Source organism: Paraburkholderia sp. USG1, from assembly GCF_031570135.1.
Taxonomy (GTDB): Bacteria; Pseudomonadota; Gammaproteobacteria; order Burkholderiales; family Burkholderiaceae; genus Paraburkholderia; species Paraburkholderia dioscoreae.
Genome location: NZ_JAMWXW010000005.1, coordinates 229,475 through 287,145, shown reverse-complemented (window position 1 = coordinate 287,145; position 57,671 = coordinate 229,475). Strand labels below are relative to the sequence as shown.

The window sequence follows — 57,671 nt, the reverse complement described above, 5'->3', positions numbered from 1 at the left end:
GCGCGCGCACGCGCCGAAGCGCGCGTGGGCATGGTGTTCCAGCATTTCAACCTGTTCAGTCATTTGAGTGCGCTGGACAATATCGTCGAGGCACAGCGGCAGGTGTATGACGTGCCGCGCGCCGAAGCAGAGGCGCTCGGCCGCGAGCTGTTGAAGAGCGTGGGCCTCGCCGCGCATGCGGATTTTCTGCCGCATCGGTTATCGGGCGGGCAGCAGCAACGGGTAGCGATTGCGCGGGCGCTCGCAATCAAACCCAAGTTGATGCTCTTCGACGAACCGACCTCGGCGCTCGATCCGGAACTTGTCGGCGAAGTGCTTGGCGTGATGCGCGGGCTCGCCGATGCCGGCATGACGATGATCGTGGTCACGCACGAAATCCGCTTTGCCCGCGATGTCGCCGACCGCGTCGTTTTCATGGATGGCGGCGAGGTCATCGAGCAAGGGACGCCGCAGCAGGTCATCGACAACCCGACTCACGAGCGCACCCGAAAATTCCTTAACGTCGTCGCCAATTAAATATGAGGCTCACATGACGGACTTCGAAACTTTCAACCTTGGCCGCGTCGTGCTGCAGTCCGGCGCGACGATGCCAGACATGCTGCTCAGCTACAAGACGTATGGCCGGCTGAATGCAGCGCGCGACAACGCGATTGTCTATCCGACGTTTTATAGCGGCAGCCATGCCGACAACGAGTGGCTGATTGGGGAGCACATGGGGCTCGATCCGCGTGAGTACTTCATCATCGTGCCGAACATGTTTGGCAACGGCGTATCGAGTTCGCCGAGCAACAACCCGCCGCCTTACGATCGTGGCCGCTTTCCGCACGTCACGCTTTACGACAACGTCGCAATGCAACATCGGCTGGTGACGGAGAAGTTCGGCATCGAATCGCTCAGGCTCGTCACCGGCTGGTCAATGGGCGCAATGCAGGCGTTCCATTGGGCCGCGATGTATCCGCAGATGGTCGAGCGCATTCTGCCCTTCTGCGGAGCCGCGCGCTGCTCGCGGCACAATTTTGTGTTTATTGAAGGCCTCAAGGCGCCATTGCTGCTGGACCCGGAATTCAAGGACGGTTTCTACGACGCACCGCCCACGCGCGGAATGCGCGCGGCGGCACGTGTGTTTGCCGGCTGGGGGTTTTCGCAGGCGTTCCTGCGTCAACGGCTCGACATGGAAGCGATGGGATATGGCTCGCTTGAAGACTTTATCACCCAGTTCTGGGAGGGCGACTTCCTGAAGAAGGACGCGAACAATATTCTGTCGATGATGTGGAGCTGGCAATACGGCGATATCTCAGCCAATCCTCTGTATCAGGGAGATTTCGATCGGGCATTGGGCAGTATCACTGCAAAGGCCATTGTGATGCCCGGACGCACGGATCTGTATTTTCCGCCGGAAGATAGCGAGTACGAGGTTTCGAAAATGCCCAACGCAGAGTTGCGGCCTATCGAGTCAGTCTGGGGGCATTTTGCGGGCGGCCCCGCGGCCAATGCTGTCGACGTCAAATTCATCGACAGTGCAGTGAGGGAAATTCTGGCTGCGTAGTGTCCGGTTTGCTTGCGCTCCGTCCCGCTCGCGCCAGATTGCTTCGCGTGGTCTGGTGCGCGTTTGCGAAGCGCGGCTTGTGAATGACCTTTGCCGCGCAGCAAACGGCGCTAGCGGACCAGCAATTCGAACGGCGCCGATTCTTCCCAGATGAAATTGCCGTCCGGCTGGCGGATCAATTCCGGGAAATGGCCAGGCACGATCCGATCGGCCCGGTCGAGAATGCGCTGAATGGTGCGCGTGCCGACGTCCACTTCGTCGAACGCCATGTCGCAGCGTTTCAGGATCGCTTCTTTCGCATACTTGATCGCGTCGCCCGCGATGATGACGCGGCCACGGTCTTCGGTTTCCAGTTCGAGTCCATAGCAGCCCGGCGTATGACCGGGAGCCGGGAAGAAATGAATGCCATGATCAAGCTGCCCCTCGCCGCTCAGAAATTCGACCTTCGATTTCGACAGTTGCTCGCGGATACCCCACGGCATCAGCAGATCGTCCGGATGCGGATGCGCCGAATATTCCCACTCGCGCTCGCTCACCACGAAGCGCGCATGCGCGAACAGATCGACGTTATGCGCATGGTCGAAGTGCAGATGCGACAGGAAGACGGTTTTGATATCGGCGGGCGCAATGCCGCGATCGCGCAGCGCCTTCAGCAAACCGAGCCGCGAGATATAGCCGCCAGTGTCGAACAGCATCAAGCCGTCCCGTCCGCGAATCAGCGTGACGTTGGCGATGCCGAGAAAATCGTGCTTGAGCCGCAGGTTGTTGCCTTGAACCAGGATCTCGTAGGTTGGCTTCATGAGGTCTCGCGTTCCTGTAGCGCCGCCGCACCGTACGTAGTGCTGACGCGGTGCGCACGCCGGAACGCGTCCAGCGGCGGCAAGATATGGTCGACGGCGAGCGCGACGAATCCCGCGCGGTCGCCGCTCCTCAACTGCTCGATCATGGTGGAGTGATGCTCGCGCGAATGAGCCAGCAGATGCGGATCGCCCACGCCATACCAGCGGATGCCGGTTGTCTCGACCCAAAGTTTTTCGATCGTCTCGGCCAGATACTGATTCGGACAGGTTGCCCAGATACGCCGGTGAAAGGCGTCGTTCAGCACGTTGACCTGCAGCAGATTGCCCGCGTCGAGTTCACGGCAATACTCCTCGTGAATCGCCTCGATCTGCGCCAGCGCCTCGGGCCTCGCCGGCATCGGCACCCGGCTCGCGGCCTCGCGCTGCAGAATCATCCTGACTTCGTAAATCTGCTCGACCTGCTGCAGCGAGAAGTCGCGCACGATCACGCCACGATTTGGCCGCCGGGTGACGAGTCCCATCCGGTCGAGATGCACCAGTGCCGCTCGCGACACATGCCGGGACACCCCGAACTGGGCGCTGATCTCCTCTTCGACGAGTCGCTGATGCGGCCGCAGGCGGCCAATGATGATGTCCGACTTGATGCTTTCGATCAGTTGCGCCGCCTGTGCGTCGGTTTTCGTGACCAAACCTGCTCCCTGAAAAAGTTGCGCCGGGCGCGCCGGTCCAGTTGCCGGACACGCCGGGAAATTGGGCGGACGCCCGCTTATATGGGGCCATTCTACCGGGCCAGAATGGCTAAAGTATTGGCGTTTACCTTTACGCCAATTTAATTGACAAAATTGTCGCCAAATTCGACACTCCGTTTCCATTGGTTCTGAATCGCGAGAAAAGCGGCTTGCAGAACAGCACAAGAAGGATGCGGAGACATGAATCGAAGGGCCGACCTCAACGGCATTCAGACCCACTACCGGTTGACCGGCAAGGCCGGCGCGCCGACGGTCATCCTCAGCCACGGGCTCGCCGCCGATCTGTCGATGTGGGCGCCACAGCTCGATATGCTGTCGCGCTCTTTCTCCGTGCTCTGCTATGACATCCGCGGCCACGGCGGCACCAGCGCCACGCCCGGCGATTACTCGCTCGCGCTGCTGGCAGACGACGTCATCGCGCTCATGGACAGCCTCGGCATTGCCAGGGCGCATTACGTCGGCCTGTCTCTGGGCGGCATGATCGGGCAGCAGCTCGGCGCCTGGCACGGCGAGCGGCTTGCGAGCCTCACGCTATGCGCGACCACCAGCAATGCGCCGAAAGCGTCGTGGGACGCCCGCGTACACGAAGCCCGCGCGCACGGCATCGCGCCGCTCGTCGAAGCGACGGTCGACCGCTGGGTCACGCCCGCGTTCAAGCGCGAGCAGCCGGAACTGATGGAGCAGATGCGCCGCATGGTGCTCGGCACGTCGCTCGACGGCTACGCGGGCAGCGCCGCCGCGATCCGCGACATGGAACTTGCGCCGGTGCTCGGCCGCATCAAAGTCCCCACGCTGGTCATCGCGGGCGAGGCCGATACCTCGACGCCGCTTCCCATCCTCGAACACATCGCCGATTCGATCCCTGGCGCCACGCTGCTGACGGTGCCCGAAGCGGCGCACATGCCCACTATGGAGCGGCCGGAACTGTGCAATCCGGCGCTCGAACGCTTTCTGCTCGCGCACTCTAGCGACCAGTAACCTCTTTCTTCAGGAGTTCCTCATGGCAGGTCGTCTCTCCGGAAAACGCATCATCATCACGGGCGCAATCGGCAACATCGGCAAGGAAGCGGCGCGCGGCTTCATCGCGGAAGGCGCGCGGGTGGTCATCGGCGACATTGCCGAAGAGGCCGGCCGCGCCGTTGCCTCGGAACTCGGCGAGGCCGCCCACTTCGTCCAGGTCGACGTGACCAGCGAGGCTAGCGTCGCCAATCTGATCGCGCGCGGCGTCGAATGGCTCGGCGGCCTCGACGCGCTGGCACAGAACGCCGGTCTGCAGCGCTCGGGCGCGATCGCCGGATTCGAACAGGCCAACTGGGATGCGCTCTTCGCGGTCAACGCGCGCGCCCATTTCTTCGGCGCCAAGCACGCCATCCCGCATCTGCAGCGCTCGGGCAAGGGCTCGATCATCAACATGTCGTCGCTGGCCGGCAAGCGCGGCGGGCCGGGTCTGGTCGCTTACTCGGCGTCGAAAGGCGCGGTGATCGCGTTCACCACCGCGCTCGCGCTCGAACTCGCGCCCGACAACATCCGCGTGAACGCGATCTGCCCAGGCTGGGTCGATACCGCGTTCAACCAGCCGGCAATCGACTTCATGGGCGGCGCCGACGCCCAGCAAAAGAAGATCGCGTCGCTCGTGCCGCTGGGCCGGCAGGCGAGCGCCACGGAAATCGCGCCGCTCTTCGTCTACCTCGCATCCGACGAATCGGCGTACGTGACGGCGCAGTCGTTCGGCATCGACGGCGGTGTCTACAATGGCTGACGCACTCGCCACGTCTACGGCGGCGTCGGGTGCGGGCGCACCGAAGATTCTCGACATCCAGGGCATCGCCAAGTCATATGGCGCAACGGTCGCGGTGCGCCGTGTCTCGTTCGACATCGAGCCCGGAGAAATTCACGCACTGCTCGGCGAGAACGGCGCCGGCAAATCGACCATCGTCAAGGTGCTCTCCGGCATCGTCATACCGGACACCGGCACGCTCACGCTGGATGGCCGCGACTATGCGCCGGCCGACCCGATGGCCGCGCGCGCCGCCGGCGTCTCGACCGCGTTCCAGGAACTGAGCCTGCTGCCCAATCTGAGCGTCGCGGAAAACCTGATGCTGCCGCGCCAGGCAAAGGGCAAGGCCGGTCTCGTATCGGTCGCGCAGAGTGAGGCACGCGCCGCCAGCATGCTGTCGGAGTACGGCCTCGGCCACATTCATCCGGGCGTCTATGTACGCTCGCTGTCCCTCGCCGAAAAGCAGCGCATCGAAATCATGCGCGCCGTCGCCCGGCAGCCGCGCCTGCTCGTACTCGACGAACCGACCGCGGCGCTGTCCGACCCGACCTGGCTGTTCGACATACTCGAGCGCATCACGGCAGCAGGTACTGGCGTGCTGTATATCTCGCACCGCCTTTCCGAAGTGCGCCGGCTATGCCGCCGCGGCACGGTGCTGCGCAACGGCGAAAGCATCGAGACGGTGTCGCTCGCCGGCATCGCGGATGCGGGCATCTTCAAGATGATGGTCGGCTCCGCCGCACGCGACACCCAGGCAACCCGCAGTACAGCGAAACAAACGCGCCCGGAAGCGTTCGGCGTGACCAACCTGTCCGGCGGCACGGTGGCCGATATCACGCTTAGTGTCGGCAAGGGTGAGATCGTCGGGGTTGCGGGTCTCGAAGGTCAGGGGCAGCGGGATCTGTTCCGTATGCTCGCGGGCCTCACACCCGTTCGCGGCGGGCAGATCCGCATCGACGGCAAGACCGTGAATCTATCGAGTCCGGCCGAAGCGGCGCGAGCCGGCATCGGCTTCGTCCCCGAGGAGCGCAAGACCGAAGGCGTGTTCCTCGGCCTGCGCACCGACAGCAACATGACGCTGCCGATACTCGGCCGGCTCGGCCGCTTCGGTGTCGTCAACGGAGCGCGCGAGAAAGCCGCTGTCGACCAGCAGGCCGGGCGTGTCGACCTCGCCAGCCGCTACCTGAAGCTGAAGATCGGCGCGCTCTCCGGCGGCAACCAGCAAAAGGCGCTGATTGGCCGCGTGCTGATGTCGGGCGCACGCCACCTCGTGCTATTCGATCCCACGCGCGGCGTCGACGTCGGCACCAAGGCCGTGATCTACGACGTGATCCGCGACTTCGTCGCGCAGGGCGGCTCGGCCCTGGTGTATTCCACCGAACTCGCCGAACTGATCCACCTGGTGGACCGATGCGTGGTCATCTACCACGGAACCGTCGCAGGCGAGGCATCCGGCCCGGACCTCTCCGAACCGCGCCTCGTCGCCCTCGCGGCAGGACATGGAGTCTCAGATTCATGAACACTTTCGCTTCAGCTTCCAACTCGAACGCTCCGTTGCGGCCCGACGCGTGGTATCGGCGCGTGCTCGGCGACGGCACCACGATCATCGTCGCCATTCTCGCGGTGCTCACGGTGATCTTCGCCGCGACGCAATCCGATGCACTGAGCGCGAGCGTTCTCACCGACATTCTCAACAACAGCCTGCCGCTCGCGCTTGCGGCGGCCGGCGGCACGCTCGTCGTGCTGACGCGCGGCTTCGACCTCTCGGTTGCCGGCGTGGTGTCGCTGACCAACGTGCTGGTCGCAGTGCACGGTGGCGACGGTCCGCTGGGCGCCCTGGAGGGCGCGGCGATCGCCGTCGCTGCCGGGGCGCTGGTCGGCGCCATCAACGGCTATCTGGTTGCGTACTGGAACCTGCAGTCGATCGCACTCACGCTCGCGACGATGATCGTCTGCTCGGGCGTCACGCTGCTCATTCTCGACGCGCCCGGCGGCAACGTCTCCGACTTCATGACCTACACGATGACCGATCGCCTCGGCAAGATCGTTCCAGTCGCGCTCGTGGTCGCCGTCTGCGTCTACCTGCTCTGGCGTGCATTGAGGCGCACGGACTGGGGCGTCGGCCTCTATGCGACCGGCGCCGATGAAACCGCCGCCGTACTCGCCGGCGTGCCCGTCAAGCGCGTCAAGCTGATCGCCTATATCCTGGCGGGCGTTTGCTACGGCCTTGCCGGCTTCATGCTGACCGCGCTGACCTCGACCGGCACGCCGAACGCGGGCGAACCGTATCTGTTGCTGGTGTTTGCGGCGATCGCGCTCGGCGGCACCTCGTTCGCGGGCGGCCGTGGCGGCGTCGCAGGATCGATGCTCGGCGCGCTGACGCTCACGCTGTTGCAGAAGGTGCTGTTTTCGACCGGCGTGTCGTCGTTCTACACCGGGATTTTCCAGGGCGTCGTGATGATCGCGGCGGTTGTCGTCGCGGTGTTCTTCGCTCGCGTCAGCACTCGTGGGGAGGTCCACGCATGACCCAAGCTCCCTTGACCGGCGGCCGCCCCGCCGATACGCGCAGCGGCGACACCGCATCGGGCCTGTTTGCCCGGCTCGACCGCGACGTACGCACCGCAATCGCGCTGTTCGCCATTTCAGTCGCGCTGATCGCCGCCTCACGCGTACTCGGCCCCAACTTCGGCAGCCTCGCGCAGATGAAGGCGATCCTCGTGATCTCCAGCTTCCTGATGGTGGTCGCATTCGGCCAGCAGATGGTAATTCTGCTCGGCGGCCTCGACCTGAGCGTCGCCTCGATGATGACGCTCGGCGGTGTACTCGCGTTCAAGTGGATCGGCGGCCCCGATTCGAACGTCGTGTGGGGTGTGCCGGCGATCCTCGCGATCACCGCCGCGCTCGGCGCGTGCAGCGGCATCGGCGTGAGCCTCGTGAAAATTCCGCCGTTCATCATGACGCTGGCAATGGGCGTGATCCTGTACGGCGTCACGCTCGGCTTCACCCAGGGTACACCGACCGGCCAGCCTTCCGCCGCGCTGTCCGCGCTATTCGGGAGCACCGCGGCCGGCGTGCCGGTCCTGTATCTGATGGTGGCCGCGATCGCAGCCGGCTGCTTCCTGCAGATGCGCACGAGTTTCGGCCGCAAGCTCTACGCGCTCGGCACCAATCCGACCGCCGCCTATGTCGCCGGCCTGCCGGTGCATCGGCTCACCATCGCGACCTACGCGATCAGCGGCGCGAGCGCGGGGCTCGCCGGCATCCTGATGCTCGGCTATGTGCGCGGCGTCACGCTCACGCTCGGCCAAAGCTATCTATTGCCTTCGGTGGCGGCGGTCGTGATCGGCGGCACCTCGATTGTCGGCGGTCGCGGTATCTATCTCGGCGCCGCGGCCGGCGCGATTCTACTGACCACGCTGTCGACCATCGTGTCTTCGCTCGGCATCGCGGAAGGCTGGCGCACGATCATCTATGGCGCCGTGATTTTTGTGGCTCTGGTGCTGTTGCGCGACGACCTCGCGCTGCTCATCAGACGCAGTCGTTCCAGCAGCAGAAAACAACCTTAGAGACCGGACCACCCGGACGACATACGGAGGAAACATGAAGTTCCGAACATCCCTCAAGACCTGCGCGTTTGCACTCGCCACCGTTGCCATGCTGGCCGGCTCCGCGGTGCAAAGCCAGGCCCAGACGCCGCCCAAGAAGTACAAGATCTATCTGAGCATGAGTTACAGCGGCAACGGCTATCAAACCGAAACGTCGAACCTGATCAAGGCGCTCGCGGCAACGCCACCGTACGACAAGCTCGTCGATCTGAAGACTGTCATTTCCGGCACCGACGTGCAGGCGCAGGCCGCCGCGTATCAGAGCATGGTGTCGGCGGGCGCGGATGCCATCATCACGTTTCCGATCTCGTCGACCGGCCTGAACCGCGCTATCCACGAAGCCTGCGAAAAGCATGTGCTGGTCTACACGTATAGCGCGACGGTAACCGAGCCGTGTGCGCGCACGGTCAGCTACATCACGGCGGGCTTCGCGCCGAACACCGCGCAATGGCTCGTGAACAAGCTGAACGGCAAAGGCAATGTGTTCATCGATCGCGGCGTGGCAGGCAATTCCGTCGACAAGATGAACTACGACGGCGCGATGAGCGTGTTCAGAAAGTACCCGGCGATCAAGATCGTCGCCGAATACTACGGCATGTGGAACAGCCAGACCACGCAGCAGGAGACGGCCAAGGCGCTCGCCGCGCACCCTGACGTCGACGCGATTTTCGGCGAGAACGGCGAGGACGGTATCGTCGCCGCGATGCTCGCGAGCGGTCAGAAGAAACTCGTTCCGGTAACCGGCGAAAATACCAACGGATTTCGCCTCGCGCTCGCCAATGCCGATCTGAGAAAACGCGGTCTCGACGGCATTTCGTCGGGCGATCCGATCAACGTGTCGGGCTACGCGTTCAAGCTGATGATGGAAGAGCTGACCGGCAAGCGCAAAGTGGCGGTGCATAACATCGAATACCCGTTGCCGTGGGTGCCGGCCGACAAGGTCAAGGTGTGCACCGGCGACACGTTCGTCAACGGCTGCAACGCGTTCCCGTCGACGAAGGTGCCCGACTCGTTCAATACCGAAGTGTTCGATCCCGTGCTGACGCCGGAGCTTTCGCTGAATTCCGCGCTGCACGGCACTCCGACGCCGGGCGCAACGATCCAGCCGCTGCCCGCGAACGTCGTCAAGGCGGCACCGGATGTGCCGGGTGTGAACTGTCAGCATTGCCAGGCTCCGGCCGACCTGTTCAAACTGACGAAGGTCTCCGCGACGGTCCATCCGTAAGTCGCCGGACCTGTCAGGTTCCGTAGGCGCCGCGCAAACGCATCGGCTCTCTGGTTCGGCGCGGCCGAGCCGGAGACCGGTTGCCGAGCCAGCGTCAGGAGGCGCCGGTCGATGCCGGCTTTTTTATCCGGCCGAATGGAGGCTTTAATCTTGACCATCCCCGTGTGCGCACCGGCACGTCCCCTCTCGCGCGCGCCGAAGCGCAAGTTGCCGCCCGGCACAGTCGACTGCCATTTTCATGTATTCGGACCGGCCGAAGCATGGCCGTACGCACCAGGCCGCAGCTACACGCCGCCCGATGCGACGCTGGCTGACTACGAGCGGCTTGCCGAGACATTCGGCATCTGCCGCTCGGTGATCATCCAGCCGAGTCCGTACGGCATGGATAACCGGCGCAGTCTGCAAGCCATCGCAGACAGCCGGCTGGAGATGCGTGCAGTGGTGGTGGTCGAGCCGACCGTCAGCGACGCCGAACTCGCCGAATACCACCGTCTCGGTGCGCGCGGCGTGCGTCTGAATCTGCTGTTCGGCGCCGGGCTCGCCATCGAAACCGCTGACGTGCTCGCGCGGCGCATCCGCGAGTTGGACTGGCATCTGCAATTTCTCGCGGACGTATCCACGATCGACGATCTGCCCAGACTCGTGCAGCGTCTGCGCGTGCCGGTGGTGTTCGATCATCTTGGTCACGTGCCGACGCATAAGGGCACAGGCAATGCAGGTTTCCAGAATCTGCTCGCGCTGGTGCGCGAAGGACTCGCGTGGGTCAAGCTGTCCGGGCTCTATCGCAGCACCGGTTTGACGAACACGCCCTACGACGATACGCGGCCTTTCATCGACGCGTTGATCGACGCGAACCCGAGGCAGCTTTTATGGGGCACGGATTGGCCCCATCCGTCGATCGCGGTGCCCATGCCCGACGATACCGACCTCGTCGATCAGTTCGGCGCATGGGTCGAAGACGAGGCACTCCGGCAAGCTATCCTGGTCGACAACCCGGAGCGGCTTTACGGATTTGAGCCGTACGTTAGCTAGATATTCCCGCACTGCACACGGCGCGTTCGCCCGCCGTTGACACGGCGGCGAGGGAGGGGGCGCGTCTCGGGAATAGTGCAGTTCGATCGCCGGCCCCTTATCCCGCAACTGCGCGCCCGATCTTCGTTCGGCATGGTTCGCTACGATCGCCTGTTCGTATCGCACCGTATCTTCGGTTCACGTTGATACACGCGTACACAGAACCCGTCTTCCCCGACCTAGGTCGGGTATATCGGCGCGCTCGAACACGGTCATCGGTTCGCGCCGGGTTACAGCCGCCGCGCCAATGGTGAAGACAGAAGCAATCCCATACCAAATGGCACAAGAGCGTGCAATCTTCCGCTGGCACCCATTCCGTATGCTGACTGTGCTGCGACTCACCGTCGCGAGCTTGCCAGTGCGGGCTGGGCATGAGCGTACGTGCCGTACGCTCCCACACGCACGGGCGCCAGCCTGATTGCCAGGTCTTCAGAGCATTGCTCTCTCTTAACGTTGGAGAAATCGTATGGCCGACTATAAAACCACCACTTTCGTCGCCGGCGCATTCGCCGCGGCGCTTGCCGCGATGACGGCCACGCCCGCGAGTGCAGAGGAATTCACCGCGGCACAGAAGAAGATTCAGGCCGAGCATACCGCCCTCGTCAAATCCGGCAAGGTCGAGCCCTGTTTCGGCACGGCTCTGAAGGGGCAGAACGATTGCTACGCCGGTGCGGGTACGACCTGCGCCGGAACGAGCAGTGCTGACTATCAGGGCAACGCATTCAAGCTGGTGCCCAAAGGAACCTGTACCACCATCTCCACGCCGAGCGGACCCGGCAGCCTGTCTCCCAAGGTTTAAAGATCGCCCAGCGGCCGGGCGCCGTCACGCCCGGCCCCGCAGTCCAAATCGCAATAACGGTTGGCCATGTCAGAGTCGCTACGCCCGGATGTCCAATGGAGCCTGCCTCATCGCGCCGGAGTTGGGCTTAAAGCCGAACATTACCGCACGATTCTCGAATCGCAGCCGGACATCGGCTTCTTCGAGGTTCATGCGGAAAATTATATGGGCGCGGGCGGGCCACCACACCGCTTTCTGTCAGCCATACGCGAGTCCTATCCTCTATCGCTTCATGGTGTCGGCCTGTCGATTGGTGCGGACCGTCCTCTCGACCGGAATCATCTCGAACGGCTCAAGGAACTCATTGCACGCTATACCCCCGGGTTGTTTTCCGAGCACCTTGCCTGGTCGAGCCACGACTGCGGCTTCCTCAACGACCTATTGCCGGTTCCCTACACGGTGGAGAGCCTGACACGTATCGTGGACCATATCGACGAGGTGCAGGAGGTTCTCGGCCGGCAAATGTTGCTGGAAAACCCCTCTACCTACCTGGCCTTCAAGGAAAGCACCTACTCGGAGATCGACTTCATTGCCACCGTCGCGCGGCGCACGGGATGTGGTCTCCTGCTCGACGTCAATAACGTGTACGTCGCGTCGATCAACCAGCAGTGGGATCCTTTTGCATATATTGACGCGTACCCGCTCGCGGCCGTGCAGGAGATCCATCTGGCCGGTCACGCGGAGGAGGCAGACGAAAAAGGTCGCCCGCTGCTGATTGACAGTCACGACCGTCATGTCGCAGACATCGTATGGAACCTTTTCGCACGAGCGATCCACCAGACCGGTCCAATTCCCACGTTGATCGAGTGGGACGCGAACATACCCGACTGGCCAGCCCTCAAAGCGGAAGCCGAACTGGCCGACGCTGTCATTCAGGCGGCGACGCAACCTGCAAGTGCCGACCATGTAATAAGGCGGCCGCAGTCCGGCATGACGCGGCGCCAGTTTAAAGAGGCACAGACACTATGATCAAGCGGCAAGTCCTTGTCTATTATGCGTGGAGTCGGCCGGGCGAGAACGGTGCGCCTCTCCATGTGATCGAAGACCGATTTCCGACACTGTTTGAAAGCCGCAGAATGGTTTTCCCGAGATTCCATGAACTCTCGAACCCGAGCCAGTTTGAGCAGAGCGTCGCGGGTTTTCTCGACCATATCATGAAGCGCAATTTCACCGCCTTCGTCGATCTGGCGGCAACACTGACTGGCCAGAGCGTGACGGAAATCGAGCGTGTCGCGGACGACGGGTTGCTCACGCCACTTGATGCGCACCTTCTCCGCGGTGTCGACACGCTGATCGTCATTAGCTTCGACTCGCTTAGAACGGCTCAAGATGCAGAAAGCGAGGAAATCGAAGCGCTCAAAACGTTCCTGGAACAGCCCGACCATCTCGCCTTCATCTGCCCGCATCACGACATCGGCGACGTAACGGACCTCCCGGAAAGCGAACAATTGCCCCGTCAGATTGCGGAGTTCCAGCATCACGGCGACACGACGATTCCGCCCCGGCAACGGTTCGGTGGCTTCGCACGGTCGCTCCTCGCGGGGCTCGGCGTACCCGTGGAAAACCGTTTTGGACTCAGACCCGCGGCCGAAGCAGACGGATCCCCAGCGCCCATAGAAGCCGAAACCTCTCTCGATCGATTAGGCTTGCTTCATAAAGTCAGCACTTTCAATCGACACCCGCATCTGCCGCAACTCGAACGTCTCGGCGATGCTGTTCGCAAACTTGATGTCCTGGCCCGTCAGCGAGTCGATCCCACCGCTCCGCCGCATCCCTTTACGCTCGACCGCGCGACATTCGATGCCCTCCTGCAATCTCGGCCGGACACATTCATCGGCAGCCTGCTGGTTAGCGATACCACGCTCTGGAGTTCAACCGCCGGCGGCGTCGACAGCCTTCGCGAGCTGTGGACGAATGTGGTTCAACGCCCGCTTCGGTCGTGAGAGCGCAATGGCACGCCAGGAACCATCTCAAGCATCGGCCGCACAGCCGCGCGGCAGCGCTGGCAACACAGGCCTGAACCCCGATTGCTTATGCGAACGTCAGGGAAACTTCGCCGCGGCGCTATTGGAACCCAATATGCCTGTCCCCGTCGGCCTGGTTGGCCCCGATCAGGAGCCGATCAAGAAACGCTTCGACGTCTATCGGAACAATGTCGTAGCTGGCCTCGTCGAGGCGCTAAAGGCTGCTTTTCCCGCAGTGTGCCGCATCACGGGCGATGAATTTTTCGTGGCGATGGCACGCGTCCAGGTCGCGCTCGAACCGCCGAAGTCACCCATCATGCTTGACTATGGCGACACGTTCCCGGATTTCATCGAAACGTTCGAGCCGGCGAAGAGTGTGCCGTATCTGCCCGATGTCGCCCGGCTCGAGCGCGCGTGGGTAGAGGCATATCACGCCGCAGAAGCGCCCCCAACCGACGCCGCCTTGCTCGCTCTGCTTGCCACGATTGATTCCCAGCGCCTTGCGCAGCTTAGTTTGAAGCTGCATCCTTCGCTGCGCGTAGTACGGTCGCCTTTTCCCATCGTCCAGATATGGTTGACGAACATTGACGGCGGCGTGCCCACCGCGATCGACATCTCCAGCGGAGGCGAGAATGCGCTTGTCGTACGCCCCTTTGCCGAGGTTGAAGTTCGCCGCGTACCTGCTGGCGCAGCGAGTTTCATCCTGAGCCTCTCGGCTGGGGCGACGGTCGCCGATGCGACAACGTTCGCTCTCGCCGACGATTCCGGCTTCGACCTGGCTGGGGCGCTTCGAGATCTATTCGCGATCAATGCGATCGCCGGGTGGGACATGAAAGAAGGTTTCGATTGCAAACCGATTGCGAGGTACGCATGAATCAACTTGGCACACGCACGAAAGGCCGCTTCGAACTGTTGATTCGCACGGCCCTGGAACAAATCCAGGCAATCGCGCAGGTTATCGCACCGCCAATGCTGAGGATTGCTCTAGCGCTTCCTTTCTTCCGGTCTGGTCTTACTCGATGGGACGGACTCCTGTCCATTTCCCCGGCAACGCTGTTCCTGTTCGAGAATCAATTCAAAGTTCACATCTTCGGCGCAGCCTACAATTTTCCTGCGCCTGACACGGTCGCATTTATCGTTGCCGTGGCGGAAATAACGCTCCCCATTCTGCTCGTGCTGGGATTCGCAACCAGGTTTGCGGCTCTAGCTCTGCTGGTAATGACGGCGGTGATCCAGTCGGTGTTCCCTGACGGCTGGGCGAACTTCCATCTCTATTGGGCGTCGCTCGCCGTTGGGATCATGGCGCTCGGCCCAGGAGCGCTGTCGCTGGATCGCCTGATAGCCCACTGGTTATATCCGCGAATCTGAAGATACGATCCAAACGTATTCCGGCGCCTACAGGCGGTTCGACTTAAGCGCCAGGCGCGTCAATCTCCCGCGCCTTTCATCGCGCGCCGCCGACCATGCTCGCGCGCGAACGCGGCAGGCGTGCGACCAACGTGACGGTGAAAACGCCTTGTAAAGTGACTCTGATCCGCAAAGCCCGTCATGAGTGCAACTTCCGCAAGCGGGATTGCCGTTTCCATGATTAACGATTGAGCGCGGCGAATCCGGCACTGCTCGACAAAGCCGATCGCCGTCATACCCGTGCTCCGCTTGAACAGCCGGGTAAAGTGAAAACGGCTCACATTCACTATGCCGGCGAGTTCGACGAGTCCTATTGGCCTGTCCAGATTGTCTTCGATATATCGGGTAAGGCGAGCCAATTCGACTTTGCTCAACGCCGGCAGCACCGGCGGTGCAATGGGCTCATATATGTTGTAGCTTCGAAGCAGATGCGCTGCCAGCGCGAACGAAACATGATCGACAATGAGGGCCTGCGCTGCGTGAGGCTTGCGATCGAGTTCCCCAATAAGGATCTGCGCCATGTGTTCGATAACGGGATCTCGCGTCTCAAACACATTCCGGATCTCGATCTGCGAAGTGGCGTGACGCCCAATCTGCTCGCCCACGGATTCAATAAGCGCCGTCGGAATCCGCAACCTCGCCGTTGCAGATGCACTGCCCTCCCAAAGCGAGTCGTAGCCGGCCGGCATGAGCATTGAAACACCTGCGGAGACGAGGCTTTCGTGAACGCTCCCATCTCGCCCCTGAACGAGACGCGCACTCCCATAGGGGCAGTAACAGATCAGATGATGATCGAGGGCAGGATATCTCTCGGACACGTCGGGGAGCGGAGCGTACATGTCCACAGTAACGCCAGACCATTCGCGCTCACGCGTCGTCGCCGTGGGACGATGCGATAAGACATGCACGATCTCATCGATGGTTACAGGCTTATCGGCGGTTTGCTGAATCGTTGACATGTCACGGTGCGGGAACTGCTTGCTGCGGGAAAGCCCGGACCAGCGTTGACCACTGCTGTCCACCCTGAACCTATGTCGGGCCTTGCGATTGAAGTGGCAAGCTCGAGCGGAAATGCTATCACGAAAATATTCCGGCGGAGGTCGCAGTGAACCGCTCCGCACCACGATAAAGTCGGGCACTATCCCGCGATGGATGGAAACGCAGCTCTGCTCATCGAGCATCGACCAAAGCGAGCACGACTGTTCAATTCGGCTTTCGTTTGATCTGATACGCTCGACTCATCCTCTCTATATCCGGGCCAGATTTGAATGGCCGCGGCGGCGCATGTCGATCCCGTTCATTACCCCTCCCTGATGGGAGCTCTGGGCACAAGACTGATGAACCATTACGACGTCATCGTCATTGGATGCGGCGCAGGCGGTTACAACACCGCCATTCGCGCGGGCCAGCTCGGCCTTTCCGTTGCCTGTGTCGAACGGGCGTCGAATATAGGTGGAACCGGCATCCGGACCGGCTGCATTCCGTCCCGATTGCTGCTTCATACTTCTGAAATATACGACCTGGCCAGCAAGGGTAAGAACGCCGCATTGGGAATCGACTGCGCACCAACGCTTAACCTGGCGCGGATGATGGCCTATAAAGCAGCGACCGTTGAAAAGATGTCGAAAAGCATTCACAAACTGCTGCGTAAGCAAGGCGTGACACTGATCTATGGCGACGCGCTGCTGGCCGCGGCGGGACATGTCATCGTCAGGAAAGCCGGCGGTATGCAGCAAATCCTGTCCGGAACATCCATTGTGATTGCCACCGGCTCCGAGCCAGTGCCGCTTCCGTTTGCCGCTTTCGATCGCATACGCATTCTCGATTCGGCTGACGCGTTGTCGCTCGACCGTGTGCCGCGGCATCTGGCGATTATCGGCGCCGGTGCGGTAGGCGTCGAGCTTGGCTCGATCTGGCAGCGCCTAGGCTCGCGCATCACCCTCATCGAGCGCTGCGATCGCATTTGCCACTGGCTCGACCGCGACGTAACGGCCACCCTGGAGCGCTCGCTCAAGCGACGAGGCATTGACATCAGATTGTCGAGCGACGTTGTCGGGCTCGATAAGCACTCCGATAGTGTGTCGGTTCTGCTGCGCAGCACGGCATCTGGCGAGATCGCCACCATCGACGCAGACATGGTGCTCGTCGCTATCGGCCGCCGGCCATCGACGGCCGGGCTCGACCTGGCGAGCGTCGGCATGCAAGCCGGCCCCGAAGGCGTATTGTCTCGGCAGGGACCGCTAGCACCCGTGACGCCCACAAAAAATAGTCCCGGCATATGGGTGGTCGGCGACGCCGCAACCGGCCCGATGCTGATGTCCAAAGCCGAAGAAGAAGCGATAGCCTGCGCCGAACGGATCGCCGGCCTGCCCGGATTCGTCAACTATCCGTCAATTCCCCAGGTTCTCCGTACAAGCCCCGAAGTCGCCATGATCGGGAAAACCGAGGACGAACTTCGGGGAACCGGAGCAGCGTATAGAGTCGGCTACTATCCGCTCGCCGCGAATGCACGCGCCGCAATCTGCGGCACCGCCGAGGGATTTGTGAAACTGTTGGTCGACTCCGGTACGAATCTCATCGCGGGGGCTCACCTCATCGGGCCGGGAGCAGCTGATCTGATTTCACAAGTAGCCGTTGCGATGGAAGCCTCCATGATCTGCGAAGACTTTGCGCGAATCTGTCACCCCTATCCGGTCTGGTCGGAGGCACTCCGTCAGGCGGCAATGGCCGCAGGCGGATGGATGATGCACGCATAGCGCATTACCCCAACGATCTGGCAATGCAAACGGCAACGGTGTGGGATCGCGACTGCGTATAGCGACCTAAGTTCAGTTTCGCGAGCCGCGCACACTGAATCGCGATTCCTGCAGACCGACCTCCCGAACCAGATCTCGCACCAGTTCGTCCGTCACCTCGCCGGCTTGCGACGGTGAGTCGCAGCACAGTCAGCATACGGAATGGGTGCCAGCGGAAAATTGCACGCTCTTGTGCCATTTGGTACGGGATTGCGAGATGCAAGTCAGGGTTGACGGTGAGCCTTTTTTTCGCTCAGAATGCGTGCCAGTCGTCACCCGTACCGGCGGCGGCCAGCGCGGGTGTGGACTTCCGCACCACGGGCGCAGCGCCCTTGCTAGCTATCTGGGCCCGCGAAGCCGGGCGCCGGAGCGGCTCCGGCCGCGGCCGCGCCGGCTGGCCGGCGACCGCAGCACCCACCCGGAAGAACGCCACCGCCTCGGTCAGTTGTCGCCCCTGATCCTCCAGCGATGTCGAAGCCGCCGCCGCTTCCTCTACGAGCGCGGCGTTCTGCTGCGTAACTTCGTCCATCTGCGTAATCGCCTGGTTGACCTGCTCGATGCCACGGCTCTGCTCGCTCGAAGCCGCAGCGATTTCACCCATGATGTCGGTCACGCGAGCCACCGCCTGCGTGACTTCAACCATCGTTTTGCCGGCTTCATCCGCGAGCGTCGTGCCGTTGTGGATCTTCTGCACCGAGGCACCGATCAGATCCTTGATCTCCTTTGCCGCACTCGACGAGCGCTGCGCAAGACTTCTCACTTCACTCGCCACCACCGCGAAGCCACGGCCCTGCTCACCCGCACGCGCGGCTTCCACCGCGGCGTTGAGCGCCAGGATGTTGGTCTGGAACGCAATGCCTTCGATGATCCCGGTGATATCCGCAATCTTCGTCGAACTCTCGCTGATGTCGGTCATCGTCTCCACGACCTGCCCGACCACGGCGCTGCCTTTTTGCGCGACTTCCGATGCATTGGCCGCCAACGCGCTTGCCTGCTGTGCGTTCTCCGCGTTCTGCTTCACCGTGGAAGTCAGTTCCTCCATGCTCGAAGCGGTTTCCTGTAGCGACGAAGCCTGCTGTTCAGTGCGCGACGAAAGATCCTGGTTGCCCGAAGCAATCTCGCTCGACCCGGTGGCAATATTGTCCGCTGAGGTCCGAACCTGAGCGATCAGCTTGACGAGACTGGCCTGCATCTCGCCCATCGAGGCAAGCACGCTGCCGCGTGGCGCCGCCTGCGCACCCGGCACAAGGCTCAGATCTCCGCCCGCCACACGCCGCGTCACCTCGCCCAGCTCGGCAGGCTCCGCCCCCAGCGCTCGCGTCACGCTACGGGTGATGAGGAATGCGGCAACGCCCGCCGCTGCGATCGCCGCCAGGCAGATACCAATCAGCAGCATGCGCTGCGTCGCGTAGCGTGCGGCCGACTCCTGCAGCAATTCCTGCGACCGGAAACTCGCGAAATCGCTATACGCATCGGTCGCCTTGACCAGCGCGGCCAGCAGTGGACGGCACTGCTCGTTCATCATGGTGATCGACTCATCGTGCCGGTTGTTTAACGCAGCGCTCACAATCGCGAGCGCGACCGGCCCGTACTGCGCCTCGACCCGATCGATGTCGGCCACGAGAGCACGCGCCTTCTCGCTCGAGTCGGTTGCGACCGCAAGCATCTCCTTCAATTGCCTGAGCCGTGCCTGCACATCTTCATGTGCCCGTGTCACCGCGGCTTTTTCTATTTCCAGATCCGCTGCCTTTGTCACAAGCACCAGATTTCGCGCGGCGATTGCGCGGCGGTCGACCGCTGTACGAATCTGCTCGGCTACCTGCGCGCGAGCGCTAATTCCGCTCACGTAACCCGAGAAGCGCCCATTCATATCATTCAATGCGTTCAGCGCGAGAATCGATACCACCACCACCAGAAACACGAGCAGGCTAAACGCCGCCATGAGCTTCGCACGTATCGTCATCTTGTTGAAATTCATGCTTCATCTCCATCGATTCAATTTCTAAACGTCTGGTTGCCATTTTGGCGCTCTCGCGCTCCTCTTATGCACCAGACGCGGCACAACGCTACTACTGCGGCAGCAATCAGGCACTCACGGACATCTGAAGCTGTCCGGGCCGCAACAGGCCTGCGACCTCTTCCGCCCGAACAGCCTTGCCGAACAGAAAACCCTGGCCATACGCGCATCCGCGCTGGGTCAAAGCCTGTTGCAGTTCGGCGCTCTCGATTCCCTCGGCCAACGTGGTCAGCCCAAGTCCATCGGACAAACAAAGAATGGCGTCGACGATCTTCGCGCTTTCCGCATCGGAGAGCATCGACTGGATAAACGAACGGTCTATCTTGATCTTGTCGAAATGCAATTCCCTCAGGTGATGCAGGCTCGAATAACCCGTGCCGAAGTCGTCCAGCGAAACGCGTATTCCCCAGCGGCGGAAGTTATCGATGATCGATTTCGCCGTCGGTAAATCGCCGACCAGCGCCGATTCAGTGATTTCGATCTCCAGCCGCGACGGCTCGAAGCTCTCCTCGCTCAACACGGACAGCAATTGCGCGGGCAGCAAAGGGTCGGCCAGTTGATGCGGTGAAAGATTGAGCGCGAGCGTCATCCGCCCCGGCCATAGCCGTGCGTCCCGGCATGCCCGTCTGAGCATCGACAGCGTGAACGTTGTCGCAAGACCGAGCCGTTCAATGACGGGAATGAACGTGTCCGGCTCGACGCTGCCGCGCGCGGGATGCGTCCAGCGCGCAAGAATCTCGAAACCATACGTGCGATTCGTCCGCAGATCGACGAGCGGTTGGTAGTGCGGTTCGATCGCATGCTGCGCAACGGCATTACGCACGTCGAGTTCCAGCGCCGCGAGGCAGCGAAGATCCTCCTGCATGCTTTCCTCAAAGAACTGGAAATCGCCGCAACGGCGGGATTTGGCGCGGTACATCGCGGCATCGGCGGCCCGGAGAAGGGTTGCCGCATCGTGTCCGTCCCGGCCGCACAACGCGATACCTATACTGGAGCCGACTTCGACCTCGGAGTGTCCAATCTGAATCGGTGCCCGAATCATTTCGCCGATACGCGTGGCCAGTTGTGCTGCGTTGTCGAACGCCGGTGTACCTTCGACACGTGCGACAACGGCAAATTCGTCGCCGCCGAGGCGCGCCACCACATCCTCTTCGCGCACCAGAGCGCGCAGTCTGGCCGCTACCGTACAGAGCACGGTGTCGCCGCCTTCATGCCCATGCAGATCGTTGACTGCCTTGAATCGGTCAAGGTCGATCACATAGACAAAATGCGTTGCGCACTTCGCCGTGTCGGCGGCACACATCAGATTGTCGATGCGGCTCGACAGCATCCGGCGGTTGGCAAGGCCGGTTAGCGAATCGTGGCGTGCAAGCCGGTCGGCGACCTGTTCGGCAAGCTTGGTCGCCGTGTACGCTTCTTCGAGCGCCTGCGCGCTCTGTCGGAAGCGCTGGAAAGCCTGCGCGAGACTGCCGATTTCGTCGTCACGGTCGACGGAAGGAATCCGCGCGTCGGCCTCTCCCGCCGAAAGACGCGCAAGCGCACCGGCAATCCCTTCCAATGGCGCGAAGACGTTGGTCTCCAGCTTGCGGCGCATCCACATCGAGGCCGCTGCCATCAACAGCCCTGAAGCCACGATGACGACCAGCAGGCGATAGGAAGTACGGCTGATTGCCGATGTATCGAACCTGGCTGCCTTCGCATTGCCGTCGATCAGCGAGTCGACGGCCTCGTCGGCCGCCTTATACAACCGGTCGGTCGAGTCGGTGAACCGGTGGCTGAAAGCGACCAGCGATCCGCCAGCCCGCTCCCATTCCTGCTCCTCGTTCAGGTACTGCTCGACGGTCTCGAACACGGCCGAGGACTGCGTGAGCGTCCGCGACGAATCGAGGACGAGAAATTCCTCGTGCGCGTTGCGTATTGCTTGCCGATGCTGCGCCGCCAGTTGCAGGGCATGAGTTGTGGCGGCCGAGTCGTTCGCGAGAACGATATAGGCCTGAGCGAGGCGCAACTCCGTCAAGCGGTCGCTCACTTCGCCAAGAAGTCGCGTGTTGGCAATCCACTTGTCATCGATCTCATCTGCCTGACGTGAGATCCCGAGCAGTTGCAGGCAGAACCCGAAGAATAAAACGGCGAACAACGCGACCAGCAGTTTGCTGAAGACACTGAACCGCAGACGGGCCGACCGGTCCAGAAGGGTACGGCAGTGCCGCACCTGCTTGATGATGTTCATATCAGGAGCCCCGTCGTTGTTGCAAGGCTGCGGACGCGACATGCGGTCCGCGCGCTGGACCTCGGGCCGACATCAGAAGGCCTCCCAGCCGACGCTGCCCGGCGCGGCCTGCACACGCTTTCTGGCAGGGACAGTGATGCGGCGCGCGGCGGCAACCGCATCCGGAAGACGGGAGGCGCCACGCGCGGACGCGGAATCGGTGACGCGAAACTTCGAAACCAGCGACTGCAATACACCGGATTTTTGCGCCATCGATTGCGCTGCTGCGGCGGCCTCCTCCACGAGGGCTGCATTCTGCTGGGTCACTTCATCCATCTGCATGACGGCCTGGTTGACCTGTTCGATGCCGACTCTCTGCTCGCTCGATGCCGCGGCAATTTCGCCCATCAGGTCGGTGACGCGATTGACTGCGTGCACGACCTCGCTCATCGTCTTTCCCGCTTCGCCGGCAAGCTGCGTGCCCTGGGCTACCCGCTCGACCGACTGCATGATCAGGTTCTTGATCTCTTTTGCCGCCGTCGCACTGCGTTGTGCAAGCGCTCTCACTTCACCGGCGACCACGGCAAAGCCTTTGCCCTGATCACCGGCGCGCGCCGCCTCGACCGCCGCATTCAACGCGAGGATGTTGGTCTGGAAAGCAATGCCTTCGATCACGTTGATGATCTCCGCCACCTGATTCGAGCTGGACGAGATCCGCCCCATGTTTTCGACTACCTGACTGACGATCTCGCCACCACGTGACGCCGAGACAGAGGCGCTCTGCGCAACCGAGTTGCCCTGTTGCGCGTTCTCCGCATTCTGCTTCACCGTGGCGGTCAGTTCCTCCATGCTCGCCGCCGTCTGTTCGAGTGACGCGGCCTGTTCCTCGGTACGCTGGCTGAGGTTGGTGTTGCCTTCCGCGATTTCGGCCGCACCGCCAGCAATGCCTTCGCCGCAACTGCTGACCTCGTACACCATTGCGGCCAGATTCGCATTCATCGTCTGCAACGCCACGATCAGCGTAGCGGGCTCGTCACGGCCCACATCGGCGATCTCGCCAGTCAGGTCGCCCGCCGCGACGATCTGCGCAAACTTTGTCGATCTGACGATCGGCCCTGTAATCGACCTCGTGATCGCAACGGCCAACGCAAGGCCCAATGCGACTGCGCAGACGGTCAAGGTCACGGTCCAGATAATGGCCGAATGGTAGTGGCTCGATGCGCTCGATGCATCCTGCAGGCTGCCGTTGCGGTTAAGCTCGACATCTTTTGCAACGAGGATCATTGCGGCCTGAAAACTGGTCGCACCTTCGTTAGTAGCCAGTGAGCGAGCCCGGGCAATATCGCCCGAGATCACGGCCGTTCCCATTTGCGCATCGACTTTGAAGTATTGCGCCCATGCAGCGGAAAACGCGGCATACAGTTTTTGCTCGTCTGCCGACGATATGAGCTTTTCATACGCGAAGAAATTGCGCTTCAACGCCTCTACGGCGTCATCGTGCATTTTCTGCTCCGTTTTCAGATCCGCCTTGTCCTCTTCGAGAACCATGTCCAGAGAGAGACGGTGAATATCGTTTGCTGTGTTCTGCAAACTGCCGAGTGATTGCACGCTGGGCAGCCAGTTATCCGCAAGCTCTAACGTGCCGCCAAATACCTGGTGCATCTGATACAGCCCGAGCGCTCCCGTCGTCAGCAAAAGGAATAGGGTAAGACCGAAGCCAATGGCCAGCCTTGCACCAATCCGGAAATTTCGAAGCATTCTCACTGGCACCTCCAAGGTTCATCTAACCTGTTTAACGGAGAGTGCTGTGCTTACTGAAGGAAATGATTCGGTCAACCACCTGATTTTTGTTTTCTTGTGTACACGCTGCCGGGCTTACCCTTAGCGGAGAAAACTCGGAAGCGTGGCGGCCCCTACGCATGTTTGTCCGCACATCGCAATAAGGCCGCCTCAAGGGCGGCCTCGCCTGCCTGGAGATATGTCTGCGGCAGTTCAGTGCCCGAGGATTGCGTGCCTCGCCTGAACCAGGTTCATAACGGCCGTGCAGAGGCTGGCACTCCTGACGGGTTTCGTGAAGTATTGGGCCGGGTCAATGCCCGCACCGCACACACGGCTTTGCGACTGCGGATGCCCGCTCACGAAAATAGCCGGAATGTCCGACAATGCCGAATTGCTATGCATTGCCCTGCAAAAATCGACGCCGTCGAGCGAACCGCCCAATACGATGTCGAGCACGACCAGATGCGGAGGCGACTCGCGCAGCACAGCGAAAGCACTCTCTGCATCCGCCGCTGTTCGCACGGAACAGCCTTCGCGCTGCAACGCGGCCGACAGTACTTTTCTCGAAACCTCGTCATCGTCGAGAATCAGCACCTTGACGCCGGCGAGCTTGCCGACTCGCTTCGACGGAGTCTGCCTGATGCCGGCCGACCTGCTGGCGCCCGCCAAAGCCGTCACGACATCGGACTCCGGCACCAGCCCGAGCTGATCGATCCGGCTAATCGCGAAACCGGCCCGATTGCGAACGAAGCGATCCAATGCGTCGTTCGTCCCCATGAACAGGTCGAGACAGCTATCGGCGGTGAATCTCAGACCGGCTTCCCGCAACAAGGCGGCGAACTCTCGCACGAACGATTCCGGGCGCCTCGCAGCAAACTCCACGCTGAATATCCGGCCCTGTTGCGCGCCGCGAACGACCTCTTGCCAGCCGTCGAATCCCGCGTGCCTGCTTGCCTCGTTCACCCGCTCGACGGTGTCGTCTGTTACAGACCCGGCATGGGCCCGACTTGTCGCCAGTGTGTTCATCCTGATCTCCCGGGATCATATTTTCTTGAGTTCGTGGGGATCACGCGGTCTGGTTCCAGCCGCGTTCAGAACGTTGATGAGTTCTTCTTCCGCGACCGCCGGGGACCAGAGCCAACCTTGCCCCAAGCTGCAGCCCATTCTGGCCAGCCGGTGTCTCACTGCTTCTGTTTCGACACCCTCCGCTACGCATCTGAGCCCCATCTCGTTCGCCATAGCAACCACCGCACGCAGAATGCGCTCCGCGTCCTGATCCCTATCGGCGTTTGCCGTGAACAAACGGTCGAGCTTCAGTTCGTTAAAAGGCAGCCGGAACAGCGAAGCGAGCGATGAATGTCCCGTGCCAAAATCGTCGATGGACAATTGCACACCGAATATACGCAGACGCGTCAGCACATCGTTGATCTGGATCGAACATCCGAGTGCGCTCGTCTCGGTAATTTCCAGAATGAGCGATTCCGCGGGAACGTGAGTTTCGTGCAGTAGCGCGATGACCTGCGTCATCAGTTCCTGGTCGACAAGGGCCGGCGAAACATTGACCGCGACCGACACGTCCGGAAAGAAATGCCGCCACGCTGCGCAGGCACGCAGCGACTCGCGCAACATAAAGTGCGTGAACTTTCGGCTCAAGCCTTCCGCCTCGATAACCGGTATGAAGACATCGGGAGGCACGTTTCCGAATAGCGGCGAGCGCCAGCGCGCAAGGGCTTCTACTCCCGTTATCCCGCCACTTGCCAGACAGACCTTCGGCTGGAAATGCGGGCGGATATGGCCGCCTTCCAGCGCTGCGGCAACGTCAGCGCGCGTGACTCGCGGCACTTCTCTGGGTGTCGGCTTCCATGCGCAGGCCGGCATCGTGCACAAAAGGTCGGATAGCTGGCCGAGCGTCACGGGTTTGCCCAGCGAGCCGGCCACGTGCACACCATACGCATGCGCGAGCCGCACGGCCGCCGTGCGGGTCCGTTCGTCGCATCCGCTCGTCAGAATGAGCGAACGCGGCGCGGCTTTGCCCCGCATCGAGCGCAGTACGTCCAGACCGGCCTCGTTGCCCAACCGGAGGTCGAGGAGCACCGTATCGATAGCGAGCGTGCCAAGCCTCTCCCTCGCTTCGTTCAGGCTGGCCGCCGTGCAAACGTCGAAGCCGAGCTTCGTCGTCATGGATTGCAGCACTTTCGATTGCACGGGATCGTCTTCGATGATCAACACGGTTCCGTGCGTGACTACGCCGAGGTCACGCATTTTCGGCTCCCGTCTCGACCATCTCCAGCAGTTGGGGAAGCAGACGGGAAAAGGCACGCTCGACGCGTTGAGCCAATACGTCGAGCCCTTGCGGATCGGCGGACTGACACGCCGTTTCCACGTCTTTCAGCAGTCGCGAGAATCCGAGCGCGCCCACGTAGGCGCTGCTCGATTTCAGCGTATGGGCGATACGTGCGCCCTCGCCCCACCGTTGCGCAGCGAGCGCATGGAGCAGATCCGCCACCTGCCTTCCCGCCGACTCCTGAAACGTAGCAATGACGTCGGCGACAAGGCCAAGCGATCCGTCTTCGTCGATCTGCCTGAGTTCGTCGATCGATGCGCGCTCGATCGCTGAATCGTTGTCGGGCAGATCTGTATCCGCGACCGCGCTCGTAACAGCGGCCGTGTGCCAATTTGCGGGCGTACCCAGATACTTCCAGAGCGTGGACGAGAACTCGGCGAAATTGAAGGGCTTGGCGATGATGTGATCGATACCGACTGCCCGGCAACGCATGATATTCGCAGACGTCATATCCGCCGTCACGGCGATGATCGGAATGCGCGCTCTCGCGGAGTCGTTCTCGATCGTCCTGATCGCGGCAGACGCGGAAATGCCGTCCCTGCCGGGCATGTGGCAGTCCATCAGAACGAGGTCGAACGAATATGCACTGAACAGTTGCACCGCTTCGTCTCCATTGGCCGCGACCCGCGCCTGCAGGCCGAGCCGGCGCAACGCGGCGAGAGCGACCGTCTGGTTGGTCGGATTGTCCTCTGCGAGCAATATGGACGGCTCAGCATCCGCCGTCTGCGCATGACGGGTAGGCACGGCATGCGTGATCTGCTGCGCGTCGGCAGTCTTGTTCAACGCATGCGATTCAGGCAAGGCACCAGATCCGCTCGATACATCGCCATCGCCCGACAATGCGCCACGTTCTGTATGCGGCGCAATACACGCGTCCGCGTCGTGCGAAACAAGCGGAACAGGCACCGTGAGTGCGAATTCGGAGCCACGCCCCACTTCGCTCTTCAATGCCAGGTTTCCACCCAGACGCGTCGCCAGTTCGCGCGCGAGGAAAAGGCCGACGCCGGCCCCGTCGTGTTGGCGCGTGCTCGACTCGTCGGCTTGAGCGAAGGACGCGAAGATCCTGTCACGCGCGTCGGCGGCAATGCCAGGCCCGGTATCCTTGACTTCGATCACGAGGCGCGCACATTCCGCGCTTTCCATCCAGACGCTCACGCCGAGCGATACGGTACCTGCATTCGTAAACTTGACCGCATTGGAAAGAAGATTGCTGACGATCTGTCTGATCCGCCCGCCATCGGAACGGATCTGCGCGATCGGCCCGTCCGCCTTGCGATAGACAAAGCCCAGACCCTTCGCCTGCGCTTCGCGGCGATACTGATCGGCGAGCCTGTCCGTGAGGCTGGCGACGTCCAGCTCTTCCGTCTGCAGACAAAGCGCGTCCGCCTCGATCTGCGCGAGGTCCAGAATCTGCTCGATAACCGTCTTCAATGAAGCGCCAGAATCGCGAATCGTGGTGAGCAATGCGTGCTGTTCGCCATTCAAATGCAGATTCAACAACAGGTCCGCCGGGCCAAGCACGCCATTGAGCGGCGTGCGCAATTCATGACTCATGCGTGCCATGAACTGGTTCTTGGCAGCATTGGCGATCTCGGCGGTGGTTTTGGCGGCAAGCAGTTCGTTCGCGAGCTGATGCTGCTCGCTCACTTTCTGGCGCAGCGACCGGTTCGCCTGCGTCAAACGTTCACGCGCCGAACGCAAGCCATCACGAGCATCGCCGAGACAGAGCGCCGCGGATGCCACTTCGCCCTGAAGCGCATTGAAGCTGGCAGCCATTTCGCCGAGCTCGTCATTCGAACGCACGTGCACACGTCGAATGTCGATATGCGCCTGCGCCGCGTCGAGGTCTCCGCGCGCCAGCGCATGCATGGCATTGGAGAAGTCCCGCAACGTACCTGTCGCAAGTTTTCTGGCGGCCTTGCTAACCTCTTCTGCCGAATGAGCGATGACGCCTGGCAATACGATGCCGACCGTAATGGTCAGCATCGCCACCATCACGAAGATATCTTCGAGCGCGGTTTTCAGCACGTCCTGCCGCGCGGGTAACTGCGAGACGGCCAGAATGTAGCCGGCGCCGTCGAGCGCCAGCACGAGCAGCATCGCCCCCGTCAGCCGCAGATGCAGCGTAGGCGCAAAACCCGGCAGACCCGCTCGCCGGCGGTCCTCCCACTTCCGCCACGCGTAGAGCGCGGCGCCGGAGTAGGCCATCGCGAGCCCGAAGACCACCGTCGGCAAGCCGAACTGTTCAAAACCAAGGATCGTTGCGGCGCCCCACACTGCGGCGCTCACGAGGCCGAGGCCGATCGTGAATCGCGGAGCGCGATACGACCGCGCGGCGTCGGGTGCGTTCCGACGAAGCAACCACACTGCGACGCTCGGCGCGGCAATACCGATCAGATAGTTGAAGTTGGCCGCAGCCACAAGCCAGATCGGGTCGCCGATCAGCAGGAATACCAGCGCGAGCGCTGCCGTGAGCAGCGTGGCGACAACCGGCACATCGCGTCGCGACCGATACCCGAGGACGCGCGGCGCGAGCCCGTCATCCGCCAGTTGCGACAGCGTGCGCGCTGCGCCGGCCAGCGGTTGCACGGTTCCATGGAACATGTTGAACATCATGAACCAGATCGCGGCGGACTTGGCCAGCGCACCGAATACCGGCGCAAAGGTCGGCCCAAGAACCTGGCCGAGATCCTGTCCCAATGGCTCAGGGCCGAGCGTGCCCAGCCAGATGACGGGCAGGACGACGAAGTACACCATCGCCATCAGCGCGCTTGCCTTCATCGCCCGCGGCACGTTCTTCTCGGGATTCTTCGTCTCGCCGACGTGACAGGCAGCCGCTTCGAACGCCGGCGCCGCGAAACCGATCAGGTAAAGCCCCGCCATCAGCGAAGTCAATCCGCCGAACCAGCCGGGGAATGGCGTATTCAGATGGAAATCGACAGCGTGTTGCCAGTTGACCTTGCCGGACCAGACAGGCGCGAGCGCCGAGACAAAAGCGAGAAGCGCGGAACAGGACGCGATCGGCACGGCCAGACGCGTGACCCAGCGGATGCCCATCAGGTTGACGGCGGTAAATGCACAGACCAGCAGGCAGGCCATCAAGGGTACCGGCACGTCCGGCAGGAACCACTGGTTGAGCGCCGTCGCGGACAGGATAGCCGTCAGGCCGCAGGTCGGCACCCAGCCCCACCAGTAGCAGACACCTGTGAGCGTCGACAGTATCGGGCCATACGGACGAAACGCTTCCGTACACGCCGCGGCAATGCCGCCCACGCGATGCGGCGACATCATGACGAGTTCGATCCATCCCGGCAAAGCCGCATAGCTCAGCAGCAGGCCCACGATCAGCAGTGGCACCGCCGCGCTTCCTTGCCCCGGGATATCGCCTTGCCCGACAAACAATGCCGCAAGCAGAAACAGGCTCTGGTTGCTGCCGCCCATTGCGAGCGCTGTCGTGCCGATCCATCCGATACACCGTTCGAACGGCGCTGGCGCGCTTGCGTCGGCGCTCGTGCGCCGGCCGCGTACCGACATGTTCATGGCGACACCTCCGCGACGTCGCCGGATGCGAGCGACCGCCGACGTAACAACACCTTCGCAATCGCATCGTCGAGCGTCTGCATGGAGACTGGCTTGACGAGGTAATCGTCGAACAGGGCCAGACGGCAATCGTTTTCGGGAGGCGGGCTTCCGGAGAGCGCAATCAGCGGCACCGCGACACCGAACTCCGTCTGTTCATGCAGTTCCCGCGCAAGCGCAAGGCCGTTCAGATCCGGCATGTTGATATCCAGTACGGCGACATCGAACGGCCGCGTACGGAGCAACTCGAGTGCGCCGCGGCCCGTGGATACACCTTCGACCTGATAACCCAAACGCCCGATCAGCGCCTGAGTCACACGACGGCTGACGCCGTCGTCGTCGGCGATCAGCACCAGTTGATCGCCACGCGCCACGTTGTCGAGATCGAGTACCGGGCGAACGCAGGCGGGCGCCTCGGCGATATCGAACGGGATCACGCACGTGAACACCGCGCCGCCACCCGGCCTCGCACTCGCTGTGATGGTGCCGGCCATCGCGTACACGAGCTTCCGGCAGATCGACAATCCGAGGCCGGTGCCGCCGTACTGCGACTTCACGCTAGCTTCCTGGGAGAAGTCGCTAAACAGCGCTTCCGCGATCTCGTCGCGCATTCCCATACCTGTATCGGTCACGACGATCGTCACGCTGGCCCGCTGACTGCCGAACTGCTCCGCTCGCACGCGGACGTTCACTTCACCGTGTGCGGTGAATTTCACCGCATTGCCGAGCAGGTTGAGAACGATCTGGGAGACCCGCGTGCGATCTCCCATCAGATAGGCGGGCACCTGGGAGTCGATATCCAGTGTGATCCGCAGTCCTTTCGAGGCCGCCTGCAGCCGCACACTGGACAATGCGCAGCGCAGTTCCCGGCGCACGTCGAACGGTATGCGTGCAAAGGTAAAGCCACTGGCTTCGAGCTTCGCAAGATCGAGCACTTCATTGATCATGCGCACGAGATGGTCGGTGGAATCGCGCAACGCTTCGACGCCGATTTCCGCAGGAACATGCCCGCCGCTCTGGGAAATCAGACTGACCATGCCCGCAATCGAATTCAACGGAGCACGCAGTTCGTGCGTGACCATTGCAAGGAAATCCGCGCGCGCCTTCTGCGATGTTATCGCTTCGGCTTCCGCTGCTTTCTGTTTCCGCAACTCTCTTTCCAGCGCGATGGTGCGCAGCCGGAGGTGCAATTCATCCACCACCATTGCAGCAAAGTCCGTCAATGCATCCACCCGCGACTGATCGAAGACGCGCGGGCGAACATCCATGATGCATAACGTCCCGACATGCTGCCCGTCTTCCACCTCCAACGGAACGCCGGCATAAAAGCGGATCCACGGCGGCCCGGTAACGAATGGATGCTCTGCAAAACGGGGCGACAGCCGGGCGTCCGGCACGATCAACACACCGTTTCTTTCGAGCGTGGCCTCACAGAAAGATCCCGTGCGCGGCGCCTCGTCGATGTCGAGCCCTAAACGCGCTTTAAACCATTGTTCTTCTTGCCCCGCGAACGAGATCACACACATGGGCACTTCGAAAAATTCGCTCGCACGACGAACAATTCGATCGTAGGCAGGCTCCGGTGTCGTATTGAGAATGTGAAGCGATTCGAGCGTGTCGAGTCGGCGTTGCTCACGCTCGTAAAACGCTGCGCCGCTGCTGACCTGAAGTCGCCGCAAAGGCTTTTCGCCGGAGTCGTTGGCCGCGATGTCGTTAGTCAATTTAGCGCCACAGAAAGTGAAGGACATGTCTGGTCTATCGACTCGCCACGAACATACTGAAGCAGCAAAATCAAATAACCCGACTCTGCTTCAATTCAATACTCCGATGGAAGATTCTTCCGGCATGCATCTTTCAATCACGCCATTTCGACTACGCTGCATGGGCGCCTTCGCAGTAAGCGCCTAAAACGAACCGCACGGTTGAGCGGACGTGAGCCCGTTGCAGTTGAAATCGTCTCGCGATTTATGCGGTCTTTTGTGTGCCCACGCAACGATCAGCCTGCTTAGCATATGAGGCGACCAGCAGCCTCTCTGCGGTAAGCGAACGAACTGCCGTTATCTTGCATAAGCATGGTCATGGCGACCGGCACCATCGCGGAGGGTGGATACATCATGCATCATGAATCGCACTGGATTCCGGAAAGGAAACGCGAGCTGAACGAACTGCGCAGCGCTTTAATCGCGGATCTCTCGTTACTCGACGAACAGGCCGACGCGCTGCAACACTTGCATGGCCTCGTGAAATCACTGTCGTCGCAAACAGAATCGGCACATGCGGAAACCGGCGATCTGCTGAACGACGTGTCGTCTATTCTCGAGTCGAGTTGGCCGCTTCACATTCCGCAACTGATCTTCGCGACCAGCGAGCTTGTCGAGTTACTGACACATGCCAGGGATTGCCTGGCTCTTCTTTCGAAGGACATCCGCAAGGCTGTCACAGTGACGCTCGGTACACGCGCTGAAATTAATAGATGCGACCGGCAAACGCGTTCGCTGCTATCGCACATACAGACACACCGCGAGGCATGCCAACGGGCCATGTGCAACGCGGAAATCGAAATGGCCACGCTGCGCTCGGCAATTTCCCGTATTGCCGCCCTGTATTCGCTCGAACCGCAATGAGCCGGCTGCTGTGCAACTGAGTCCAGTATGCGCCGCACGCTGGGCGATACGATCAAGAATTTCGCGCGCATCGGCTCACGCCGCGTCCGCCAGCATCGACTGACGACAGCCCGCCGCGGCGCACCTGCACACATACTGGGCTCGAATCTCTTCATCCGACGGGTCGTCAATGGCCAGCAAATATTCAATGAACAGTTCTTCTCCTGCGTCGACCGGCCGGAGTGTGTGAATGAAAATGCGATCGCCGTCTTCAACGGTTTCACAGTTGGGCGCGCATGCGTGGTTGAGCCAACGTGCGCTGTTGCCGCCCCGGCTGCCATCAATGACGCGTCCGTCCGAAAGACCGAAAAGGAACGTATGCCCCTCGACACCCTCACGCCGGTGCCGGCGAACGGCATCGCGCCACGCCGTGATTTCGCCCTTGTACTCGAGCACACGCTCTCCCGCAGCGAGCCGACGTATTGCGAACACGCCTTTGCCATGAACTGAAGACCGCCGAACGATTACGCGCCGCATATTGACTCCCTGACCGATATCAGCACAAGTATAGAAGCGGCAAATTTCTGCATCCATTGCGACGTGTCGCGCGGCTCAGTCTCAGGTGACAGTTTTTCCCGCGACTATCCAGGTTACCCGCCGCCCCCGCAATGGGTGCGGCCTGCATGAATGTCCTTCACGTCCCCATTGGAAAAACTTTGACTTCGCCGGGCAGCTCGGCCAAGATATCTTTTCACTGTAAAAATATGGATTGCGATCCGCCGTCATGAAAGAAGCACCGCTACACCGAAAAATGTCCGCGCCGCAAAAAGCCACCACCCAAGCCGACCGCACGGCACGCGACAAGCCCTATCATCACGGCGGCCTGCCCCATGCGCTACTTGAAGCCGCGGAACTGGTGCTACGACGCGACGGCATTCGCGGTCTGACGCTGCGCGCTATTGCGCGCGAGGCTGGCGTGTCGCATACCGCGCCGCAGCACCATTTCGGCGACACCGCCGGCGTTCTGAGCGAACTAGCCGCGAGCGGGCATCGGCGGCTGGCGGCCGCCATGACGGAGAGAGCCGAAGGCACCGAACCGGGTCAGGCGCGGCGCAAAGCCATCGCCCGTGGCTATGTGAGCTTCGCGGTCGCCAACCCGGACTTGTTTTACCTCATGTCGCGCAATGAAATGCTCGACCACGCGCGCCCGGCCCTCGTGCAGGCGCGGCAAGTATCAGCGCGCGCCCTGGCCGGCGTGTTCGAGCTGCCGTCCGAACCTGCAGGGCGCGACGACTCCGCGTTCGGCCAGATCACCGCCGCCCAGGCCATTGCCATGACCGCGGGCTGGGCCTACGTTCATGGGCTTGCGCTGCTGTTGATCGACGGACGCCTGAATGGCCTCGCCGCATCAGCCGAAGGCATACAAAGCGCGGAAGAGCTCGTGGATGCCGCGATCGAGCATGTCGAGATCATTTCGGCCACGTCCCCGCGGTAGCGGTAGCGATATAAACCCGACCGACGGCGCACACAGCGGCAAGGCAACGACGCACCCTGAATCCGACTCGCTAACGCCGTCGGCCCCGTGGCGTGCCTGTCCGCCTGAAAGACGATCGATGCGCTCCGACATTCACTTCGGCAACAGCCCCTTCGCCTGATCGAACATTTTGTCGACCGCCTTGCTGAACCCGCCTGCCTGATCGTCGCTCTTCTTTTGCGCGGGCGTCTGCGAAGCGGCGACGCACGCAGCGCGCATTTCAGGATGTTCCGCCGTGCACGAGAGAGCCAGTTGCTTCGCGCGGTTGACATCGCCATGCTCGCGATACCAGGAAATGACACCAGGCCAGGTCACCGATGTCCTTCCGAAGTACTCGAATTGCTGCAGCAAAAACGCTTCACCTTGCTTCGGGTCTTTCTGTCCTATGCGGTTGGAAAGATTGGTCTGCACCGCCCATGAGCGGTCGCGCGAACTCAGATTGCGCCGCAGCACCTGCGTCTGCGTATCGGGCGGCGCCAAACGCGATAGCGTCATCAGGTTGGACAGCAGAAACACGGGATAGGCATGGTCCGCTGTCGGACCCGATGCGACCGTGGACGCCACTTGCAATGCCTGCGGGTAATTACCTGCCGCTTGCAGATCCTGCAAGTCGGATATGGCCCTGTAGTGCGCCAGAATAAGTGCAGTGGAGCCGCGCTTTCGGGCGGCGTTCCACGGCTCGATTCGCGGATCGGGACGCTTGTCTCCGAGCATGGGGCGCACGAGCTCGGTCAGGTTATCTTCGCGGGCGGCTGGATCGCCGTGGTCATCGTGCAAGGTTTCGAGTTGTGCCGAGATCTGATCGTCGATCACCGCGCGCGCGTCGAAGAGATTCTCCGCGACGCTCGCCTGCGCACCCGCACGCACGGACGTGTACTGTGCGACGGCGTCGCGCAGCTCGCCGATACTGGTGAGCTGGTTCACCGTTTGCGCCGCGCCGCCGCCGACCGCCGGCGCGACCGGCTGGGCGCGCGCCTGCGCCGCGGCCTGTTGACCGGCCTTCTCCCGTCCCGCCTGAAGCTGCTTCTCACGAAGCTTCTGACGCCGAGTTTTGGCGTCCTGATCGTATGCAATGACGCGTTCGAAGAAGGCTTTGAAACCGTCGACGTAGGAGTAGCCGCAACGAAGGCTGATCGTCGCGCCGAACCGGTCGGCCTGTTCCTCGACGCTGCGCTGCCAGGCGGGAAACAGCACCCGTGTGCCGAGCGTCTGCACCACTGCGATATTGTCCACGCCAGTCCACGTGTTGGACGTTGGCGACTTGTTCGTCACCGTCCAGGCGAGCGACACGACGGCAAGCGACGTATCGCCCGCCGTGCGCGCGTCGAAAATCGCGTGATGGTTGAGGTAGATATGACCGAACTCGTGGGAGAGGATCGCAAATATCTCGTCTTCCGATTCAGCCGACTGCAACCAGCCGACCGAGACAAAGATATTGCCGCCCGGACTCGAATTCGCGTTGAGTCCGTTCTCGGAGATGATATGCACGGAGCCCGGATAGTTCGGTGTGCCGGCGGTTTTCTTGATCGTCGCGAGCAGCCCGTTCAGATAGGCCTCCATCTCGGGCATCGGCACGAGACCCCAGCCGTCGGCGCGCGCGTTCATCAAATCGAGCCTGATGTCGGGCCAGTCGCGAGCAGGCGGCGGTGGAATAGAACCGACTGTGTCGAGCGTCGGGGCGCCTTTCGGTGAACCGCCACCGATGTTCAGGTTCGACAGGCTACCCGGCAGTTTGACGTCCGCGCATGCGCCGAGGAGAAGGCCTGCGCATGCGCTGCAGAAGTATCGGCGTCCGGTATGCATGATCATTGGCACCGGTTGGCGGCAGCGCCGAGCGTGCCGGCTGCCTGAATACCGGCGGACTGGCTGCAGCGCGCCTGCGCGCTGCGAACAACCTTCACCTCCAGGCCGTCCGCCCAATACGGCTTGCCGTCCACCTTCACCGGATAGAAGTCGTGTTGGGAAGCCCCCTGTACGAGAAGCGGCAAAGTCGGAGCGTCGATCACACTGCTTTTTTTATCCGGTGCGCTATAAAGCTTGACTGTTTCGCCTGGTTTCTTCGCATCGACATAGGTCGGGGTTTGAGCGGAGGCCGTACCGCCCGCCGTTGCAGTGAACGCTACGGCCACCGCTGCTGTCAGGAAAGCGTGTTTGAGCCGCTGCCGGGTATCTCGAACCTGCTGCATGATCAATCCTCCTTGCTATCGGTGAGCCAATTAAACAGGTGTTCGCTCCACTCGAGCCATTCGACTGCGATAGTGCAGGCGAGGACATGTGCAACCAGAAGGAACGGCATATGCAAGTGCGTACCGAACACGATCATCCCCACGCCAAATGCCACGAGTACAAATCCGCTCATAAGGAACAACGCGATATTGAAAATGGCTGTGAGTGCCTTTGCACACCACCAGTGCAAGGAAAAGCGCCTTTTCCAATGCCGGCGCTCGTGATAAAAGCGCGCAAATTCCTGCCGAACCCATTTCTTGGCGCCTGCAATGAGGAAAATCGCAACAAAGCCGATCACACTCAAGAACAAAAGCTTGCCCCACCTGACAGCGGGCATGTCGAAATGAGGCTCCCACGCCTCGATGTCATTCAGCCCACCGCGATGACTAAAAAGGTTGTCGAGTGCGGCGGCATGCAGAAACACACCCGGAATGCGGTCGTTCAGCGGCGAGAGGACAAAGTCGTTGGAATAATCAAACGACGTGCCGATCATCACGATTCGATCCTGAAACGCAGCGACCCGTTCGCCACCGGACATCTCTTCGATTTGACTTGCGTGGATAGTGCGATAGTGCACACAGAGCGGCCGGCTGGTCGGACGTAAAAATGCGCGCCACTCGGCGCGCCACAGAAGACTGACCTTGCTATCGCTCGAAGTGCAATACATCTGCTCATCGTGATCGCCCGTGTCCACTCGTAGCAAAAACGCACGGCGCGCCTCGCTCTCTTCGTCGTCGGAATCGAGCCATCGCAAACCGTCCTCAGCCGTATCGAGCGGCCAGGTAACCGACATGAATCGAGGCTCATCGCACCGCGCCTCAAGTTCGCCCCTGCCGTACGCATCTTCGTAAATCGCGAACGCTGCACTCAGTGGGCAATTGCCTTGCGACGGGTTGCGCCACTTCACATCCTTGTTCGTAATCCGGTCGACACCCGCTATTTGCTCGCCGTTGTGTTCTTCCTTTGCATAGACGAGCGGATAAGTCCACGCGAGGCGGTCCACCGCATGGGCAGAAAACTCAATGCCCACGCGCTTCACGGCCTTCAGTTCCTGATCCTCGTCAAGGTCGTCGTTGGTGGCAAGCCTGTTGTCTTCCGTCCTGCGGGCAGCCAGATATACGCTTGTTTTCTTTGATATCAGATCTGCGAGCGACCGCTTGAAGTCGTCGAAACCCGGGCCTTTAGGCTGCGAAAGAATCACGTCGACAAATACGCGCGCCGGTGGATGCTCGCTCAGGACGCCAAGGAGCCAGGCGTAAAACGGGTAATGTGCAGGCCAGCCTTCCTTAAGAGCTTCGCGATCGATTACGAGCACGGTGATGTCCTTGTCATTCCACACCGTGCGCGGATGCTCGCTCGCCTTCTTGCTTTCACGCCCGATTTCGAGGTCGCGTTCGTGCTCGCTGCCAACGTCGAACCAGTAGCCAGAGAATGGCGCCGCGTAGCGCGCCATTGTTTGCGCGCCCATTTCTTCGGTAAAGCGAGTTGGCACCACGAGAGCAAACAGAAGGCCCAACAGCACGGATAAAGCTGCGCGCCCGAGCAAAAGCCTCCAGCCGAATTCCTCGCGCTTTTCGTTTCCCCGTTCTTGTTTTCCATTCTGCGTCGCCATTTCCCAGCCTGGAATGTCAGTGGAACGAAACGACAGAAAGCAGTCTAGAAAATCCTCAATGTTTACGTTAGTTTAATTTTCATCGGGTAAACACGAAGCGAAGCAATTACCTGTTAATTCAGCGCGAAGATTAAGTATGAATAAAGACAATCGCGACTTTCATCTTCCACATTTTCATCTGGATCACTAAGATTCTGCCACCTATCGCCGTCCACCCTGGCAAAGCCCGCGCTGGGCATATCAGCCGATAGCTAGCAATTCGCCGCCATTGTCACTCGAACGCGATCCCGTAGTTCGAATCGCGGACAGGTGGCGGATAACGACTATTCAGTTGCGGCTGGTTCTGCACCATTAGCGATCGCATTTAAGGAATCGAGGTGACGCATCACACTCACCGCCAGCAACGGCACTACATCACGGCAACATAATCGGCACAGGCCGCGTCAGCAGATCGACATAGAGGCTAAAAAACCTGCCGTTATCGAACTGCGTAACATAAGCGATCTTCTGCGGCGAAGCTCCCGCCGCCCGCTGATCGGGATACACCGTCACATGCCCCTGATCTTCGCCGCTCGTAGTGTCGATATCCAGGTACGCACTTTTAGTCTGCGTAGCGTATGTAGGATCAAGAAAGTACGCGATCGTCAACGTGTCGAACAAATCCGTATTGCTCGCGAATGCGCCCGCATTGGCAATCCCGTACGCCTTCGTCACCGCCGTCTGCTTACCGGGGTTATTGACGATCTGGTCATATACGCTTTGAGTCAGCGGCACTGTATCCGTCACGTCGAGCGGAATCACGGCCTGGGGAATCGACGTCTGCAACACCGTGCGCACCGCAAGCGGATCAAACCACCAGTTAAGTTCCCCGACGGCATTCGCATTGCCCGGCACGGCCATCGCGCCGCCCATGTAGACGATCCGCTTGATCAGCGGCACAATCTCCGGCGCCTTCATGATCGCCGTGGCGAGGTTGGTGGGCGGCCCCACTTCGAGAATGGTGACCTGGTTCGGATAACGCTTGATGGTCTGGATCATGAAATCCGCAGCGATCTGCGTCTGCAGTTTCGTCGACACGGCGAAACCATCCGGCGGCGCCACGAGTTGGGACTGCTGCGTTGGCTCGGGCCTGCTCCACGCACCAAAATAGCCTTGCGGATTAGCGGCCTGCTGCGCACGAATGCTCGCCACATCGTATTGCAACGGATAATCCGCGCCGCCGTACACGCCTACCACGTTCTGCACGCCCATGCGCTCCACCGCCTTGAGCGCATCCGATTCTTCCTGAAGCAGCCAGTCGTTGCCGGTAACGACCGTGAGCCCGAGCAGATTGACCTTGCCTTGCCCCATCAACTGGGTGGTCATGGCGAAAAGCTGGCCGTCGTCGCCCATCGTATTGAAGTCTGAATCAATGATGACCTTCGGCGCATTGGCGAGAGGATCGGAGGTCGATATGCCGCCTCCGCACGAAGCCAGCCCCAACGATACAATCAGTATGCCTACACGTTGTGATTTCATGTTTCGTCCATTCGAGAGCGTGATTGACAAAGGAACACCATCGCGAGATGGTGCCGATAAATCAACGTCGAGCCACCGGAAGTGGCAATACGGACCGCCTCATGTCACAACGGGCATCCGCATCAGGTGGCGTTGTCGACTTCCGCGCGAGTCGGTATCGAAGGCTGCGCGCCGGCGCGCGTCACGGAAACCGCCGCCGCGCGTTGCGCGAGATTGATCGCGCCTTCCAGCGGCTGCCGTGAGGCGAGTTGCGCGGCAAAGACACCGATAAAAGTGTCGCCGGCTGCCGTGGTGTCGACGGCTTGCACTTGCGGCGCGGGAAAATGTCTGCCCTCGCCGCCCTCCACCAGAAGATAAGCCCCTTGCGCACCAAGTGTGACGATCACATTGCGCGCGCCGCCTTGTTGCAACTCCGTCGCCGCGCGCCGAGCACCGCTTTGCGATTCGACCGGCAGGCCGGTCAGAATGGCGGCCTCGACTTCATTCGGCACGAGGTAGTCGACAAGCGGCAGCCACTCCGCGGGCAGCGGCCCGGTTGCCGGCGCCGGGTTCAGCACGGTGATCTTGCCCAGCCGACGGGCGAGCGCGAGCGTCGCGTGAACGGAATCCCATGGTGTTTCGAGTTGACATACCACGACGTCGCACGCCTTGATGGCCGCCTCATGGCGAGCCACGCTCTGCGGCGTGAGTTCGCCGTTGCTACCCGCGACCACGACGATCGTATTCTGTCCGTCGTCAGAGACCGTCACCATAGCGACGCCGGTCGGTTGGGTGGGATGGACCTCGACCCCGCTGCAGTCGATACCTTCCACTTCCAGATCCTTGACCCGCTGCGCGCCATTCGCGTCGCTCCCGACGCAGCCGATCATGGCCACCTGCGCACCGATGCGCGCGGCCGCGACAGCCTGGTTCGCGCCCTTGCCCCCTGCAACCTGCGAGAACTCATGTCCGCCAATCGTTTCGCCAGGGCGCGGCAGATGCGGCGCGCGGGCCACAAGATCCGTATTGATGCTACCCACTACCAGAACCCGGCCCTGCTTCGTTTCTTTCGACACTTTCATTTTCTCCTGTCACCACCCCTTCACACCACCAATCCAATTATCCGGTGCGACGCCGGCTTCGATAAGTATCCAACACGACGGCCACGACAATGACGGCTCCCGTGATAATGCGCTTGGTCGGCTCCGTCGCGCCGATCTGCGCGAGCCCTGCGGCGAGCACCGAAATGATCAACACGCCAAAAAAAGTGCTCGTCACCGAACCGCGCCCGCCCATCAAACTCGTTCCGCCGATCACCACCGCCGCGATCACCTGCAATTCGATACCCTGTCCGGCATTCGGGTCCGCGGCTTCGAGCCGGGAAATCTGGAACAGCGAAGCAAGGCCGGCCAGCAGACCCATCATCGCGAATACCGCGATCTTGTAGAGCCGCGGATTGACGCCTGCAAGGCGTACCGCTTCCTCATTCGTGCCAATGCCGACCAGATAGCGGCCGAAAACCGTGCGCGTCAGCACGAACTGCGCGGCGACCATCACCACAATGGCGATGATGAACGCCGGCGAGATGCCGAACGCAACGGGATTGGAGAGAAAATCAAACGCGTCGCCGATATAAGCCGTGCGCGAGTTGGTCAGTTGATACGCGAGACCACGCGCCGCCTCCAGCACGCCGAGCGACACGATGAACGACGGAATCCGCCAGGCCACGGTGATCGCACCGGTCACGCAACCGGTCAAGGTCGCGCCCGCCATGCCGAGCAAGGCTGCGGGCAACGCCGGCCAATGCCACTGCAAGGCCGCGACGCTCGTCAGCGCGGCGCCAAGCGCCAGCACCGAGCCGACCGACAGATCGATGCCGGCAATGATCAGCACGAAGGTCATGCCGATCGACATCACGACGAGATCGGGAATCTGGTTCGCGATCGTGCTGAACGTGTCGTAGGTCAGGAAGTGCGAACTCAGCAGCGAGAACAGCACGATCATTCCAAGAAGCGCACCGAGCAGTCCGAGGTAATTCGACAATCCGAGACGCGTGCCGAGCGGCTTCGCGTTTTTCGGTGGCTCGTTCTGCAGCGTAGGCAGGCTGGTTTCTACGGTCATGCTCAATACTCCACTAATTTGCTTTCGGCGGGCGCTTTGGCGTCGGGTTCGATCGGTTCGTGCAGCAGGTCATCGCGCTTCGCGTAACCCGCGAATGCTGCCGCCAGCAGCGCGTCCTGGGTCCAGTTGCCGCGCTCGAACAGGCCCGCCATCCGTCCCGCCGACATCACCCCGATCCGGTCGCAAATCGCCATCAATTCGCGCAGATCGCTCGATACGACCACGAGAGCACGGCCTTCGCGAGCCAGCGCGCCCATCAATGCATAGATATCGAACTTCGCACCGACGTCGATGCCGCGCGTCGGTTCATCGAACAGCAGCACTGTGCAATCGCGTGCAAGCCACCGGCCGATCACCACTTTCTGCTGGTTGCCGCCCGACAGTTCCGACACCGGCTGTGCCGGCCCCGCGCTGCGGATGCGCATGGCGTCGATCTGCTGACGTGCCAGCGCCGCCTCGCGACGCCCATCCACCACACCCTTGCTCGACACCGCGCGCAAGTGCCCCAGCGAAATGTTGGCGGCAATGGGCTGGGTCAGCAGAAGCCCCTCGCCTTTGCGATCTTCCGTGATCAGCGCGATACCGTGCTTCACGGCGTCCGACGGCGAGGCAATCGCCACCGGTTCAGGTGTGCCACCTTCACGCCCGAGCGAGACGCTGCCGGCGTCAGCGCGGTCCGCGCCGTAAATGAGCCGCATCAGTTCCGTGCGGCCGGCGCCGATCAGCCCGCTGATGCCGAAAATCTCGCCGGCCCTGACTTCGAAGGACACGTCGCGCACCACCGGCTCGCGCGTCATGCCGCTGACCTTGAACGCCACCTCGCCGATGCGCCGCTCGCCGAGGTCGATCCTGTCGCCGATATCGCGCCCTACCATCAGGGTCACGAGACGGTCGGTCGAGAGATTGGCCATCTCGTCGACGTGCACGAGCCGGCCGTCGCGCAACACGGCGGCGCGCCGCGCGATACGCTTCAATTCTTCCAGCCGGTGTGAGATGTACACCAGCGCCACACCGCGCGCCTTGAGCCGCTCGACCTGCTCGAACAGCAGATCGACTTCGCGGGCGGTCAGCATCGCGGTGGGCTCGTCGAGAATCAGTACGCGGCAGTCGCCGATCAGATTCCGCGCGATCTCGACCATCTGTTGATGCCCGATACCCAGCGTACCCACCAGCGTGTCGGGATCGATTGCGTCGAGACCGACCTGCGCCATGGCGTGCCGCGCGTTCTCGCGCAGCCTCGCGCGGTCGATCCAGCCGACCAGGTTGCGCGGCAAACGGTTCAGAAAGAGGTTCTCCGCCACCGAGAGAGTCGGCAGAAGGTTCAGTTCCTGCATGACCATGCGCACGCCGAGCGCCTCGGCGTCCTTGCGGCTGGCAGGCGCGTAGGCCGCGCCGCCCAGGTTCATCGAACCGGCAGTGGGCGTGACGAGGCCGCCGACGATCTTGGACAGGGTGCTCTTGCCCGCGCCGTTTTCGCCGGTCAACGCCAGCACCTCGCCCGCGCGCAGTTCCAGCGATACGTCGGCGAGCACGGGCTCGGCATAGGTCTTGCCGATGCCGTGAACACACAGCACGGGCGGTGCGTCAGCAAGGGACGGAATGGGAGTGGACATCAGAATGATCAGGCTGGACGTAAATCAGGCGCGTGGCCCCTGGACGAAGCGGGCCACGCGTTGCACCAATCTCACTTGGTGACCAGATCGACCGGTGTTTCAACGACGCCGGACAATTCAGACTGCTTCTTGTGTTCGGAGAGCGCCTTCAAAGCCGTGTCGATGCCGAACACCGCCTGCTTCGCGGCATATTGATTCGCGGTGGCGAGCACGCGGCCGTCGGCGAGCATGGGCTTGATCGCGTTGATGTCGTCGTAGCCCACCACCTGCACCTTGCCCTGCTTGCCCGCCGCGCGTACCGCCGATACGGCGCCGATCGCCATGTTGTCGTTGCCGCACAGCAAGGCCTTGACGTCCGGGTTCGCGTTGAGGATCTGGCTGGCCACGGCATTGCCCTTGTCGATTTCCCACTCGCCCGATTGCAGCGCGACGACCTTCATGCCGCCCGACTGCATGGCCTGCCTGAAGCCGGCGGTGCGTTGCTGCGCGTTGGTCGTGGTCGTGACACCTTCGATAATGCCGACGTTGTCGCCCGACTTCAGGTGTTTGGCCAGGTAATCGCCGACCTTCTGAGCGCCCTTCGCGTTATCCGGCCCGACGAACGGGATATTCAGCGCTTTCGACTTGAGAACCTCGTCGTCCAGCTTGTTGTCGATATTGACCACGATGATGCCGGCATCGACCGCTTTCTTCAGAACCGGCACCAGTGCCTTGGAGTCGGCCGGCGCGATCACCAGAGCATCGACCTTCGAGACGATCATCTGCTCGACAATGCGGATCTGGTTCGCGGTGTCCGTCTCGTCCTTGATGCCGTTCGTCACCAGGTCGAATTTCGCCGGATTCTGCTTCTGATAATCCTTGGCGCCCGTTTCCATGGTCAGGAAAAATTCGTTCGCCAGCGACTTCATGACAAGCGCGACTTTCGGTTTATGGGCAGCCTGGGCGAATGCCGCGGGCATCGGCAAAATCGACACGGCGAGGAAGGCCGCGCCGGCTGCGATGGCGCGACGCCGCGCCGGTTGGAAATGGCGAATCATTGTTGTCTCCGTATCGCTCGTTCGGTCTACTGAGAGCCGTTGAGTCGTGTGATGGGCAGGAACGCCGCACTTGCCACGCCTCGCCGGATCTTGCGGGTCTTCTCGCGTGATGCCGGGCAGGTATGGCCAGATCCAATCCTATCCCCGCGAACTGCGTTATGCTATGCCAAATTTCAAAACCTATCGTTTCAAAAATGGAACACGTCGACTGGGACGACCTTCGGATTCTGGTGGCCATCGCCCGTGAGGGAACGATGCGATCGGCCGCGGCGGCGTGCGACCTGAGCGCGCCGACCCTGTCGCGCCGCCTTACCGAGCTGGAAAGACGGCTCGGCGAACCGCTGATCGACCGGGTGCCGTCGGGTTGCACCGTGACCGCGTTCGGCGCGCGGGTGCTGGCCTGGGCGGAGCAGATGGAAAACCTGGCTCACCAGATTGAACGCGCCGCGGACGTGAACGGCGGCTCGGCCGCGCACGGCACGGTGCGGATCAACGCCGTCGAATGGCCGTCGTACATTCTGCTGAAGCTGCTCGGCTCGTTTCAGGACAGGCTGCCCGGCCTCGCAATCGAAGTGCTGACTTCGCGCCGCCCCTACAGCCTTGCGCGGCGCGAGGCGGACATCGCCCTCTGGTCCGAGTGCCCGGAAGAGGGCGATCTGTATGTTCGGCGGATCGGGCGGATTCGCTTCGGGCTATTCGGCTCGCGCGATTATTATCTTCGCCACAGGGCGGCGATCATGAAGAAGGAATGGGACAAGCTTTCGTTCGTCGGCTATGACGACCGGCAGCCTGACCATCCGGCCACACAATGGCTGAAAGCGCTGCCGGGCGCTCCGGCGCCTTCGCTTCGCAGCAGCTATGGCATGGGCGTATTCGACGGCGTTCTGGGTGGCTCCGGGCTCGGTGTCCTTGCCCAGTTGGCTGGCGACACGACGAGCGACCTCGTCTGCGTGGAGAAACATATCAAGGCGCTGGATCAGGACGTGTGGATGGTGTTGCATCCGGCTCTGCGCGACAGCGAGCGAATCCGGACCGTCGCCAACCTCATCGCCGAGATTTTCCGTTAGCGTTGCTTGACGAACGCTACCGTATCGGCCGGTCGCGACTGACCTGCGCGAAACTGATCGCGATTCCGCCTCGGGACGAGACGCTGCGTGGCTCGAAATCCGTCGCACGATGGCCGAATCGGGTCAGCAAGCCATAGAGTTCCGGCCGGCGGGCCAGCAGCCATTGCCGCCCAGCACTTCCGTCGATCAGCCCCGTCTCCAGACAGGCGGAAACGAGTGCGTCTTGCGTACCGCGTTCGGCGAGCACGCGACCGCACGGATCGACGATCATCCCTGCCCCACCCGACCGTTCAAGGCCAGCGACTTCCAATCCTTCGCTGCAGACAACGAACATGCCGTTGTCGGCTGCTCGCGCCGGCAGCCAGCATCGCATCGATTGCTCCATCGAAACCGGCTGCGTCGGGCGGCCTCCGGTACGGTCCACGCCGTCGCTGCGATGCGGCGCGAGCAGCAGCGTCGCGCCCATCAGCGCCGTCATACGCATGTTCTCGACCAGACAATTGTCGCCGCCGATCAGGATGCCGACGCGAACGCCCCACGCCGTATCGAACACGGTGAACCGATCGCCGCTGCTGATCCGCCGATGCTCGAACGCATGCAGCTTGCGGTGGCAATGCCGCGCCCCGCCGGGCAGGCAAACGGCGTAGCTGTTGAACAGACGCCCGTCGGCCGCCCGCTCGATAAAGCCGACGCCGGCCGCCACGCCAAAGCGTTCGACTGCGTCGGCAACCGCGCTGACCGACGGTCCGTCGAGCGGTTCTGCAAGCGCATCGAGCTCGGCGCGATGAAGCTTCGTCACGCTTTCATAGCCGCCGATACAGGTCTCCGGAAATACCGCGAGGACGATTTCTTCCTGCGCGGCAAGCGCGAGGCAATCCGCAATGCGCGCAACGTTATGCGGCGCGTCGCCGGGACGTGAAACGAGCGGGACGGCTGCGACGCGAAGCGATGGAACAGCGGGGAGCGACATCTTCACGACCGGATGGATGGAACGACTCCATTGGACCGCCCGCCCTTCGATAAGTAAAATGAAAAATTCTATGCATTCAATCACTTCGCGGAATGGAACTGAAATTACTGCGCGCCTTTCTGACCGTCGCTGAACTCCGGCACTTTGGCCACGCCGCAGAAGCGCTCTACGTCAGCCAGCCCGCTCTGAGCAAGCAGATCGTGGCATTGGAAGCGAGCCTTGGCGCGCGCCTGTTCGAGCGCGGCCGGCACGGTGCGGAACTGACGGTCTTCGGCGAAACGTTTCTTGCCGACGCAGAGGCCCTGGTCCGCGACGCGGACAATATCCTCGCGCGTGCCCGCGAGGCGAGCAGCGGAACGCGCGGCTATCTGCGCGTCGGTCTTGGACTCTCGACCCTGAACGAGGTGCCGCAACTGATCGCCCAATTCCGCAAGCTCCATCCGAATGTCAGCGTCACCCTCAACGACCTTTCTTCGGCGGAGCAAACCCGGAGGCTTCTCACCGGCAAGCTCGACGTCGGCTTCCTGCGCTTGCCGGCCGACGCAGGCCTGTCCACGTTGCCGATACTCGACGAGGCACTGGCATTGGCGATACCGCAGCACGCGCGCTGGAAACGCGTTCCGTCGAATCTGAAGGAATTGAACGAGCCCGGCTTCATCGCGCTGTCACGCGGACGCGGCCCCGGACTGGCAGCGCAGATCGACCACTGGTGCGGTGAACATGGCTTCGTGCCCAATGTGATCCAGCAGGCCGACGACATCCAGTCGGTACTCGTCGGCGTGGCGGCAGGCGTCGGCGCGGCGTTTTTACCCTCGCGGGCGCAATACCTGTTGCGCGACGCAAGGGTGCTGCCGTTGCGCGACGCCGCCGGCCGGTGGCGAGTCGGACTGGCGTGGCATGCCACACGCGAGGATCCCGTAGTGGCCAATTTTGTCGCGTTCGTTCGCGCGGCGAAGAAGTCCCTGCGCGCGGATTCAGCTACCCACGCCGATCAAAATGCATAGACCTGCCTCCCCCCTGGATCGCCAACGCCGTGCGTTATCGCATGACGAACGCGTGCAGTCGGCCTGTCTCAACGCATCGCGTTCTTGCGGCCCTCGGCATTGGTCGCCACGGCAATCTCGTCGAGATTCTGCGGGTAAGGAAAATTGAGGCCGAGCAACTGACGCATCGTCGGGCTGGCCCGCTTGACGAAATCTTCGCCGACCATCGCGCGCAGGTCTTCCATCGGCTTCACGAATTTCGGCAGGTACTGGATCAACACGGCGCTGCGGTCCTGCGTGCTGCGATTGGGCATCGCGCAATGCCAGGTTGCGCCGAAAAACACAATGGCATCGCCGGGCTCGGCCGTCATGCGTTGGCAACGCTCGAAGAACCGGTCGCCTTCGGCCGGATAGCGCAATTCGTGCTGCGTGTGCGGCACGAAGGCCGTCGCGCCGGTCTCAGCGGTAAAGGGATCGAGCGGAATCGTCACCTGCGCGTTGAGCGGAAACGATGTATTGATGCCGAGTGGAAACGTATCCGGCATGTGGTAATCCCAGTACGGGTAATCGATGTGCGGTTCCTGGCCGGGCCCACCGGGCAGAATGCGGTTGGCCGCGATCGAGCCCATGATGAAGTCGTCGCCGAGAAAGCGCCGCATCGCGCCGACGATCGCCGGTTGCTCCGACATCTCGGAGAATACGTCGCCCTTGGCGAGCAGATTCCACACACGCCGCTGCAGATGAAGCCGCTGTTCCTCCGCGGCCTGTCCCTGGAAGTGCGTGACGGTTTGCGCGCGGTCCTCGGAATGGGCCATCACCACGCGCCGTGCTTCGGCAATCTGGCTTTCGCTGAACAGCCCGCGTATGCAAACCGCGCCGGGGCCACGCGTCAGTGCCTCGACCACCACGCCGGGTGTCGCGTCATGCGTTTCGATCCTCTCCACGACTGTCTCCTGTGAGCCGCGCCGCGTCGCGGCTGCGCTTCACGTCCAGCATAAAAGATGATCCGGCCCATTTGCAAGAATAATTGCCAAATAAATAATTTTGGAATTTATTTTCTATTTCGACAAGTGCCGGCATTGGCTTTCCGAACCCACGTATATCGCACACAACCGGTCGAATTTCACGGATGATAAGTCCACCAGCCTCGCTGTCATATAACAACACGGGCGCCTCACGCTCGTCCGTTTCAGGAGATACGCATGTTCCGCACCGTCGTCGAGAAACGCGCCGCCTTCAAGGCGTTGCACACCTCCGGCTGTTTCGTGCTGCCTAATCCGTGGGACGCCGGCAGCGCGCGCTATCTGCAGACACTCGGCTTCCAGGCGCTCGCCACGACCAGTTCCGGCTTTGCCTGGTCGACCGGACACGCCGACAACACATTGCCGCGCAATGTCATCCTCGCGCATTTGCGCGAGATCGTGGAAGCAACCGATCTGCCTGTCAACGCGGACTTCGAGAACGGCTTCGGGCGCGATCCGGCGGAAGTCGCCGAGAGCGTCGCGCTTGCCGTCGACACCGGCGTTGCCGGACTGTCGATCGAAGACTCCACCGGCAATCCCGCCGCGCCGCTTTTCCCTATCGAGGTCGCCGTTGAACGGATCAGCGCGGCGCGCCGCGCCATCGACGAAGCTGGTGGCGAGACGCTGCTGATCGGCCGGGCGGAGAACTTCTTCGCCGGCTCGCCCGATCTGGACGATACGATCGCGCGCCTCAAAGCCTATGCCGCGGCCGGCGCCGACTGCCTGTATGCGCCAGGCATTCAAACGCGCGAGCAGATCGAAGCCGTGGTCGCCGCCGTGGCGCCGAAGCCCGTCAACCTGCTGATCGGTTCAACCTCGGCACTCACGCTGCAGGACGTAGCCGCGCTCGGCGTGCGGCGCATCAGCGTGGGCGGGGCGCTGGCCCGTGCGGCATGGGGCGGGTTCATGCAGGCCGCGCAGTCGCTAGCTCAAGGTCGCTTCGACGGCTTTGCCGGCGCGGCGCCCGGCTCGCAACTCGATGAACTGTTCCGTAACCGCACGTAAGGCATACCGCCGAGGCTACCGGCGCGTCAAGCGGTGTGCCGGCCGGACATCGGCCCGAACCGTGACCTGCCGCAGCATAGTTCGCTGACGCACGTACGCTAACGGCGAGGACGTGAGAAACTGACGGCTAACGCGCGTCCAGCCTGTCGACGCCCACAATTCAGGCACGTTAGTCATGGCATCCGGTCCTCTCAAAGCAGTTGCTGCCCTACTCGCCTCGAGCGTCGGCCTCTACCCGGTGACGTCGCACGCGTATGCGCTAGACGCGCAATTCGACTGCCAGGCGCATCCTCATGAGTTCATCGGGCAACTCATCGACGACAAGTACATCGAAGCCAATCCCATGCGGATCGACACAAATTCGGTCAACGCGTTTCGGCCCGTGCGCGGCAGCGACATCACCGCGTTCGGCTTTCGCGTTTATGCCGTGCTCGGCTACGAACCGGACGACGAGATGTTCAAAAAAGGCCGCGGCCAGGCGCTCGCCGGTCCGCTGTACGGTGCCGTGCTATCCGCGCCGAGCGAGTCGGTCGAGAAGCGCGTGCGCGCGGCCGGTAGCACGGCCACGGTGCACATGGTCATTCCGCTGTTGCTGACGGCGGTGGTCTGCACGCGTTGACGCTGCGCGCCCCGGCGTCGCGGTGCTCTGCCTTTCGCTCCCCTTCGCTCATGCCGCCTGGAATTTCACGCCGATGCCTTCGTCAGTCCGCAACTCGCTCGCCTGGATCTTCGACGCGTTCGAGCGCGATTCGACCTACTTCAGCAAGCGGATGTTCGGATGCGACGCGGCCTATATCGACGGCCTCCTGTGCCTCGTTGCCGCCGATCGCGAGGCGCCCTGGAACGGCCTGCTCGTGTGCACATCGCACGAGCGCCACGCCACGCTCATCGCTGAAATGCCTGCTTTGCGGCCACATCCGGTGCTCGGCAAGTGGCTCTACGTACCGCAAGACGATCCGGTGTTCGAAACCGTCGCCGAGAAGCTGACGGCGCTCGTGCTGGCACGCGATCCGCGCGTGGGAGTCGAACCGAAGCCGCGCAATCGCGGCAGGAAATCCACTCTGCCGAAGGCGTAGGGGATCACGGCAACGCCTGAGGTCCGGAAAACAGGATGTTCAACCCGGCCGCCGGCGCCTGCGAACCGGCGTCGACCGTCCAGCCATAACCGAGCGCCTTATATAGCGCGACGATCTGCGCGAGCTCCAGATCCTGCAACTGCGACTGCTGGAGTTGCGCGGCGAACAGACTGCGCTCGGCATCGAGCACTTCGAGGTAGCTGGTGTAGCCGCCCTCGTACAGATCCCGGGCGAGCGAAGCATATTGCGCAAGTGCCTCGACCTGGCGGTTGGTCGCCTGCAACTGGTCACGCACGCGCGCCACGCCGACCAGGGCGTTTTCCACGTCCGCAAACGCGGACTGGATGGTCTGCTCATAGCCGAACAGGGCTTCCTGCTGCTGCGCCTCGGCGATGCGCACCGACCCCGTGATCGCGCCACCGGTGAAGATCGGCTGCGCAATCGCGCCCGCGAACGACCAGACGCGCGCCGGCCCCGTCCACAAGCCGGAGAGTGCGGTGCTCGCCGCGCCGAACACGCCCGTCAGCGAAATGGTCGGGAAGTACTGCGCGCGCGCCGCGCCGATCGACGCGTTCGCGGAGACCAACGCCTGTTCGGCTTGCAGGATGTCCGGCCGGCGTTCGAGCAGCGACGACGGCAAGCCCGCCGGTATGGTGGGCGCGCTGAGCTGCGTCAGCGGTTTGCCGCGCGGAATCGGCCCCGGGTTATCGCCGAGCAGCAGCGACAGCGCGTTTTCCTGCTGGGCGATCTGCTGCTGGAATGCATACACCGAAGCCTGCGCCGACTCATATTCGGATTTCGCCTGGCTCACCTGGAGTTGCGATACGACGCCTCCGCCAAAGCGCTCCTGAAACAGCGCGAGCGCATCGGCGCGGCTCGCCAGCGTCGACTTTGCTATGTCGAGCCGCTGGTCGAGATCGCGCAGCAGCAGATACGACGTGGCCACACTCGCTATCAACGCAATGCGCGTTGCCTGCTGCACGGCCTGGGTGCCGAGATAATCGGCGCGCGCGGCTTCGGTCATGCGTCGCAAGCGGCCGAACAGATCGATTTCCCACGACGCCATGACATCCAGTTGCACCTGGTTGCCGACCGTCGGCGCAAAGCCCGGCGCGGGCACACCGCGACTGCGGCTGCCGGCGAAGTTCGCGCCGATCTGCGGGAATAGCCCGGCACGTGTCGTCATCAGGCGGCCATAGAATTCGTCGACGCGAGCGGCCGCAATCGCGAGATCCCTGTTCTGAACGAGCGCGCGCTCGATCAGGCTGTCGAGTACCGGATCGTCGAACTGGCTCCACCATTGAACCACGCCCTGATCGACCACCTCGGCGTCCGGCGACGCATAGCGGAACGACGACGGCGTGTCGACAGCAGGCCGCTGATAATTGGGGCCGACCGTGCAGCCGGCGAACCAGCAGGCACACATAGCGGGCAGAAGGCGAAAAAGCGGGCGTCTCATGTTCCGCCCTCCCGCGGCCCCGGCGACACCGGCGGTCCGGCATCCGGCGCAGGCGCCTTCCTGCTTCGCGACGACAGCGTCTCCAGCCCCCAGAAGAACATGGGAATGAAGAACAGGGCGATGACGGTCGCACCGAGCATGCCGAAAATCACGCCGGTGCCGAGCGAGCGGCGGCTCGCAGCCGATGCGCCGCTCGCGATCGCCAGCGGCACGCAGCCGAGAATGAACGCCAGCGAGGTCATGATGATCGGACGCAGCCGCAGCTTCGCGGCTTTGAGCGCGGCGTCGTAGGGGTTCAGCGATTCTTTCTCCCGCATCTCCACGGCGAATTCGAAGATCAGAATCGCGTTCTTGGCTGCCAGCGCGATCAGCACGGTCAGGCCGATCTGAAAGTACACGTCGTCTTCCATGCCGCGCAAAAGAATGCCGATGAGCGCGCCGAATAGTGCAAACGGCACCGCAAGCAGGACACCGATCGGCAGCGACCACTTTTCGTATTGCGCCGCAAGGATCAGGAACACCATCAGCAAGGCGAAACCGAACACGAGGATCGCGGTCGAGCCGGCCTGCTTTTCCTCATAAGCCTGACCGCTCCACGCATAGCCGTAGCCTTCGCCTAGCACTTCCTGCGCGATCTGCTCCATCGCGGCGATGGATTCGCCCGAACTGTGTCCCGGCGCGGAATCACCGGTGATCTTCGCGGCGGGAAAGTTATTGAAGCGCGTGACGATGTCCGCGCCCGGCACGAAGCGGAAAGTCGTGACCGCCTTGATCGGCACCATGTCGCCGCTGCGGTTGCGCACATAGAGTTGCTGGATGTCGTCCGGCTGCGTCCGGTATTGCGGCTCGGCCTGCACGATCACCTGGAAGAGCCGGCTGCTCTTGGGGAATTGGCTCACGTACGACGAGCCGAACATGGTCTGCAGCGCGGAGTAGATATCCTGCACCGGCACGCCGAGCGATTCCGCCCGCTCCCGGTCGACCTCGACGAGCAATTGCCGCGAATTCGTGTTAATGGTCGAGTTCACGCCGCGCAGCGCCGGGTTCTGACGCGCCTTCGCAATGAACGCGCGCACCTTTTCCTCCAGATTCTGATAGCTGCCGTCGCCGGTGCTCTGCAACCAGAACTCGAAACCGCCAGTCGTGCCGAGACCCGGAATGGACGGCGGATTCAGCGGGACCACCACGCCGTCCTTGTAGCCGGCAAACGCCTTATTGGCATCGCGGATCAGGTCTTGCGCAGTGCCGTTTTCGCCACGTTCGCTGAAGCCCTTGAGCGTGATGAATAGCGTGCCCGCATTCGACTTGTACTGCGAGTCGATCAGGCTGTAGCCGATCGGCGCGGCAACGGACTTCACGGCCGGCTGCTTCGCGAACCATTGTTCCGCGCGCTGCGAGAGCTCACCGGTACGGTCGAGGCTCGCGGCATCGGGCAGTACCACCGCGCCGAGCAGATAGCCCTGGTCCTCGGTGGGCAGGAAGGACGACGGAATGTGTTTGAATAGCCCCGCGGTCGCGGCCACCATCGCGACGATCAGCAGGATCGACAGCGCGACGCGCCGGATCGCGAGTTGCACGGCGCGCCCATAGCCTTGGGTCAGCCTGTCGAAACGATCGTTGAACCAGAGAAAGAAGCGGTTCTTCCTGTGCGTGCCGGGCTTGAGCAGAATCGCGGCAAGCGCGGGCGAAAGCGTCAGCGCAACGATGCCCGACAACACCACGGAAACGGCGATCGTCACCGCGAACTGTTTGTACAACTGCCCCGTAATGCCGGACAGAAACGCCACGGGAATAAACACTGCGAGCAGTACGAGCACGATCGCGATGACCGGTCCGGTCACCTCGTCCATTGCGTGCTTGGCCGCTTCTTTCGGCGGAAGACCGAACTCGGTCATGTTGCGCTCGACGTTCTCGATCACCACGATCGCATCGTCGACGACAATACCGATTGCCAGCACCATGCCGAACAGCGTCAGCATGTTGATCGAAAAACCGAACGCCAGCATGCCGATGAACGCGCCGAGAATCGACACGGGCACCGCGAGAATCGGCACGAGCGTCGCGCGAAAACTTTGCAGGAAAATGAACACGACCAGAATCACGAGAATGATCGCGTCGCGCAATGTGTGAACCACCTCGCCGATCGATTCCTGCACGAACTCCGTCGTATCCAGCGCCACTTCGTATTTGAGGCCGGGGGGAAAGGACTTGTGCAATTGCTCGAGCGTGGCGCGCACCTGTTTGGCGACCTGCAGCGCGTTGGCGCCGGGCTGCTGATACACGGCAATCAGCGTCGCGGTTTTGCCGTTGTAGCGCCCGCGCAGCGAGTAGTCTTTCGCGCCGAGTTCCGCGTGGCCGATGTCCTTGATACGCACGGTCGACGCATCGCCCGAACCCGCCCGCAGGATGATGTTGTCGAAATCGGCAGGCTCGGTCATCCGGCCTTTGGTCGCGACCGGAAACGTCTGCTGGACCGGCCCGCTGGTCGGCGACTGGCCGAGGCGGCCCGCGGAAAATTGCTGGTTCTGGTTACTGATTGCCTGTTGTACGTCGGCGACGGTGATGCCGAGCTTCGCCATGCGGTCAGGCTTGATCCAGATGCGCATGGCGTAGTCGGCCGAGCCGAATATCGACGCCTGGTTCGCGCCCGGAATACGCTTTAACGCATCGAGCACATAGACATTCGCGTAGTTCGCCACGTACGACTGGTCGAACCCGTTGTCCGGCGAGTAGATGGCGATCACCATCATGAATGCCGACGAACGCTTCTGCACCGAGACGCCCTGCGCCGTTACCGAATCGGGCAGCGTGGGCAGTGCCAGATTCACGCGATTCTGCACATCCACCTGCGCCAGCGACGGGTCCGTGCCGATGTTGAAGTACGCCGTCAACGTCATATTGCCGGTCGACGAGCTGGACGAGTTCATGTACATCATGTTGTCCGCGCCGTTCACCTGCTGTTCGAGCGGCGCCGCGACATTCTGCGCGACGACCTCCGCGCTCGCGCCCGGATAGGTCGCGCTTACGGTGATGGTCGGCGGCGCGATATCGGGAAACTGCGCGATCGGCAGGTTGAACATCGCGACGATGCCGGCCACCACGAGGATGATCGACAGCACCGACGCGAAGATCGGCCGGTCGATAAAAAAATGGGCGAACTTCATCGATCAGCCCCCCGTCGACGGCGCGAGGGTGACGTCGACACGGCGCGACCTGTCAGGCGCGTCGCTTGCCACGATGCGCGCGGGACGGCGCATGTCGATACGCGCGACGTCGACACCCGCGACGACCAGCGCTGAACGGACTGTCGCGGCGCGCGCGGCGGCGAGCTTGACGTTCGCTTCATAGGTGCCGCTGGAATCGGTGTAGCCGGAAATCACGGCGCGCGAACCAGGCGCGGCGAGCAAGCGCCGCGCGACGCCGGCGAGCGCTTCGGCGGACTGCGGATCGAGGCTCGCGCTACCAACGGCAAAGAACACCGCTGTCTGTCCGGAAGACGCGGCCGATTCACTGCGCGTCGTACCCGGCGCGCTGTTCGCCTGAACGCCCGCATTGCCTAAAGCGCCAGCGGAACCCGCTGCGGCAGCGCCGTTCACATTGCCCGATACGCTACTCGCGCCAGCCTGACCGCTTGCGCTTGCCGGGTTGCCACCGTTGTTGGCTTGTCCCGCGGCGCCGTTCGACAAACCGGCGATATTCACGCTCGCAGCCGGCAGCGGCACGACATGCGCATTGACCGGCGCGCCGGGCATCAGCCGCAATGCGTTGTCGATCACGACGCGATCGCCCACGCGCAGGCCGGATTTGACGACCCAGTCGTTGCCGTTCCACTCGCCCGCTTCGATCGCGCGTTGCTGGGCTTTGTTGTCCTTGTCGATGGTCCACACGTATTCGCCGCGCGGCCCCTGCATGACCGCGCCTTGCGGCACGGCGACCGCCGCGGCGCGTTCGGCGCCGAGCAGCTTGATCCGCACGAACTGTCCGGGCCGCAACGCGCCAGCAGGGTTGGCCACTGCCGCACGAATCAGATAGGTGCCGGTTTCGGAACTGAGCGACGCGTCCCTGAATGCAATGTGGCCACGTTGCGGATAGATGCTGCCGTCGGCAAGTACGATGACCGCTTCGAGATCGCCCACCTGCGGCAGCTTCAGCGTGCCGTTGGTGGTCTGCGCGCGCAACTGCAGCATCTCGTTCTCGGACAACGAGAAATTGATCCACATGGGATCGAGCTTCGCGACATAGGTCAGCAGGCTATTGGTCGAATCGATATACGAGCCGTCCTGCTTCTTCGCGAAGCTCGACAGCCCGGTGACAGGCGCCGTGATCGTCGTGTAGCCGAGATTCAGGTTCGCGCTCGTGACGTTCGCGCGTGCCTGTTCGAGCGCCGCGGCGGCAGCTTCCTGCTGGCCAATCGAATCGTCGAGGTCTTTCTGGCTCAGCGCGTTCTTCGCGACGAGCGGACGCACCCGGTTGAGATTCGCCTGCGCGGTATCGAGGCGGGCCTTCTGCTGGGCGAACTCTGCACGCGCGGCGTCCAGACTTGCTTCGAAAGGTTTGCGATCCATCACGAACATCACGTCGCCTTGATGGACCATCGAGCCTTCCTGATAGACGCGCTTCTCCAGGAAACCATTGACGCGCGCGCGTATCTCGACCTGCTGCGAGCTTTCTGTCTGGCCGACGTAGTCGAACACGACCGGCACATCGCGCAACGCAACGGCGACCACGTCGACATTGACTGGTGCTCGCACGGCTTCGGGCGCCTGCTTTTCATGGCACCCGGTGAGCATCGCGAAGGCTGTCAGTAAGAGGCAAGCGGCAAAGACGTGCGACCGTTCTGTCATCCTGATCTCCGTCGGCAAATCTCCGCGGCCGTATGGCGCGGGCGTCGAGACGCAATCGGACCGCTCCGGAGACTTTGAACTCCGGGGCCGTCTGTCAACACTATTGAAACTGCGCTGATGCGTCAGCTTCGCGTCCGCAACAGGCGTGCTCTCGACGGCAGGCTCGCCCGCCGATCAATCCGCTTGCGGTTCGGGCAAGGCGAAGAACGTGGAGAGTGGTGCCGTTAGCCGGTCACTCGCGGCGCGTGACCACGCGTTTTAACCAACCGCGTTAACTACACAAGCCTGAAGGAAGTGGGCGGCGACATGCTGCCTGATCGGCGTAATGCCAGTGACTGCGTGCGGATTTTCTCGCCAACCGATGCATACGTGCTCCTTGTTTTTCTAGCGGTATGTCAATTCGATGTCCAACGCCCTGCACTGAGGTCAGAAGGCAATGGCCGGTTGCCGCGGAACGTTTTCGTGTCTGTTCGCTCAGGAAGTCTAGCATCGCTAATCAAAAAAACAACACGCGATCAGAACAGCAGCATTAGCTGATTACCCGAATGCAAGGCTTCGAATAACAAGTCGTTATCAATGCGCTGATTAAGGAAGCGTTGACTAAATTCGCCATTGGCGGCGATAGTGTGGATCGCCACGTCCGGCGCCACGGATACCTCGCATGCCGTCGCCGCCGGACACGAACCGGCTCTACCGTTACGCCGGCCATACCGTGGCAAAATCGGCGGCACCGCAGTATTTGTCCCGGAGGCTTGTCATGGGCAACAAGACGCATGTCGAACGCCAGACCAACACAGCCGACGGGCCGGGTACCGCACCGGACATTCCCGGCCAGATCGTCCTGGTCTTCCAGGGAGGCGGCGCCCTCGGCGCTTATCAGGCGGGGGTATATCAGGCACTTCATGACGGTCAGGTCGAACCTCACTGGGTAATCGGCACGTCGATCGGCGCGATTAACGGCGCGATCATCGCCGGCAATCCGCCCGGGAACCGAATGGTGCGCCTGACGCAGTTCTGGAGTGGCGTGGCATGTCATGGCGTCGAGGCGGCGAACTGGTTGCCGGGACTCGCGACCTGGCTGCGCGACGTCGCCACGGTCACTCAAGGCGTACCGTCGTTCTTCACCCCGCAGTTGCAAAGCTGGGCGGGAATTCAGGCGCGGGTTCGCTCCGATCAGGCGGCGTTCTATTCGACAGGACCGCTGCGCGAAACCTTGTCCTCGCTAATCGATTTCGACTACCTGAATCAGAAGACCACGCGGCTAACGGTGGGCACAGTCAATGTCCACAGTGGACGC

General features: G+C 62.1%; 48 protein-coding genes (2 of these 48 running past the window's edge). 23 read left to right on the top strand and 25 right to left on the bottom strand.

Features of this window, described 5'->3' with window-relative positions:
* Together NE850_RS09345 and NE850_RS09340 are read left to right on the top strand one after the other, a co-directional pair.
* Positions 1-516 carry the end of an amino acid ABC transporter permease/ATP-binding protein gene (locus NE850_RS09345; RefSeq protein ID WP_310698665.1) on the top strand. Its footprint begins 1,188 nt before the window's first position, so only the last 516 of its 1,704 coding nucleotides appear in the window; the start codon falls outside the window, past its left edge; it ends in the stop codon at positions 514-516.
* A gap of 13 nt (positions 517-529) precedes the next feature.
* A complete protein-coding gene (locus NE850_RS09340; RefSeq protein WP_165189153.1) occupies positions 530-1,546 on the top strand; it encodes an alpha/beta fold hydrolase in 1,017 nt (338 codons plus the stop codon).
* Positions 1,547-1,656: 110 nt separating this feature from the next.
* Here NE850_RS09340 and NE850_RS09335 read toward each other — a convergent pair whose 3' ends face one another.
* A complete protein-coding gene (locus NE850_RS09335; RefSeq protein WP_007178122.1) occupies positions 1,657-2,346 on the bottom strand; it encodes an MBL fold metallo-hydrolase in 690 nt (229 codons plus the stop codon).
* Positions 2,343-3,035, bottom strand: a complete 693-nt coding sequence (locus NE850_RS09330) for a GntR family transcriptional regulator (protein WP_007178123.1) — start codon at positions 3,033-3,035, stop codon at positions 2,343-2,345. The genes NE850_RS09335 and NE850_RS09330 overlap by 4 nt, the downstream gene beginning before the upstream one ends.
* A 240-nt stretch (positions 3,036-3,275) precedes the next feature.
* Between NE850_RS09330 and pcaD the strand changes: the two genes are divergently transcribed.
* From pcaD to NE850_RS09270, 12 genes are all read left to right on the top strand, one after another.
* Positions 3,276-4,073 (top strand): 3-oxoadipate enol-lactonase, encoded by a 798-nt coding sequence (gene pcaD / locus NE850_RS09325; RefSeq protein ID WP_007178124.1) that lies wholly within the window; start codon positions 3,276-3,278, stop codon positions 4,071-4,073.
* 22 nt (positions 4,074-4,095) lie between these two features.
* Positions 4,096-4,854 (top strand): SDR family NAD(P)-dependent oxidoreductase, encoded by a 759-nt coding sequence (locus NE850_RS09320; protein WP_007178125.1) that lies wholly within the window; start codon positions 4,096-4,098, stop codon positions 4,852-4,854.
* Complete coding sequence (locus tag NE850_RS09315; protein ID WP_007178126.1) at positions 4,847-6,391, top strand: sugar ABC transporter ATP-binding protein; 1,545 nt, start codon at positions 4,847-4,849, stop codon at positions 6,389-6,391. The genes NE850_RS09320 and NE850_RS09315 overlap by 8 nt, the downstream gene beginning before the upstream one ends.
* Positions 6,388-7,398, top strand: coding sequence for an ABC transporter permease (locus NE850_RS09310; RefSeq protein WP_007178127.1), 1,011 nt, complete (start codon positions 6,388-6,390; stop codon positions 7,396-7,398). The genes NE850_RS09315 and NE850_RS09310 overlap by 4 nt, the downstream gene beginning before the upstream one ends.
* A complete protein-coding gene (locus tag NE850_RS09305; protein ID WP_007178128.1) occupies positions 7,395-8,438 on the top strand; it encodes an ABC transporter permease in 1,044 nt (347 codons plus the stop codon). The genes NE850_RS09310 and NE850_RS09305 overlap by 4 nt, the downstream gene beginning before the upstream one ends.
* Positions 8,439-8,472: 34 nt before the next feature.
* On the top strand, positions 8,473-9,702 hold the full coding sequence (locus tag NE850_RS09300) for a sugar ABC transporter substrate-binding protein (RefSeq protein ID WP_007178129.1): 1,230 nt from the start codon (positions 8,473-8,475) through the stop codon (positions 9,700-9,702).
* 150 nt (positions 9,703-9,852) lie between these two features.
* On the top strand, positions 9,853-10,734 hold the full coding sequence (locus tag NE850_RS09295) for an amidohydrolase family protein (RefSeq protein WP_232064380.1): 882 nt from the start codon (positions 9,853-9,855) through the stop codon (positions 10,732-10,734).
* A 505-nt stretch (positions 10,735-11,239) separates the two neighbouring features.
* Positions 11,240-11,572 carry a DUF2282 domain-containing protein gene (locus NE850_RS09290; RefSeq protein WP_007178131.1) on the top strand — a complete coding sequence of 111 codons (333 nt, stop codon included), beginning with the start codon at positions 11,240-11,242 and terminating at the stop codon, positions 11,570-11,572.
* A 66-nt stretch (positions 11,573-11,638) separates the two neighbouring features.
* The gene (locus NE850_RS09285; protein ID WP_007178132.1) at positions 11,639-12,580 is read left to right on the top strand and encodes a DUF692 domain-containing protein; all 942 of its coding nucleotides are present in this window, start codon (positions 11,639-11,641) and stop codon (positions 12,578-12,580) included.
* The gene (locus NE850_RS09280) at positions 12,577-13,554 is read left to right on the top strand and encodes a hypothetical protein (RefSeq protein ID WP_007178133.1); all 978 of its coding nucleotides are present in this window, start codon (positions 12,577-12,579) and stop codon (positions 13,552-13,554) included. The genes NE850_RS09285 and NE850_RS09280 overlap by 4 nt, the downstream gene beginning before the upstream one ends.
* Positions 13,526-14,449 (top strand): DUF2063 domain-containing protein, encoded by a 924-nt coding sequence (locus NE850_RS09275; RefSeq protein ID WP_007178134.1) that lies wholly within the window; start codon positions 13,526-13,528, stop codon positions 14,447-14,449. The genes NE850_RS09280 and NE850_RS09275 overlap by 29 nt, the downstream gene beginning before the upstream one ends.
* The gene (locus NE850_RS09270) at positions 14,446-14,943 is read left to right on the top strand and encodes a DoxX family protein (protein WP_310698664.1); all 498 of its coding nucleotides are present in this window, start codon (positions 14,446-14,448) and stop codon (positions 14,941-14,943) included. Before NE850_RS09275 ends, NE850_RS09270 begins: the two co-directional genes overlap by 4 nt.
* Positions 14,944-15,002: 59 nt before the next feature.
* Here the strand turns inward: NE850_RS09270 and NE850_RS09265 are convergent, their stop codons facing one another.
* A complete protein-coding gene (locus NE850_RS09265) occupies positions 15,003-15,941 on the bottom strand; it encodes an AraC family transcriptional regulator (protein ID WP_310698663.1) in 939 nt (312 codons plus the stop codon).
* A gap of 378 nt (positions 15,942-16,319) precedes the next feature.
* Between NE850_RS09265 and NE850_RS09260 the strand changes: the two genes are divergently transcribed.
* The gene (locus NE850_RS09260) at positions 16,320-17,738 is read left to right on the top strand and encodes an NAD(P)/FAD-dependent oxidoreductase (protein ID WP_310698662.1); all 1,419 of its coding nucleotides are present in this window, start codon (positions 16,320-16,322) and stop codon (positions 17,736-17,738) included.
* Positions 17,739-18,030: 292 nt separating this feature from the next.
* Here the strand turns inward: NE850_RS09260 and NE850_RS09255 are convergent, their stop codons facing one another.
* From NE850_RS09255 to NE850_RS09225, 7 genes are all read right to left on the bottom strand, one after another.
* Entirely contained in the window at positions 18,031-19,755 is a 1,725-nt protein-coding gene (locus NE850_RS09255) for a methyl-accepting chemotaxis protein (protein WP_310698661.1), read from the bottom strand.
* A gap of 106 nt (positions 19,756-19,861) precedes the next feature.
* Positions 19,862-22,024, bottom strand: a complete 2,163-nt coding sequence (locus NE850_RS09250) for an EAL domain-containing protein (RefSeq protein ID WP_310698660.1) — start codon at positions 22,022-22,024, stop codon at positions 19,862-19,864.
* A gap of 72 nt (positions 22,025-22,096) precedes the next feature.
* Positions 22,097-23,761 carry a methyl-accepting chemotaxis protein gene (locus tag NE850_RS09245; protein WP_007178140.1) on the bottom strand — a complete coding sequence of 555 codons (1,665 nt, stop codon included), beginning with the start codon at positions 23,759-23,761 and terminating at the stop codon, positions 22,097-22,099.
* A gap of 234 nt (positions 23,762-23,995) precedes the next feature.
* Complete coding sequence (locus NE850_RS09240) at positions 23,996-24,808, bottom strand: two-component system response regulator (RefSeq protein ID WP_007178141.1); 813 nt, start codon at positions 24,806-24,808, stop codon at positions 23,996-23,998.
* Positions 24,809-24,823: 15 nt separating this feature from the next.
* A complete protein-coding gene (locus tag NE850_RS09235; RefSeq protein ID WP_165189164.1) occupies positions 24,824-26,044 on the bottom strand; it encodes an EAL domain-containing protein in 1,221 nt (406 codons plus the stop codon).
* Positions 26,037-29,666 carry an amino acid permease gene (locus NE850_RS09230; RefSeq protein ID WP_310698659.1) on the bottom strand — a complete coding sequence of 1,210 codons (3,630 nt, stop codon included), beginning with the start codon at positions 29,664-29,666 and terminating at the stop codon, positions 26,037-26,039. Before NE850_RS09230 ends, NE850_RS09235 begins: the two co-directional genes overlap by 8 nt.
* On the bottom strand, positions 29,663-31,426 hold the full coding sequence (locus NE850_RS09225) for an ATP-binding protein (protein ID WP_310698658.1): 1,764 nt from the start codon (positions 31,424-31,426) through the stop codon (positions 29,663-29,665). The genes NE850_RS09230 and NE850_RS09225 overlap by 4 nt, the downstream gene beginning before the upstream one ends.
* 357 nt (positions 31,427-31,783) lie before the next feature.
* Between NE850_RS09225 and NE850_RS09220 the strand changes: the two genes are divergently transcribed.
* On the top strand, positions 31,784-32,329 hold the full coding sequence (locus NE850_RS09220) for a hypothetical protein (protein WP_007178145.1): 546 nt from the start codon (positions 31,784-31,786) through the stop codon (positions 32,327-32,329).
* A 75-nt stretch (positions 32,330-32,404) separates the two neighbouring features.
* Here NE850_RS09220 and NE850_RS09215 read toward each other — a convergent pair whose 3' ends face one another.
* Positions 32,405-32,845 (bottom strand): SET domain-containing protein, encoded by a 441-nt coding sequence (locus NE850_RS09215; RefSeq protein WP_007178146.1) that lies wholly within the window; start codon positions 32,843-32,845, stop codon positions 32,405-32,407.
* A gap of 247 nt (positions 32,846-33,092) precedes the next feature.
* On the opposite strand from NE850_RS09215, the gene NE850_RS09210 reads away from it, so the two are divergent.
* Positions 33,093-33,803: a TetR/AcrR family transcriptional regulator gene (locus NE850_RS09210; protein WP_007178147.1), complete on the top strand. Its 711-nt coding sequence runs from the start codon at positions 33,093-33,095 to the stop codon at positions 33,801-33,803.
* Positions 33,804-33,935: 132 nt separating this feature from the next.
* On the opposite strand, the gene NE850_RS09205 is transcribed toward NE850_RS09210, so the two are convergent.
* The 8 genes from NE850_RS09205 to NE850_RS09170 form a co-directional block, all read right to left on the bottom strand.
* On the bottom strand, positions 33,936-35,645 hold the full coding sequence (locus tag NE850_RS09205) for a M48 family metallopeptidase (RefSeq protein ID WP_157187721.1): 1,710 nt from the start codon (positions 35,643-35,645) through the stop codon (positions 33,936-33,938).
* 2 nt (positions 35,646-35,647) lie between these two features.
* On the bottom strand, positions 35,648-36,028 hold the full coding sequence (locus tag NE850_RS09200) for a hypothetical protein (protein WP_007178149.1): 381 nt from the start codon (positions 36,026-36,028) through the stop codon (positions 35,648-35,650).
* A 2-nt stretch (positions 36,029-36,030) separates the two neighbouring features.
* A complete protein-coding gene (locus NE850_RS09195) occupies positions 36,031-37,680 on the bottom strand; it encodes a CHASE2 domain-containing protein (protein ID WP_310698657.1) in 1,650 nt (549 codons plus the stop codon).
* A gap of 414 nt (positions 37,681-38,094) precedes the next feature.
* Positions 38,095-39,198, bottom strand: a complete 1,104-nt coding sequence (locus tag NE850_RS09190) for a nucleoside hydrolase (protein WP_310698656.1) — start codon at positions 39,196-39,198, stop codon at positions 38,095-38,097.
* A 122-nt stretch (positions 39,199-39,320) separates the two neighbouring features.
* Entirely contained in the window at positions 39,321-40,259 is a 939-nt protein-coding gene (gene rbsK / locus NE850_RS09185; RefSeq protein ID WP_310698655.1) for a ribokinase, read from the bottom strand.
* 37 nt (positions 40,260-40,296) lie between these two features.
* Positions 40,297-41,298, bottom strand: coding sequence for an ABC transporter permease (locus tag NE850_RS09180; RefSeq protein WP_007178153.1), 1,002 nt, complete (start codon positions 41,296-41,298; stop codon positions 40,297-40,299).
* A 2-nt stretch (positions 41,299-41,300) separates the two neighbouring features.
* The gene (locus tag NE850_RS09175) at positions 41,301-42,911 is read right to left on the bottom strand and encodes a sugar ABC transporter ATP-binding protein (RefSeq protein ID WP_007178154.1); all 1,611 of its coding nucleotides are present in this window, start codon (positions 42,909-42,911) and stop codon (positions 41,301-41,303) included.
* Positions 42,912-42,982: 71 nt separating this feature from the next.
* A complete protein-coding gene (locus tag NE850_RS09170) occupies positions 42,983-43,948 on the bottom strand; it encodes a sugar ABC transporter substrate-binding protein (protein ID WP_007178155.1) in 966 nt (321 codons plus the stop codon).
* Positions 43,949-44,142: 194 nt separating this feature from the next.
* On the opposite strand from NE850_RS09170, the gene NE850_RS09165 reads away from it, so the two are divergent.
* Positions 44,143-45,015, top strand: coding sequence for a LysR family transcriptional regulator (locus tag NE850_RS09165; RefSeq protein ID WP_007178156.1), 873 nt, complete (start codon positions 44,143-44,145; stop codon positions 45,013-45,015).
* A 16-nt stretch (positions 45,016-45,031) separates the two neighbouring features.
* Here the strand turns inward: NE850_RS09165 and NE850_RS09160 are convergent, their stop codons facing one another.
* On the bottom strand, positions 45,032-45,985 hold the full coding sequence (locus tag NE850_RS09160; RefSeq protein WP_007178157.1) for a nitrilase-related carbon-nitrogen hydrolase: 954 nt from the start codon (positions 45,983-45,985) through the stop codon (positions 45,032-45,034).
* Between the two features lie 92 nt (positions 45,986-46,077).
* Between NE850_RS09160 and NE850_RS09155 the strand changes: the two genes are divergently transcribed.
* Entirely contained in the window at positions 46,078-46,989 is a 912-nt protein-coding gene (locus NE850_RS09155) for a LysR family transcriptional regulator (protein ID WP_007178158.1), read from the top strand.
* 68 nt (positions 46,990-47,057) lie between these two features.
* Here NE850_RS09155 and NE850_RS09150 read toward each other — a convergent pair whose 3' ends face one another.
* Complete coding sequence (locus tag NE850_RS09150; protein ID WP_007178159.1) at positions 47,058-47,912, bottom strand: phytanoyl-CoA dioxygenase family protein; 855 nt, start codon at positions 47,910-47,912, stop codon at positions 47,058-47,060.
* Between the two features lie 258 nt (positions 47,913-48,170).
* Here NE850_RS09150 and NE850_RS09145 point away from each other — a divergent pair, with 258 nt between their 5' ends.
* The 3 genes from NE850_RS09145 (at position 48,171) to NE850_RS09135 (ending at position 50,071) form a co-directional block, all read left to right on the top strand.
* A complete protein-coding gene (locus NE850_RS09145; protein ID WP_310698654.1) occupies positions 48,171-48,995 on the top strand; it encodes an isocitrate lyase/phosphoenolpyruvate mutase family protein in 825 nt (274 codons plus the stop codon).
* 175 nt (positions 48,996-49,170) lie between these two features.
* The gene (locus NE850_RS09140) at positions 49,171-49,614 is read left to right on the top strand and encodes a hypothetical protein (protein ID WP_007178161.1); all 444 of its coding nucleotides are present in this window, start codon (positions 49,171-49,173) and stop codon (positions 49,612-49,614) included.
* A gap of 73 nt (positions 49,615-49,687) precedes the next feature.
* Positions 49,688-50,071 (top strand): hypothetical protein, encoded by a 384-nt coding sequence (locus NE850_RS09135; RefSeq protein ID WP_007178162.1) that lies wholly within the window; start codon positions 49,688-49,690, stop codon positions 50,069-50,071.
* Between the two features lie 4 nt (positions 50,072-50,075).
* Here the strand turns inward: NE850_RS09135 and NE850_RS09130 are convergent, their stop codons facing one another.
* The 4 genes from NE850_RS09130 to NE850_RS09115 all read right to left on the bottom strand — a co-directional run bounded on the left by NE850_RS09130 (position 50,076) and on the right by NE850_RS09115 (position 57,024).
* Positions 50,076-51,530 (bottom strand): efflux transporter outer membrane subunit, encoded by a 1,455-nt coding sequence (locus NE850_RS09130; protein ID WP_007178163.1) that lies wholly within the window; start codon positions 51,528-51,530, stop codon positions 50,076-50,078.
* Positions 51,527-54,694 (bottom strand): efflux RND transporter permease subunit, encoded by a 3,168-nt coding sequence (locus tag NE850_RS09125; protein WP_007178164.1) that lies wholly within the window; start codon positions 54,692-54,694, stop codon positions 51,527-51,529. Before NE850_RS09125 ends, NE850_RS09130 begins: the two co-directional genes overlap by 4 nt.
* A gap of 3 nt (positions 54,695-54,697) precedes the next feature.
* A complete protein-coding gene (locus NE850_RS09120; protein WP_007178165.1) occupies positions 54,698-56,374 on the bottom strand; it encodes an efflux RND transporter periplasmic adaptor subunit in 1,677 nt (558 codons plus the stop codon).
* A 515-nt stretch (positions 56,375-56,889) separates the two neighbouring features.
* A complete protein-coding gene (locus NE850_RS09115; RefSeq protein ID WP_268738025.1) occupies positions 56,890-57,024 on the bottom strand; it encodes a hypothetical protein in 135 nt (44 codons plus the stop codon).
* A gap of 107 nt (positions 57,025-57,131) precedes the next feature.
* Here NE850_RS09115 and NE850_RS09110 point away from each other — a divergent pair, with 107 nt between their 5' ends.
* Positions 57,132-57,671, top strand: partial view of a patatin-like phospholipase family protein gene (locus NE850_RS09110; RefSeq protein ID WP_007178166.1) — the 5' end (the start) only. It continues 624 nt past the right edge of the window; 540 of the gene's 1,164 nt are visible here — the first part of the coding sequence; its start codon is at positions 57,132-57,134; the stop codon falls past the right edge of the window.

What these genes read in the sequence shown, in the direction of transcription:
- NE850_RS09340 (WP_165189153.1), top strand. Translation starts at nt 530, where the DNA reads ATGACGGACTTCGAAACTTTCAACCTTGGCCGCGTCGTGCTGCAGTCC.
- NE850_RS09335 (WP_007178122.1), bottom strand. Translation starts at nt 2,346, where the DNA reads ATGAAGCCAACCTACGAGATCCTGGTTCAAGGCAACAACCTGCGGCTC.
- pcaD (WP_007178124.1), top strand. Translation starts at nt 3,276, where the DNA reads ATGAATCGAAGGGCCGACCTCAACGGCATTCAGACCCACTACCGGTTG.
- NE850_RS09320 (WP_007178125.1), top strand. Translation starts at nt 4,096, where the DNA reads ATGGCAGGTCGTCTCTCCGGAAAACGCATCATCATCACGGGCGCAATC.
- NE850_RS09315 (WP_007178126.1), top strand. Translation starts at nt 4,847, where the DNA reads ATGGCTGACGCACTCGCCACGTCTACGGCGGCGTCGGGTGCGGGCGCA.
- NE850_RS09310 (WP_007178127.1), top strand. Translation starts at nt 6,388, where the DNA reads ATGAACACTTTCGCTTCAGCTTCCAACTCGAACGCTCCGTTGCGGCCC.
- NE850_RS09305 (WP_007178128.1), top strand. Translation starts at nt 7,395, where the DNA reads ATGACCCAAGCTCCCTTGACCGGCGGCCGCCCCGCCGATACGCGCAGC.
- NE850_RS09300 (WP_007178129.1), top strand. Translation starts at nt 8,473, where the DNA reads ATGAAGTTCCGAACATCCCTCAAGACCTGCGCGTTTGCACTCGCCACC.
- NE850_RS09290 (WP_007178131.1), top strand. Translation starts at nt 11,240, where the DNA reads ATGGCCGACTATAAAACCACCACTTTCGTCGCCGGCGCATTCGCCGCG.
- NE850_RS09285 (WP_007178132.1), top strand. Translation starts at nt 11,639, where the DNA reads ATGTCAGAGTCGCTACGCCCGGATGTCCAATGGAGCCTGCCTCATCGC.
- NE850_RS09280 (WP_007178133.1), top strand. Translation starts at nt 12,577, where the DNA reads ATGATCAAGCGGCAAGTCCTTGTCTATTATGCGTGGAGTCGGCCGGGC.
- NE850_RS09275 (WP_007178134.1), top strand. Translation starts at nt 13,526, where the DNA reads ATGTGGTTCAACGCCCGCTTCGGTCGTGAGAGCGCAATGGCACGCCAG.
- NE850_RS09270 (WP_310698664.1), top strand. Translation starts at nt 14,446, where the DNA reads ATGAATCAACTTGGCACACGCACGAAAGGCCGCTTCGAACTGTTGATT.
- NE850_RS09265 (WP_310698663.1), bottom strand. Translation starts at nt 15,941, where the DNA reads ATGTCAACGATTCAGCAAACCGCCGATAAGCCTGTAACCATCGATGAG.
- NE850_RS09260 (WP_310698662.1), top strand. Translation starts at nt 16,320, where the DNA reads ATGAACCATTACGACGTCATCGTCATTGGATGCGGCGCAGGCGGTTAC.
- NE850_RS09255 (WP_310698661.1), bottom strand. Translation starts at nt 19,755, where the DNA reads ATGAATTTCAACAAGATGACGATACGTGCGAAGCTCATGGCGGCGTTT.
- NE850_RS09250 (WP_310698660.1), bottom strand. Translation starts at nt 22,024, where the DNA reads ATGAACATCATCAAGCAGGTGCGGCACTGCCGTACCCTTCTGGACCGG.
- NE850_RS09245 (WP_007178140.1), bottom strand. Translation starts at nt 23,761, where the DNA reads ATGCTTCGAAATTTCCGGATTGGTGCAAGGCTGGCCATTGGCTTCGGT.
- NE850_RS09240 (WP_007178141.1), bottom strand. Translation starts at nt 24,808, where the DNA reads ATGAACACACTGGCGACAAGTCGGGCCCATGCCGGGTCTGTAACAGAC.
- NE850_RS09235 (WP_165189164.1), bottom strand. Translation starts at nt 26,044, where the DNA reads ATGCGTGACCTCGGCGTAGTCACGCACGGAACCGTGTTGATCATCGAA.
- NE850_RS09230 (WP_310698659.1), bottom strand. Translation starts at nt 29,666, where the DNA reads ATGAACATGTCGGTACGCGGCCGGCGCACGAGCGCCGACGCAAGCGCG.
- NE850_RS09220 (WP_007178145.1), top strand. Translation starts at nt 31,784, where the DNA reads ATGGCGACCGGCACCATCGCGGAGGGTGGATACATCATGCATCATGAA.
- NE850_RS09215 (WP_007178146.1), bottom strand. Translation starts at nt 32,845, where the DNA reads ATGCGGCGCGTAATCGTTCGGCGGTCTTCAGTTCATGGCAAAGGCGTG.
- NE850_RS09210 (WP_007178147.1), top strand. Translation starts at nt 33,093, where the DNA reads ATGAAAGAAGCACCGCTACACCGAAAAATGTCCGCGCCGCAAAAAGCC.
- NE850_RS09205 (WP_157187721.1), bottom strand. Translation starts at nt 35,645, where the DNA reads ATGCATACCGGACGCCGATACTTCTGCAGCGCATGCGCAGGCCTTCTC.
- NE850_RS09200 (WP_007178149.1), bottom strand. Translation starts at nt 36,028, where the DNA reads ATGCAGCAGGTTCGAGATACCCGGCAGCGGCTCAAACACGCTTTCCTG.
- NE850_RS09195 (WP_310698657.1), bottom strand. Translation starts at nt 37,680, where the DNA reads ATGGCGACGCAGAATGGAAAACAAGAACGGGGAAACGAAAAGCGCGAG.
- NE850_RS09190 (WP_310698656.1), bottom strand. Translation starts at nt 39,198, where the DNA reads ATGAAATCACAACGTGTAGGCATACTGATTGTATCGTTGGGGCTGGCT.
- rbsK (WP_310698655.1), bottom strand. Translation starts at nt 40,259, where the DNA reads ATGAAAGTGTCGAAAGAAACGAAGCAGGGCCGGGTTCTGGTAGTGGGT.
- NE850_RS09180 (WP_007178153.1), bottom strand. Translation starts at nt 41,298, where the DNA reads ATGACCGTAGAAACCAGCCTGCCTACGCTGCAGAACGAGCCACCGAAA.
- NE850_RS09175 (WP_007178154.1), bottom strand. Translation starts at nt 42,911, where the DNA reads ATGTCCACTCCCATTCCGTCCCTTGCTGACGCACCGCCCGTGCTGTGT.
- NE850_RS09170 (WP_007178155.1), bottom strand. Translation starts at nt 43,948, where the DNA reads ATGATTCGCCATTTCCAACCGGCGCGGCGTCGCGCCATCGCAGCCGGC.
- NE850_RS09165 (WP_007178156.1), top strand. Translation starts at nt 44,143, where the DNA reads ATGGAACACGTCGACTGGGACGACCTTCGGATTCTGGTGGCCATCGCC.
- NE850_RS09160 (WP_007178157.1), bottom strand. Translation starts at nt 45,985, where the DNA reads ATGTCGCTCCCCGCTGTTCCATCGCTTCGCGTCGCAGCCGTCCCGCTC.
- NE850_RS09155 (WP_007178158.1), top strand. Translation starts at nt 46,078, where the DNA reads ATGGAACTGAAATTACTGCGCGCCTTTCTGACCGTCGCTGAACTCCGG.
- NE850_RS09145 (WP_310698654.1), top strand. Translation starts at nt 48,171, where the DNA reads ATGTTCCGCACCGTCGTCGAGAAACGCGCCGCCTTCAAGGCGTTGCAC.
- NE850_RS09140 (WP_007178161.1), top strand. Translation starts at nt 49,171, where the DNA reads ATGGCATCCGGTCCTCTCAAAGCAGTTGCTGCCCTACTCGCCTCGAGC.
- NE850_RS09135 (WP_007178162.1), top strand. Translation starts at nt 49,688, where the DNA reads ATGCCTTCGTCAGTCCGCAACTCGCTCGCCTGGATCTTCGACGCGTTC.
- NE850_RS09130 (WP_007178163.1), bottom strand. Translation starts at nt 51,530, where the DNA reads ATGAGACGCCCGCTTTTTCGCCTTCTGCCCGCTATGTGTGCCTGCTGG.
- NE850_RS09125 (WP_007178164.1), bottom strand. Translation starts at nt 54,694, where the DNA reads ATGAAGTTCGCCCATTTTTTTATCGACCGGCCGATCTTCGCGTCGGTG.
- NE850_RS09120 (WP_007178165.1), bottom strand. Translation starts at nt 56,374, where the DNA reads ATGACAGAACGGTCGCACGTCTTTGCCGCTTGCCTCTTACTGACAGCC.